At 28.9% G+C, this 57671-nt stretch carries 28 protein-coding genes (2 of these 28 cut by a window edge); 24 read left to right on the top strand and 4 right to left on the bottom strand.

The window, feature by feature from the left end; all coding sequences use genetic code 4:
- From VBM89_RS01760 to VBM89_RS01745, 4 genes are all read left to right on the top strand, one after another.
- On the top strand, positions 1 to 2894 hold the end of the coding sequence (locus VBM89_RS01760) for an SGNH/GDSL hydrolase family protein (protein WP_323188591.1). The gene continues 7552 nt to the left of window position 1, outside the view; 2894 of the gene's 10446 nt are visible here — the last part of the coding sequence; the start codon falls outside the window, past its left edge; its stop codon occupies positions 2892 to 2894.
- A gap of 240 nt (positions 2895 to 3134) precedes the next feature.
- Entirely contained in the window at positions 3135 to 3956 is an 822-nt protein-coding gene (gene rpsB / locus VBM89_RS01755) for a 30S ribosomal protein S2 (protein WP_323176468.1), read from the top strand.
- 33 nt (positions 3957 to 3989) lie between these two features.
- Positions 3990 to 4871, top strand: a complete 882-nt coding sequence (tsf, locus tag VBM89_RS01750) for a translation elongation factor Ts (RefSeq protein WP_323188590.1) — start codon at positions 3990 to 3992, stop codon at positions 4869 to 4871.
- Between the two features lie 144 nt (positions 4872 to 5015).
- Positions 5016 to 8288, top strand: a complete 3273-nt coding sequence (locus tag VBM89_RS01745; RefSeq protein ID WP_323188589.1) for a hypothetical protein — start codon at positions 5016 to 5018, stop codon at positions 8286 to 8288.
- Positions 8289 to 8333: 45 nt separating this feature from the next.
- Here VBM89_RS01745 and VBM89_RS01740 read toward each other — a convergent pair whose 3' ends face one another.
- On the bottom strand, positions 8334 to 10592 hold the full coding sequence (locus tag VBM89_RS01740; RefSeq protein ID WP_323188588.1) for a hypothetical protein: 2259 nt from the start codon (positions 10590 to 10592) through the stop codon (positions 8334 to 8336).
- A gap of 163 nt (positions 10593 to 10755) precedes the next feature.
- Here VBM89_RS01740 and VBM89_RS01735 point away from each other — a divergent pair, with 163 nt between their 5' ends.
- From VBM89_RS01735 to VBM89_RS01690, 10 genes are all read left to right on the top strand, one after another.
- A complete protein-coding gene (locus tag VBM89_RS01735; protein ID WP_323188587.1) occupies positions 10756 to 16284 on the top strand; it encodes a PDxFFG protein in 5529 nt (1842 codons plus the stop codon).
- 13 nt (positions 16285 to 16297) lie between these two features.
- Complete coding sequence (locus VBM89_RS01730) at positions 16298 to 19354, top strand: hypothetical protein (protein ID WP_323188586.1); 3057 nt, start codon at positions 16298 to 16300, stop codon at positions 19352 to 19354.
- Entirely contained in the window at positions 19354 to 20403 is a 1050-nt protein-coding gene (locus tag VBM89_RS01725) for an ABC transporter permease (protein WP_323188585.1), read from the top strand. Before VBM89_RS01730 ends, VBM89_RS01725 begins: the two co-directional genes overlap by 1 nt.
- The gene (locus tag VBM89_RS01720; protein ID WP_323188584.1) at positions 20403 to 21461 is read left to right on the top strand and encodes an ABC transporter permease; all 1059 of its coding nucleotides are present in this window, start codon (positions 20403 to 20405) and stop codon (positions 21459 to 21461) included. The genes VBM89_RS01725 and VBM89_RS01720 overlap by 1 nt, the downstream gene beginning before the upstream one ends.
- A 9-nt stretch (positions 21462 to 21470) precedes the next feature.
- Positions 21471 to 22721: an ABC transporter ATP-binding protein gene (locus VBM89_RS01715; RefSeq protein ID WP_323188583.1), complete on the top strand. Its 1251-nt coding sequence runs from the start codon at positions 21471 to 21473 to the stop codon at positions 22719 to 22721.
- Positions 22722 to 22724: 3 nt separating this feature from the next.
- Entirely contained in the window at positions 22725 to 24050 is a 1326-nt protein-coding gene (locus VBM89_RS01710) for an ABC transporter ATP-binding protein (protein ID WP_323188582.1), read from the top strand.
- Positions 24051 to 24095: 45 nt separating this feature from the next.
- Positions 24096 to 25202, top strand: a complete 1107-nt coding sequence (locus VBM89_RS01705; protein ID WP_323188581.1) for a hypothetical protein — start codon at positions 24096 to 24098, stop codon at positions 25200 to 25202.
- Between the two features lie 445 nt (positions 25203 to 25647).
- Complete coding sequence (locus tag VBM89_RS01700) at positions 25648 to 27783, top strand: C1 family peptidase (RefSeq protein ID WP_323188580.1); 2136 nt, start codon at positions 25648 to 25650, stop codon at positions 27781 to 27783.
- 55 nt (positions 27784 to 27838) lie between these two features.
- Positions 27839 to 28060: a hypothetical protein gene (locus tag VBM89_RS01695; RefSeq protein WP_323188579.1), complete on the top strand. Its 222-nt coding sequence runs from the start codon at positions 27839 to 27841 to the stop codon at positions 28058 to 28060.
- A 416-nt stretch (positions 28061 to 28476) separates the two neighbouring features.
- Entirely contained in the window at positions 28477 to 36303 is a 7827-nt protein-coding gene (locus tag VBM89_RS01690; RefSeq protein ID WP_323188578.1) for a hypothetical protein, read from the top strand.
- Between the two features lie 130 nt (positions 36304 to 36433).
- On the opposite strand, the gene VBM89_RS01685 is transcribed toward VBM89_RS01690, so the two are convergent.
- A complete protein-coding gene (locus VBM89_RS01685) occupies positions 36434 to 37264 on the bottom strand; it encodes an MAGa7180 family putative nuclease (protein WP_323176457.1) in 831 nt (276 codons plus the stop codon).
- Positions 37265 to 37601: 337 nt separating this feature from the next.
- Between VBM89_RS01685 and mip the strand changes: the two genes are divergently transcribed.
- The 10 genes from mip to VBM89_RS01635 all read left to right on the top strand — a co-directional run bounded on the left by mip (position 37602) and on the right by VBM89_RS01635 (position 54429).
- Entirely contained in the window at positions 37602 to 39938 is a 2337-nt protein-coding gene (mip, locus tag VBM89_RS01680) for an Ig-specific serine endopeptidase MIP (RefSeq protein ID WP_323188577.1), read from the top strand.
- Between the two features lie 19 nt (positions 39939 to 39957).
- Positions 39958 to 42246 carry a putative immunoglobulin-blocking virulence protein gene (locus VBM89_RS01675; RefSeq protein WP_323188576.1) on the top strand — a complete coding sequence of 763 codons (2289 nt, stop codon included), beginning with the start codon at positions 39958 to 39960 and terminating at the stop codon, positions 42244 to 42246.
- On the top strand, positions 42224 to 43708 hold the full coding sequence (locus VBM89_RS01670; RefSeq protein ID WP_323188575.1) for an MSC_0624 family F1-like ATPase-associated membrane protein: 1485 nt from the start codon (positions 42224 to 42226) through the stop codon (positions 43706 to 43708). The genes VBM89_RS01675 and VBM89_RS01670 overlap by 23 nt, the downstream gene beginning before the upstream one ends.
- A gap of 21 nt (positions 43709 to 43729) precedes the next feature.
- A complete protein-coding gene (locus tag VBM89_RS01665; protein ID WP_323188574.1) occupies positions 43730 to 44212 on the top strand; it encodes an MSC_0623 family F1-like ATPase-associated protein in 483 nt (160 codons plus the stop codon).
- Entirely contained in the window at positions 44202 to 45086 is an 885-nt protein-coding gene (locus tag VBM89_RS01660) for an MSC_0622 family F1-like ATPase gamma subunit (RefSeq protein ID WP_323176453.1), read from the top strand. Before VBM89_RS01665 ends, VBM89_RS01660 begins: the two co-directional genes overlap by 11 nt.
- Positions 45086 to 45544, top strand: a complete 459-nt coding sequence (locus tag VBM89_RS01655; RefSeq protein WP_323176452.1) for an MSC_0621 family F1-like ATPase epsilon subunit — start codon at positions 45086 to 45088, stop codon at positions 45542 to 45544. Before VBM89_RS01660 ends, VBM89_RS01655 begins: the two co-directional genes overlap by 1 nt.
- The gene (locus VBM89_RS01650; RefSeq protein WP_323176451.1) at positions 45535 to 47496 is read left to right on the top strand and encodes an MSC_0620 family F1-like ATPase-associated subunit; all 1962 of its coding nucleotides are present in this window, start codon (positions 45535 to 45537) and stop codon (positions 47494 to 47496) included. Before VBM89_RS01655 ends, VBM89_RS01650 begins: the two co-directional genes overlap by 10 nt.
- A 9-nt stretch (positions 47497 to 47505) precedes the next feature.
- Positions 47506 to 49053, top strand: a complete 1548-nt coding sequence (locus tag VBM89_RS01645; protein ID WP_323188573.1) for an MSC_0619 family F1-like ATPase alpha subunit — start codon at positions 47506 to 47508, stop codon at positions 49051 to 49053.
- Positions 49053 to 50411: an MSC_0618 family F1-like ATPase beta subunit gene (locus VBM89_RS01640; RefSeq protein WP_323188572.1), complete on the top strand. Its 1359-nt coding sequence runs from the start codon at positions 49053 to 49055 to the stop codon at positions 50409 to 50411. The genes VBM89_RS01645 and VBM89_RS01640 overlap by 1 nt, the downstream gene beginning before the upstream one ends.
- Positions 50412 to 50535: 124 nt before the next feature.
- Complete coding sequence (locus VBM89_RS01635; protein ID WP_323188571.1) at positions 50536 to 54429, top strand: hypothetical protein; 3894 nt, start codon at positions 50536 to 50538, stop codon at positions 54427 to 54429.
- A 123-nt stretch (positions 54430 to 54552) separates the two neighbouring features.
- Here the strand turns inward: VBM89_RS01635 and VBM89_RS01630 are convergent, their stop codons facing one another.
- Positions 54553 to 56208 (bottom strand): IS1634 family transposase, encoded by a 1656-nt coding sequence (locus VBM89_RS01630; RefSeq protein WP_323188570.1) that lies wholly within the window; start codon positions 56206 to 56208, stop codon positions 54553 to 54555.
- 335 nt (positions 56209 to 56543) lie between these two features.
- Positions 56544 to 57671 carry the final stretch of a DUF262 domain-containing protein gene (locus tag VBM89_RS01625; RefSeq protein ID WP_323188569.1) on the bottom strand. It continues 1851 nt past the right edge of the window, so the window shows 1128 of its 2979 coding nt (coding positions 1852-2979); its start codon lies beyond the right edge, outside the window; its stop codon occupies positions 56544 to 56546.

The following is a 57671-nucleotide window of genomic DNA, read 5'->3' as shown; positions in this document are numbered from 1 at the left end:
TACCTAATGTTGCAAATATCTTTGTTGACACATTTATTTCGACTAAAGATACAAACCAAACTATAAGTTCTGTAGTTGAATACATCAAAGGATTACTAAAATCAGATGCATACAACATTGTTAAATCATTATTCAAACATTTATCAACATTAGCAGTTAACCAAGATGAAGTTATTAAATTAGTTAATGCAATAATTGAAACTATTAAAGTTAATGATGAACTTAAAGAAACAATCATTTCTAAGTTACCATTAGATAAATTACTTGAAAGCTTCGGTATTACAAAAGACCAAATCAAACAAGCTTATGATTTAGTTGTAAAAATGCCTGAAGTTAAGGATTTAATCAACACAGTCTTAAGATTCTTATTCAAAAACTGATCAAGTTGATCTAATGCAAACTCATTTGATGAATTAATTGTGATTATTTTAGAAACACCTGATCTTAAAGAATCAATTACAAACTTAGTTTCTAGAATTATTTACACAATCACAAGTGACCAAAACGTTCAAGATATGGTTGCAACTGCTACTGTCAGATATCTTCAATCATCACCTTACGCTTCAATTTTCAATGACATCAGCGATCCTACACATTTAGTTAAATCACTTTTAGCTAACATTAAAGGAATTGATAATGAATTAAACCTTATTGAGCAAGTTGCAAATTCTATAGTTAAATTATTATTGCAAAGACAAACTAATATCACAACTTCAGATATTACTTCAGCTATTACAAGTGCACTTGGTGCAATTACTAAACAAGAAGGATTTGAACAAAAAGCAATCAGATTGCTTAACTTAGTAATCAAATCACTTAAACAAGCAAATCATCAACAAGATTTATATTCACTCATTACAAATGCACTTCACTTATTTGAGGACAGAATTAACTTAGGTGAAATTATTTGAAACATCTTTGATGATGAAACACATAGTTACCTAGAAGAAAAAGTTATTTCTCAAGATTCATTTGTACAGTTAGTTAACTCAGTAGTAACTTCTGATGAATTAAAAGCATTAATCACAGAAGTTTCAAGTTACATTGTTGAAAATAATCAATTCTTAGAAAACACAACTACTTTCTACGATATTCTTAAGATTTACTTAAATGTAAATGAAAATGTTAAAAGATTTGGTGATTTAGTTGAGGGAATAATTGTTAAAACACTTAACAATGACATTAGTAAAGGTGTTGTTAAAAAATTACTTAATAGATTTATCAACTTCCTTGAAGTTCCAAGAACAAGTGAACTTGAAGAATTTATTCCTACATTAATCGACAACTTACCAGTTATCTTACAACGTGTTGGAATATTCAGATCAGTTGTAGATAGTATTGTTTCAACATACAAAAAATCTGCTTCATTCAGTGAGTTTGGTTCAAGTGTTGTAGGAGCAGTTGTCAAAGGAATTGACTTTACAACATTCAATACAGTTAAGAAGATTCTTCTTGATCCATTTATTCAAGATAATAAACAAAAAATTATCGACTTATTCAGAAGTATCATTACACAAATGCTTAATAATAAACAAAAATTATCAAGAGTTATTTCTCAATTTGGTTTAGGAAAAGCGTTATTAGGTACAAACGATTATGACACAGCAATTAACAATATGGCTGTTAATGCATTAGGAAACGAAAACTTAATTAACTTATTAGTTACAGTATTCACTGATGTACTTGATAGATCAGAAGATTATGCTAAACGTAATTCATTCTCATCTGTGCTTAATGAAATCTTTGTTTCACCTAAATCACCTCAAATTAAGCAATATATTGTTCAATGAGTTAACCACATTTTAGATAATGAAGATGCTGAAATTTCTCATGGTATTGGACTTATTATTTCAAATATGTTCAAAGGAATGGGATTTGCGTTTAATGATTCAGATTCACAAATCTTTGACAACATGGTTTCAGGATTATTCAAAACTCTTAGAGGTTCAAGTGAACTTACAACTATTGTTGACAATATTTATGAATTAATTAAAAAAACTGACTTTGAACAAATCGAAGACAGAATTAAAGCTCTTAAAGATATTGTTATTCATGGTATTATGTCAATCATCTTGAATAAAAATGGAAACATTTCAATGGATAAAATTCTCGAAAAAGGACCATTTATTGGAAAAATTATCAAGAATATGGGTAATGGTACTTTTGTTAAATTTATCAACAGATTGTTTGAAAGTTCAACATTACAACCTGAAAAAACTGGTATTTACAAGATTATTGATGGTCTGATGAATCCAAATCAATCTTCATCATCTTCGTCATCTTCATCTAATAATAATCAAGGAAGCTCATCATCACCAAAATACAAATTTGAGTTTGACGTAAGTATTTTTGAAATTGTGGGTAGAGTTAAAGAATTTATTAAAGAACTTTACATTCCTATCTGAGAATATATGTTTGAAGAAATTCAATCAGGTAGATATAACACAAGTCTTAGAAATAATGGTTACAAACAAAATGATGCATATAAAGCAGTTTTCAGATTTACAACATTTGCTTTATGAGCCGCTAAAGAAAAAGGAAATATTTCAGATTTCTTATTCTGAAACGCAACAACTCTTGAACTTGAAAACATCTTCCTTGATGGAACTGAAATGGCTTGAACAACAGTTAAAAATAGACACGCTCAAGAATTCAATAGATGAACAGAGGAGCAAAAACGTGCATTTGGTAAAGCAGAAAGAGGAAATGGTTACAACTATGAATTTATAGTTGGAAATAGATCTAACAGTACAAATAACTCAAACTATTGAAAAGATCAAGTTTTAGTTTACATCTACTATAGAAAAACAAAACCTATTGATAAATTCACAAGAAAAACTAAAACAGAAATTCTTTACGAAATGCTTAGAGATGGATACATTAATAAAAATTAATCTCTAATTTCAAAGTGCTACACACTGGTTGTGTGGTGCTTTTTGTATAGATTTGACTCTAAAACTTTTAACTTTGAAATAATGAAAAATGTAATACAATAGATTACAAGAGTTTTAAAACTACTCTTACAAAAATTAACAAATATATCAGTAAATATGGATTCACTTGGGTGTGCTAATCATAGTGCTAGGTGCTCGAAATATTTACGTAGCAAAACAAACTAAAAGGAAATTAAAATTATGAACAACGCAGAAAACAAAAAAGAAAATGTTAAAGTTGTTGAAAAACAACAAAGAACACCAATTGTTTCAAAAACAAAATTATTAGAAGCTGGAGCATACTTCGGACACAAAACTCACGCTTGAAACCCAAAAATGAAAGATTACATTGTTCCGAACAAAAAGAACAAAGGATCACACATTATTGACATTATCAAAACACAAAAATACTTAGAATACGCTTACTCATTAGTAAACACATTAGCATCTAAGAATGCACAATTTATTTTTGTTGGTACAAAAAAACAAGCTAGAGAAGCAGTTAAAGAAGCAGCTGAAAGAACAAATTCATTATACGTAACAGAAAGATGATTAGGTGGTACATTAACAAACAACCAAACAATCATGTCACGTGTAAACAAAATGAAAGAATTAGAAGCTAAAGCAGCTAACGGATTTGCTGGATACACAAAGAAAGAAGCTTTAGACTTACAAAAGAAATTAGATAAATTACACAAAAACTTAGATGGAATCAGAAACATGAACAGATTACCACAAGTAATGATTGTTGCTGATCCAAATGAAGATGCAATCGCAGTTAAAGAAGCTAAAAGAAAGAAAATCAAAGTTATTGGTATTTTAGATACAAATGCTAACCCAGATTTATTAGACTTCGGAATCCCTGCAAACGATGACTCTTCAAAATCAATCGCTTTAATTATGACAATTTTAGCTGACGCTATTGTTAAAGCACGTGGTGGACAAGTTAAATTTGCATACCAAGAAGACGATAAAGTTGTTTTACCTTCATTCCAAAAACAAGAAGAAAACTCAAACAACTAATTAATCACAAAATAATTTAATCAAGGAGTAATCATGGCAGACATGAAAATGGAAAAAATTAAAGAATTAAGAGCTAGAACAAATTCAGCCTTAATCGATGTTAAAAAAGCATTAGAAGCTACAGAATACGACATTGACAAAGCTATTCAATGATTAAAAGAAAACGGAATTGTTAAAGCTGCTAAAAAAGCAGGTCGTATTACTGCTGAAGGTGCAGTTTCAGCTCATGGAACAGATAAAGAAGCTGTTATGGTTGAAATTAACTCAGAAACCGATTTCGTTGCTAAGAACGACAAGTTCCTTAACTTATTAAACGAAGTTACAAAATCAGTTTTTGAATCAAAGGCTAACACCTTAGAAGAAGCCTTAGCTACAAAAATGAATGACAACGAAACTGTTGAACAAGCTTTAATTCAAGCTACATCAGTTATTGGAGAAAAAATTTCTCTTCGTCGGATTCAAAGAGTAGTTGCTGAAGAAGACCAAGTTTTAGGTATATACGTTCATGTTAACCGTCAAGTTGCAGCAGTAGTTACAGTTAAAGGTAACAATGTAGAAGCTGCTAAAAACGTGGCAATGCATGTTTCAGCTATGAATCCTGAATTCACATTAGTTTCAGATATCCCTGCAGAAAAATTAGAAGAAATCAAAGCAGGATTTGAGAAACCAAATGGTTTTGACTCTAAACCAGAAAAAATACAACAACAAATTACAGAAGGTTGATTAAACAAACAATTATCAGAAATCGTTTTAGCTAAACAACCTGTTGTTGTTGACGATTCAGTATCAGTTGAAAAATACTTATCAAATCACAACGATGAGTTAGTTTCAGCTGTTAGATTTGAAGTTGGTGAAGGTATTGAAAAAGTTCAATCAAACTTTGCTGACGAAGTAGCTGGAATGGTTGTTAAGTAGTTCTTACTTAACTTCTATTTTGATATAACGCATATTCTAATCACTTGGAATGTGCGTTTTTCTTTATAAATTAACAAATTAATTTATAATAAAACTTATAAAATCAAATTAACTAAAAAATCAATAAAACAAAGGATAAATCATATGAAAGCAAGATTAAAATCATTAGTTTTAGGTTTAAGTGGTGCAGCATTACTTTCACCAATGTTATTAGTATCATGTAATAACTCATCAAGCTCACAAAAAAGTCAAGCAGAACTTAAAGCAGAAAAATCAAAATTAAACACAGATATTCAAGCTGAATTTAACAAATACAGTTCAGTTGCTAAATCTGGAGATAGCTTAGATCAATTAGTATCAAAAAAACAAAATGAATTATTTGCTTTAATTGCTGAATTAGATAAAAAACAAGTTTTATCAGATTCAGACGTTAAGAAATTAGCTGACTTTTTACAAACATTAAAAGATCAAGCTGCAGACGTATTATTACGTGGATTTGTTGATAAAAACTTAGAAGTTGTTGCAATTGAAAAACAACTTGAAGCAGCTAAAAAGGAATTAGAAGATCTTAAAGCTGACACTGAAGGCGCAAACAAGGAAACATTAGCAGAAAAAGAAAGAGAAATTCAGGCTCTTAACGATCAATTGGAAATTGCTAAAAACGAATTAGAAGATGTTAAGTCAAAAATGGTAAAGAGAGCTCCTTCAGGTAAGCGATCATTACTTAAAATCACAAAAGCAATTCTTTTCTATTTAAGCTCATTTAAATCAAAATACCCTGAACTTTATAAATCAAACCAATCAATCATTGATGGTGCTGTTTCAACATGAGAGCAAAGTGGTAAAGAATATGAAGCTCAAGAAGATGACTACAATAACATTAACTATTTCTATGCTCAAACAATGTATGCTTTAAACTGATACACAATTATTAAAAATTACTTCCCTGAAGCTAAAGTTGAAATGCCGTTTCCTAAAGAAGAATTCATGAATTCATTATTCCAATGAAGAATTAAAGATTTAGAAAATGTTGCAGTTAAATTATCAAGTATGGATCGTTCAACTTTATCGGCTGAAGAAAGTGCAAAAATTGATGAAAACATTCAATTAGTTAATGGTGTTAAAACAAACTATGAAGAAGCATTAAATACATCTACAAACTTAGATGAACAATTTATAAACTTCCAAGCCTTAGAAATTCAATTCTGAAGCAAATACATTTACAACACAAATTCATTCAATGAATATAAACCTTCATTAATGGTTCCTTCATTAAGAATTTCTAAGTTCCCATTATCAAATGAAATCATTGATGCAGAAGTTTTAGAGCAATTAAAACCAGTTTCTAAAGAAATAGCAGACAAGTTCTCAGAATTCTACAAAAACACAGGAATTAAATACTTACCTTCAGTTTACTACACAAATCTTTACAACCAATTCCGTGATGATCTTTTCAATGTTATTAGATACCAATTTATCCCTAAACAAACCACATTAGAGGGGTTATTATACGTTCTTTCAAAATCGGAAAATGATTTATCAAAATACAATATTGATACAACACAAATTCTTGCTGATATTAAAGCAAAAGCTAACGAAATGTATGATGGAGCCTACAGCGGTAGCACATATGCGCTATACAATAGAAAAGTTAAGGCAAAATGAAATGAACAAATGTATGATGGAGATGAAAACTCAGCAATTTACAAATCATATAAAAAATTCAATACATGAGCTGTTAAGCAAATGAACGAAATTAAGGCTCTATCACAAGAACAATTTGTTTCAGCAGTTGATAGATACATGTTAATTAAAGCTTTTGACTTTAAATTAAACACATTAGTTAACTTATTTGAATACTGAAAACTTCAAGGCATTGATCCAAAATCTGAAGAAATGGAAGCTATTTTACAGCTTTCAAAATCAGCTTCAAAATATCAAGCAAGAATTAAATCTGCAGAAGATTCAATCGCTGATTCAGAAGCTATCAAAGCAAAATTAAAAGAATTAGTAAGTTCATACAATTTGGATACAATTAACCACCCAGATTACACAACAATTGAACAATACTCATCTACTCTAAATGAAGATAAAGCTAAAGTTCAAGCAGTTATTGATGCATATTCAGCATTAACAGGAGCTGATGGAATGTTTGAATTTACATTTAGCCAAATTACAGACTTTTTCAATAGTGCTGTAGATAATTTCAGAACAATTATTAATAAATGAGATCAATTTGTTGCTGATTCTAATACAGAAGGTTTTGCTGAAACTTACAAAGTTTTAGCTGACTTCAAATCAGTATTAGAACAAAAAGTTGGTGATGAAAACGATGGTAACATGGATATGCTTTACGTAAAATTTGCTGATATTTACCAAGACAACAGATCAGGTGACAAATACACAAACGGGTTAGCTTTATTAGATGAATATACAGCATTTGCTAACTCTTTAAAACACGGTGAATTTGCTAATGAAACAGATGCTAGAGCGTACTTAAACGATAAATACTCACAATTTGAGCAATTAAATGTAAAAATGACAGCTGCTAGAGAAGAAGGTGGAGTATTTTATGCATTAGATGATTACCAAGGATTCACAGACGAATTAGACTATGAATGAGGTGAATTTGCAACTACATTCAGAGATCACGCTTATGATTCGATGTCTCTTGATGACTTAAATTCTAAAGTTGCTTCACTTAATGAAAAAGCCGTTGAATATTCAGTTAACTTTGGTAAATTACCAGCTGCAGGCGAAACATTTATGAAACTTATTGCAGATGATATCGAAAGAGAGAACTCAAACATTGAAAACTTTAGAAGACAAGATAAGAAAGCAAAACAAAGTTTATACATTGTTCCAGGTCAAGAAATTTATGCATTCATTAGACAAATGTATAAATCAGTTTCAGCCGAATTATCAGAAACTTCAATTAGTGAAGATCACCAAGATAAAGTTGTTTATGATGCAACACACAAAGCTATTGATAATTTAGTTAAAAAAGATTTAACATTTAGAAATATAATTTTTGCTAACGCTGATGGTTTTGAATACTTAACAGATGAACAAGAAGCATCAGGAAAACCTAAATCAGAGTTATATACAGAAATGATGAATTTAGAATCAGTTTACTATCAAGCTAACTTAGCATACTTAAAAGCTGATGATAGTTCAAAAGATGAGAAAAAACAACAATTACAACAAGCTAGAGTAGCTTACTACAACTTCTTAAATTCAGATAACTTCTCAATTTCAAGAAGTTCATACTTAAAATTCAATTTAAATGTTTACCGAACATATGACGATGATAGTGAATTTACACCATTTGATTTAGCATTATTATTTGCTCAATACGATAGTTCAATTGAATTATTAAGATTCGTTGAGAAAACATACATTAAAAACAATCAATAATTTATTTAGTTAAAAACTGGTATCAAAAACCAGTTTTTAATTTTTTTAATTACTAAATTTGAACTTAATAAGGTTTAAATCCTCAGTTGATTTTTGATTATCAGAAATTTGTTTTTCTAATAACTTTTCAATGTTCGCAGGATCAATCACATATCTTTTTATAGCTATATCCAAGGCGTTTTTGTAACTTAGGTATCTTTTATGCTCAGCACCATGGTAATCAATTGCCATTAAATCTAATTCATATCTACCATCTTCTTTGTATTGTCTGAGTTTCTCAGGATCTTTTTCAGCTTCTTTAATGTCTCTCTTAGCTTTCTCTACACATTTAAAATTATCATCAACTAATTTATTGATTTCCCTTATTTTAGTTGTTAAGAATGTTTTGATATTTTGTTTTCTATTTAAATCATTTTTCAGATTTGTGAGTATATTTGTTAGAAATTCATTTACTTTAGTGAATTTTGAAACATTAATTTGAAAATTGGATTGTAAGTTTGATTTTAAATTAGCTTTATATTCTTCTTTAAAATCATTAACTTGCTGTCTGGTTTCGCCAGTGATTCAACTTTCATTATAGTCAGCAAGGGTTAATTTATTTTCTCAGAAAGTGTTAATTACAAAATTATTAATGCTTGAAAATGCTTTAAGTAACATTTCTTGGTCTGATGTAATTTGACTATTATTGCTTTCAATTTTTGCAAAATCATAATTTGGTTCAGAACTGTTTATAGTTAATATTTCATTTTTAACAGTGTTCAATCTAAAATCTGAATTTTGCTTTAGACTTTCTAAAGTTTCTTTTGCTGTTTGCAATTGAGTAAATCAAAATTTAATTTTCTCTTCTTTATTAGTATTAAAGTAACTTGAATTAATGAATTCATTATGAGCGATATTTGCTTCTTTGGTTTTTTCAGTGATCATTCAAAGTTGTTCGCCTAAAAAGAAATCCTGAAGTTCTAATTTTGCTTTTTCAATTAATAATGGTTCAAATCTGTCAAAATTATTGTTATAAAAGTCTTTGTAAGATTGATATGAACCTGTTGCTCTATTGAGTACGGTTAAATTTGCAGTTTGCATTTCGAGAACTTTATTGTAGATAATTTGTAAACTATCGGTTACAAATCTTATTTTCTTATAAATTAGTTCAATAGGATCTTCTTCAATAATTTGATTATATTTTGTGACGGTTTCATCTAATATATCTTTGAGCTCATCTGAATTGGTTTCATTAATATAACCCTTCATATAGTTAAAAAGTGTTATAAATTTGTTGTATTTCTGAGTTAAATATTCGATAAATTTATTCCTAATTTCACTATCTGCTAGGTGTTTTAGTTTTGAAAGTAATTCTGTATCTGTTTTGAAATGAGCACTTAAATAGTTGTTAGTTTGAATTAAATTTGATTGAATTTGTCAATTCAGACTCATCAATTTTATACTTGATAAATTCAAACTAATTAATTCATTATCTAACTTATCTAAATATTGATAATTACTTTTAATACCTTCTAATTCAGCGTGATAGTTATTTCATAACTGGTCATTTTTAAAACATAAATCCTCAATTAATGGAACAAACTCTTCTACATTTGCTTTTGTTAATATGTGATTTTCAAGGAAGTTTATGATTTTTTCACATTCTAAAATATGACTTTCCACAATATTATTTATTTTATTCAACACTTCTTGTTCTGTTGTGTTTAAATTGTGAAATTCAAAATTAGTTCATAAATTTTTAAATTCTTTAAGCCACTTAATTGATGATTTCATTTGACCTACAACAAATTCTCTATATTGTTTTATGTTTTCTAAAAATTTATTCATATTTTGAGGTTCTTGAATAAAAAAGTCTTTGTAAACATTTCTACCATGCAATAAGGTAGAATTATGTCATTTAAGGTCAGGGAAATCTAATAAATGCATTTTTGCTTGAGCACTTAAAATGCTTGCTACATAATTTATTCAAGTATTTGAATTAGCATTATTAAATGAACTAAGGTTTGATTGATTTAGTTCCGTTAGTGCATTAAATTTACTAAAAATTGCATCTTCATAATTTACAGTGTTTGACAATACTCTCGATTCATTTACACCTACAGGAGTATTAAAAATAGGTGCAGGTTGCACAACGGGTACATTGATTTTGCTTTTATTTTCTTTCTTTTCGATTGGTTCACTAGACACTGGTGCAGACTGAATATTTCTTACAATTAATCAAGTTCCTACACCGATTGAACCTGCGACCATTAGTGAACCCAAAATTGTTAGTCATTTATTTTTAAATATTTTTATTTTCTTCATTTTTCTCCTCACTTTATTAGTAAAAATGATCAAAAAAGAACTAAAAAAGAACATAATAAGCTTTTGAAAAATCTACATTTAATGTAAAATTGAATTTATTTATATATTTATATATAAATAAGGATTTTTAATCAAAATTTGAAATTCAATAAAGGAGTACTATATGAAAAATTTAGCTTTAAAATACAAAGTTTTATTAGCATTAGGTATATTAGCAGGAGCGTCCGGTATTGCTGTTGGTTCAATTTACGGATATGCAAATAATTCTGACGAAAAGAATGGACCAACAAATCCAGTTGATCAAAAATTGTTTGTAAACAACTTTAAAAAATTCTATGATGAAAATGATCAAATTAAACCTGAAGTTTCTGTTTTAGATCCACTTAAATCAAAAATTGTTGCTAATGTAGTTTCAAACAATGAAACTTACAATGAATACAATTTTGTTGGCGAAACAGAAAAATATTCATTTGACGAATTTTTCAAAGAATATTACAAAAGATACAATGAATCATTCATATTAGAAGTTAAATACGGCTCATTCAGTTTTTACAATGAGTACGTTTTAGCTGTTAGACCAAAACAATTTATTGAATTTTCAAATTGATTTATGTCAAACGTATCTTGAGGTCCTGACCTCTTAACTTTAGACTCATTTAGAATTGTTCCAGGAGTTGAGCAAAATGGTAATGCTATTACTTTAGGGTCTCACTCAACATTGCACAAAGAATACAGCGAAATTAAATTCTTCCCTGATGCATTCTTTGGTTCATTACCTTACTACTCAACGGTTGGTGGTAGAGGAAATGCACAAGATGCGTTAACTTATTCAACATTTAATTATGAAGTTCCTAAAGCTGATGTTGATATGTTCTTGAACAACATTCCTTTAGCAACTGCAATTAAAAACTCTTCAATGCTACCTAACAATACAGCATTTAGAGAAATTACTATTCCAAGAAAATTAATTAACAAAGAATTCTTAGTTTACATTCCAGGTTCAGCACCGCAACTTGATGTTGAAAAAATTCAAACAGTTTACTTGCCAAGCAACATTAGTTCTGAAGAATTTGCAAAAGTTGCAGAGGAACTCAAACCTAACTTTGGTACAGTTTCATTAAGTGACTTCAAACCAGTTATTATTAAAGATGTTAACAGTAACTACAATACAGAAAAAAAGAAAACAACTTTTGAAGTATTCTTTGATTATAAAAATAAAGCTGACTCAGACGCGGTTAAAAACTTTGATAGAGATTCACTTTCAGAAACTGATAAAGCAAAACTTGATCAAGTTATTGCTGCTAGAGGTGACTTTAATGTTAGAACAAGTTTAGACTTTACAAGAATTTCTGAAGCTTCAGCAATTACATACAGAAACTTTGTAAAAGCTATAAACGAAGATATTATTCACTTCTTAGATTTTTATGACATTAATTCATATGTTGGAACAAAACTTTTTGTTTATAAAGAAGGAGATAAAACTTACTACTTTGATTCATTTGTTAAAGCAATCAATGAAGTTCCTGCTTTAAAAGATAAAACTTATGAAGAACAAAAAACATTAGTTAAAGAATGTGAAATTAAAGAGTTTACAATTCAAAACTCTGGTTCAACACATATGCTTTCAGTTAAACTTGAAGACTCAAACAGATTTATCTTACGTGAACAATTTGTCGCAAGTGCTTCAAATAATTATTCACCAGCTGGATTTGCTCAATTTAAGGAAGCTGCTGGATATTTAGGTTCAATTACTCCTCTTATTTTAGGTTACACAAGCGAAGAAAAAGATGCTAATGGACAAACATTAAGAGGACTTGATTCAAGAAAATACCAAGTTTATACAGAAGTTTATAATGGGCTTGCTGAAAAAGTTCTAGAAAAATACCCACACTTACTTAAATCATTAAACGGACCACACTTAGAAAAATCTGTAAATGATAAAGGGGTATATGAATACAAAATTGTTCAAGGTGAATACAAAGGTGTTTCAGAATCAGATAGAATTGGACTTCCACTTGTTTTAGGAACTCTTATTGAAGACTTTGAAGGTATTTCAACAGACTTCTTAAAATATGTTGCAACTCACGAATATGGACATCACTACACACTTGATCAAGGTCAATCTTGAATCGATTCTAAAAACCCTATTTTAGTTGGTGGTCTTTCAACTCGTGGTGGAGCTAGCGACTCTTCATTCTACTCATACAAATCTCTTAAAAACTATTTAGAAGCTAGAACAAACCTTACAGTTATTAGAACAAACAGTTTAGGTGCTCCAACTGAAAATGGTAAATTCATCAAATTCCAGTTTGGTATCCTTGACGAAAACGGAAACGTTGTTTCTCAAGAAGTTGAAACTAAAAATCAAATGTGAGGTGCTGTAGGTGTAGCTGGACAAGACATCTACACAGTGTTGGCTAACCCACAAAGACGTTTCTTACAAGATTATGAAGGAATGATTGAAGCAGCTAAACTTAGAAAAGTTGCTCCAGGAGACTTATTTATTGCAAACTCATTTGATGAACAATCAGGAACACTTAACCCAGCAATTTCTGGAAAATCTAAAGTATTCAAAAAATTCGAAAATGGTGAAATTAAATTTGCACAAGTAACTGCTAAAAACGTTATTGAACAATTAACAGATGGTTCTGGACAACCTATTGAGCAATTTGTTGACTTTATCAATGATGATGAATTCAAAGTTAGAGTTTATGAAACTGGAACTGTAAATGACAAAACAGTTATTACAAAAGTTAACTTCAAAAAACCAGACGGTTCACCAGTTATTAATGTTCCTTTAAATGTTGAACTTGATACAGAAAGCTGAAACTACATTCGTTCACAAGAAAGATTAATTGTTCAATCACTTCAAGAAGTTATCAAAGCTGACTTATTTGATTCAGGATGAAACACTAATGTGACAAGATTAGGTGGTTCACTTGCAATTTACCTTAAAGACTTATTTAATGCAGTTGATTTAAATGACTACTTTAAATTATTTAAAAACAGAGGAAACCAAATTGAATACGATCCACAATACAACTCTGTTTTAGCAAACTTTGCTCAACCAGGTAAAGATGTACCTGAACAACACAGAGAAGCATTACAATACTTATCACTTCGTTCAAGTTTACAAGGTTCACTTAGAGATATTGTTAACACATTCTATGGTTATATAGATACAGAATACAGAATGCAAAATAGAGCAAACATTAACCCTGTTTTAACATTTGCAAACTACAGAGACTTACAAAACTCAACTAAATATACATTCCCATATGTTTCAAGCTCAGCATTCTTAAGTACATACACATACTCAAAAGACAGACTTAGTCAAACAATGAATGAGTACGCTAATGAATTGGGGCTTGAATCAATTGATGGAAGATGACAAAATAACTTTTCTATTGCATTTTCATATGCTCTTGGAATTGCTAGATTAGGTAACAACTCATCAGACTTGTTTACTTACTTAGACAAAGACCAAAATATGTTAACTTTAGAAAACTTACGTGAGTTACTTACAAGTGGTCCAGATGCTTTTGATAAAACTGTGAAATATGTTGGACTTAATCCGTTCTCATCAGCTTACAAAAAAGCTGATTCAAACTTAATTGAAGCTTTTGTTGCTAACTACAAAGTTAATGCAACAAGATTAGATACAAACAAGACTGCAAAATCACTTGCTTTTGCTTCGCTTGATAAAATGATGGAATTATTATCAATCAACTACTCAAAAGCTTCATTTGATGTTGCTTCTAAATCATTCAATTGAGATTTAGATTATGTAAAATCAAAATTTGATTTAAGCAAAATTAAATCAGTTGTATTAGCTGGCGACTTCACAGTTTCAACAGATAAAAAAGTTGAAATCGGTGCATCACAACAACTTTTAGCTAACTATGCAATGAAAGCGTTTAAAAACTCAAACTTACTTCTTGCAGTTAAAGACTTTAATGTTGCTACTGATTTAGTTGCTAACCAAGCATTCTTTTCAAAAGAATATGGAATTAGAATTGAAAGTCCTGAATTTAGAGAAAACTATGTTGAAGACGCTTCATTAATTAACCCAGAATCAAAATTACAATTTGATGCAGCTAAATTGCAAGAATTTCTTAATGAACTTCTTTCAAAATATGGTGTAAGTGATTACAAACAATATTTTGACACTCAAGACTTAATCCTTTTATTAGGAAACATTACATTCATTAGAAACTTTGGTGTTATTGGAGAAAATCTTCTTATCGGTGATATTTACTACGGTGGATTCTCTTCAGGTAAACCATCAAGTGATGTATTCAACTACAATGAAACAAGAGTTGAGCCATTATTAAATGACAAATTCACAGATTATATTTACTCAATTGCTGAAACATTAACAAGAGATTATGTTCAAACAACTTACTTACCAAGTTTTGAAAACTTTGGTAACTTACCAAAATTCTTAGGTGGAGTAAATGAATCAGTTACTGGACTTGATTACATTGTTGATGGAACTAAATTAGCTTATTTAAACGATATTAAAAATAGTCAATCAGATATGGCGCAAGGTATTTATGCAGCTATTCAATCACATAAATACAAAGAATATATTGCACAAACTTTAGATTTCCAAATTCAAACAAACATTAAGATTGCTGAATTCAAATCTAAAGTTGATAACTTAAAATTAAATTTAATTCCAGCTGTTGAAGCTGCAATTGCTGACCATAAAAAACAAATTAAATCTGAAGAACAAAAATTAGCTTCAATGCAACAAGGTAGTGACGAATACAATCAAACAGAACAAAAAATCGCTGACCTTAAAGCACAATTAGCTGCTAAAGAGCAAGAATTCAACAACCTAGAAGCAGAACTTTCAAGAACTAATATCGATTTAGCTAACGAATCAATTGAAAAGAATAAAAAACTTGTAACCAAATTCAAGGAACCTATTTTCGGAATCTGGAATGACACATCAATGCTTCAAAGAAACGAAGATGGAAGAAGAAATTCAAACTACTTTGGAAGCTTCATCTCAAATAACAATGGATTCTTTAAAGATAGATTTGAAAAAGAAAAAATCGGTATGGAACTTTATGATGAAAACAGAAATGCCATCCAAGACAACAACATTAGATTAAAAGACTTTGAAGGAAACAAAATTACTTCAAGACCTAAAGCATTCTTTGTTTCACAACTTCTTAACTATGGAGTTTCAGAAAGAACAATTTCAGGTATGTTCAGAAATAAAAAACTTGATGCAGTTGCTATGTATGGATACATTCCAAATCAATTAGCAGAACAAGTTAAATACATTAAGTTCACTGACATTGATACAAACGAAATGCACTACTTACCTGTCAACATTGATAAAACAAACAATATTTTCTATTATGAAAAACAAGGTGATGCAGATTCTAAAGTTACACTTGAACAATTAGGTTACCAATCTTGAATTTCTGATTATGCACTTATGTCTAAATATAGAAACTCATTACTAAAACCAAAACACAGATTCTATATTGATTTTGCTAATGAAAACAAAGATACAATAGGTGGATTTACAATCGGTGACCTTGATGCAATGATTGAAAACGGTAAAGCTGATGAACAATCACCAATCAAGATAATGCCTGAAAAAGATGAAAACAACAATGACACAGGAAAAACAATTATTTACGTAGATTACCAATTTAACATTTCAGGATAATAAGGAGAAGAAGATGAAATTAAAAAATAAATTATTATTGACATTAACAGCAGCTTCTGCTCCTGTTGTCTCGTCAATTGCATTACTATCTTGTCAATCAGGTGGATTATTCACTAAATCAATTGATTATGATTTAGGATTAGCAACTGAACCGATTAACAACTTAAACTATGTTAGATATAAATCAATGGACAAAATTGTTCCATCATTAGTGGACTCATATTTAAAAACAGGTCCTACAGCTCAACTTAAATCATTACTTAACAAAGCTTCATACAACTTTGTTGTTATGGAAAATAGTACAGTAAAAGATTCGGCTAAATTCACTGACTACTTGAATGCATCTAGAAGTGAACTTTTAGATAATGATGGTAAAGGTAAAATTTCAAATGCATTCTATGGAATTGATAACTTCCAAACAGTGGGTGGATTAGCTGACTTATCAGATGGAAATATCCAAGAAAAAAGTACTATTTATGCTTACAGAAACCCTAGAAACCCTAATAACTATATGGCTATTACAGGGTACACTAGAAAAAAACAAAATATGTGATCTAACGGTGACTTTGTAACTTCAAATGATATTAGAGATTACTTAGAATACATTTTAGACCTTAACACAGGGTCTCAAAAATTAGACACAGTTAGAAAATATGGAATTAGAGCAGTTGATAAATTTATTGACGCTCAAAAAGAGTACCAACAAAAATTCAAACAATCATATAAAAACCCATTTGGACGTAGAGATTATGTTTGATCAGAAGTATTGAACAGATACATTCAAAATCCAAACCAAGAAGTGTTTGCTTCACAAATCAAAGATGGAAATGGAAATCCACTTGATACTGTAGAAGTTGAAGCAATTAAGCAAGCTGCATTAGAATTTGGTTTCTATACAGGTCAATTATTCTTAGATTACGATAACGATTACATTGCAGAACACTTATCATTACCTGAGAACTCTTCTTTTGCTTTAGATAAAGAAGTTCAAGACTTTACAGTTTTAGTTAATGGTGAGAAAAAGCAAATTAAGATTGTTAAAAATATGTATGTAAACCCATACCAAGAGTTTAATAAAACAAACAAAGACTTACAAGGTACAATCAAAGCACTTTCAAGTAGCGAAAACTCATTCACAATGATTTTTGATGACACTAAAACACCTGATTTATCATATTTATTATTCACAATCCTTTACAACTTATTCCCAATCAATAGAAAACACGTTGAAACTGTTGCTGGTGGAATTGATAAATATGGTTCAGAACCTAAAACATTCTTAACATCAGGTCCATTTAAAATTGCACAAAATGGTGAAGGTATTCTTTTAGGAGATAACGGTTACATCATTCTTGAAAAAGATAAAGATTACTTTGATGCTGAAAACACAATTTCAAACAAAATCAAAATTATGTTCTCAACTAACAAGAACACAAACTCATTATTCTTTGAAGATGGTTTAATTTCACAAACATATATTCCTGCTTCAAAAATGAACCTTTATTGATCTGATCCTAAAATGAAAAAATACCTTAACAAAAACACAGGGTATGGAACAATTGCTTTTGCTTTCAACTTAGATAGCGAAACAAATGGAAATTCATATTTACAAGATCAAGATTTAAGAAATGCAATGTATTTTGCAGTTAACAGAGAAAAAGCTCTTAAATTCGTTGGATGAGATTTCTCATTTCCTGTTAACACTTGAACATCTTATGGTCAATACAAAACATTCGATGGTAAAAACATTGAAATGTTCTTTGAAGGTCAAAAATCCACAACTAAAAATGGTAAAGAATTTGACTTACAAAACTACGAATTCGTTGTTCACTTAGCTAAGTCATTCACATTTGAAAAAACTGAACGTAAAGATTTAACTTACGATATTCAAACAGCAAAATACTATTTAGATAGATTCAAAGCAAAACATCCAGAATTACAATCAGTTAAATTTGAATTCTTAAACAATGGTTCAGAAGAACAAAAGAACGCTGGGTTATTCTTAAAAGGTGCTCTTGAAACTATGTCAAATGGTTACATTTCAATTGAATCAAAAACATTACCTGAAAACATCTATGCAAGCTTTATTGAAAAAGGTGCATACCAAATTATTTATCAAAACTACGATAGATTAGGTGGTAATGGAGCACAGGACTATGTATCTGTATTCTTCAAACGTGATGAAGTTGATACAATCAACCAAAAATCAATTGCTTTCAAAGATAACCCTGTTGGTTCATACATTTATGGTGACTACATAGGTGAATTAGTTATTGAACAACTTCAAAAACAAGATGCTAGTGTTTCAAAACTTTCATTAATGCAATCTGACATTAATTGAATTAATACAATTATTAATTCAAACTCATTATCAGGAGACTATGTAAACATTGCATCAGATTATAATTCAGCAAAAGCTTCACAAAGTAGCGGTGAAATAGCAGCATTTGTTAAAAAATACGCAAAACCGGTTTCACTTGCGCTTGCAAGTTTAAATGAAGCTAAAAAACCAAGATATTCAGAGCAATATGTTGAAAACTTACTCGGGTATATTATTATTAATAACAAAAACATTAAAACAAACAGAATCAACAATGCATTTATTACATATTTAGCTACTGAATTTACAACAGAACAAATAGCTAACTTAACAAATGAAACACAACAAAGATTACAATTTAACCAAGAAGAATTATTAAGAAGCGAAAGTGCAAAACCAGATGATGCAATTCCAGTATTCTGAAATAAATTCATTGAGTTATCACTTCAACATCCGGATGAATCAATTTCACAATACACTTCAAGAATTAACTCATTCTTCTCAGGAAACTTCACAGATGAGGAACTTTTAGAAAACTGATCTCAAACAAGAGTTTACTTATTTATCGCAGGACTTGAAAAAGTTATCAGAGATACAGCAGTTGTAATTCCACTTATGGAAGTTGATACAAACTGAGAAATTACAAAAGTTGGAGGAGTTGATAGTTTATTCAGATTCTCACTTCAATATGCATACGATATGACAAGACCACCAATGGCAAAATTACCAAGAACTAAAGAAGGGAACTAATGAAAAAAGTACAAGTAGATAATAAAACTTATGAACTGAACGATAACAAAGTTATCTTCAGAAGTAAAAGAAATGTTGAATTAAAACTTAAAGATAAACTTCTTTCAATTGATTCACCATTCTTAAAAACATCTTGAAAATTCTTCAAAATTATTGCTGAATTTATTGTTATCGGATTTATTGTTATATCAATTACGTTCTTCTTAATTAACTCAGTTCCAGGTGAAAACCCACTTACACAAGGTAAGGATGAAACTGCAAGAAAAATTATTGAAGCAAAATATGGATTGGATCAACCCTTACTTACAAGATACTTTAAGTACTTAAATGGTCTATTCCACGGTGACTTTGGTATTTCTTATTCACTTTTCCCTGAGCGTCCTATTACTGAATTTATTTGAGATAGATTTTACAAATCATTCTTAGTTGGAATTTTCTCAGTATTCTTAACAGTTACAATCGGTATTTCACTTGGTATTTGAGTTGGTAAAAATCCAGGAGGACTTGTAGATAACATTTCAACTGTTATTGTTTCAATTTTCTCATCTGTTCCTTCTATTATTTTCGCTTTACTTCTTGTCTTTATCGGACGTGTTGTCGGAATACCTTATGTATTTGACCAGTATAATTTTGCAACCTATATACTGCCTGGTCTAGCGCTTTCATTAGGAAGCATCATTGTTTATATTAAATACATTAGAACAGAGCTTAATAGAGAGCTTAACTCAGTTCACGCTAAGTTTGCTTACTTAAAAGGTGTGTCAAGAAACAGATTCGTTTGAAGACACGCACTTAAACCTGCACTATTCCCAATTGCTACATTCTTCCCTGCTGTTATTTTTGGATCATTCATCGGAAGTATCTTCATTGAACAAATTTTCTTAATTCCTGGTTCAGGAGGTATGTTGCTTAATGCTATTACTTCAAAAGACTACAATGTTATCTTATTTTTAATTGTTATGTTCTCACTTCTTACAGTTCTATCATATGCATTCAGAGATATTCTTTATGAAGCAATTGACCCAAGAATTAGAAGGAGAGGTGCTTAATGAAATTTAAAGAACATTTACATAAATTTAATTCATCAGTTAAGAAATTCTTCGAAAAGACAGCAAGCAAAATTAAAAGACGTGAAGCAACTGCTTCAATGTCTAAAGAAGAATTAGCAACAGCACCAAACCCAATTACACAACCATTTGTGTATCAGTCTTGAAAAATTGTTGGAAAAATTGTAGACTTCCAAACTGATATGCATATGCAAGCTCAACCAAGGGTTTTCAAAGAATTTATTAACAGATTCTCAAGAAGTTTTGCTGGAGTCTTTGGTTTTGTTACATTAGTTTCGTTAATCTTATTAGCAATTATTATTCCATTTACAACACAAGATCCAAACGTTACAAGTGTTGATGATTCAAAACTTATTTTCAATACAGTAGATAGCAAGGGTGTATTCCACATTCTTGGAACAGATCACTTAGGAAGAGATTTTTGAGCCAGATTATGATGAGGACTTAGGTATTCAATTGCACTTGCATTTGTTGTAACAGCAATTGAGGTTGCTATTGGACTTACAATTGGAATTATGATGGGTCAATTTGAATTCTTTGACAAAATTATGACTTTCATCATCAAAGTTATTTCAATTGTTCCTACAATTATCATTCTTATCTTAATGACTATTATTATCAAACCTAGTTTCTGAGTTGTTGTATTCTCGCTTTCACTTACATCTTGAACAGGTATGGCTAATCAAATTAGAGCTCAAGTTAAGCGTGCTAAATACTTTGAATGAGTATCAGCATCAAAAATTTTAGGTACACCAACTTGAAAAATTCTTAAAAACTATGTACCTGTTATATTACCTATTTTAATTACTCAATTAGTATTCACAATTCCTGGTGTTGTTTTATCTGAAACATCACTTGCATTCATCGGTCTTGCTATCGATGATGTTCCTACATTAGGAAACTTAATTTCTGAAGGTCAAAAATTATTCCCTGACTACTTAAGATACGTATTTGTTCCTTCAACATTCTTAATCTTAATTACAACAAGTGTTCAATTAATTGGTGCATCAGTTCAAGATGCATTAAGAAGACAAAGATAGGAGAGTTTTATGAAAAAAGATAATAACTTATCTAATCAATCAGAAAAACAATCATTCAAGTCTAAATGAGAACACTTTAAAAGAAAAATAAATGTTGCAATCACAAACGCTTTTTCTGGTCTTGGATTAGGAAACAGAAAAAATATGTTTGATTGAGAAACATTTATGGAAAATGTTGAGTACAAAGAATTTTCAGATGGAACAAAACTTAAAATTGCTGCAGAAATTAAAGACATTCACTTATCATTCTTAAACCCATCTGTACCAGGTCAAAAGAACAAAGTTCTCCGTGGACCATCTATTCAAATTTATGAAGGAAAAGTTCACGCAATTATCGGTGAATCTGGTTCAGGTAAATCAGTTATTACATCTCTTCTTTATGGACTTACAGGAGATAACGCTGTAATTGATAGTGGTGAAATTAAACTTTACAATAATCACGTTGAGAAGTTCTCAATGCGTGATTGAGAACGTTCACACTATAGAGGAAGAGTTGTTTCAGCTGTCTTCCAAAACCCTATGTCTACATTAAACCCAACTATGAAAGTTGGAGCACAAATTATGGAAGGTATGCTTGTCAACAGAGTTGTTAAAAACAAAAAAGAAGCATACGAACGTGCTGTAGAATTCCTTAAATTAACAAAAATTAATGACCCTGAAGCTGTTATGAAATTATACCCACACGAAATGTCAGGAGGTATGATTCAACGTGTTGTTATAGCTGCCATTGTTGCGCTTGAACCAAAAATTTTAGTAATGGACGAGCCTACAACAGCGCTTGATCCAACAGTTCAAGCTTTAGTTCTTGAAGTTGTTAAAGAATTACAAGAAAAACTTAAATTATCAATTGTGTTTATTACTCACGACCTTGGAGTTGTTGCTTCAATAGCTGACTACATTTCAATTATGTATGCAGGTCAAATTATTGAAGAAGGAACTACAAGAGAAATCTTAAAATATCCACAACACCCATATACTTGAGGTTTAATCTTAAGTATGCCCGATGTTAATAATGGTAAAAGACTTTCAACAATTAGAGGTTCAGTTCCATCTAACTTAAATAATATTGTTGGAGATGCTTTTGCAGTTAGAAATGATTATGCACTTGGTAGAGATTTTGAAGTTGAACCTGACTTTTACTATGTTTCAGAAACACATAGAGTTAAATCAGCACTTTTAGATAAAAAAGCACCTAAATATACACCACCTGCACACATTGCAAAATTATGAAAGGAGTTTTTAGCAAGTTCTAAAAAATAAGTTATGAAAAAAGACTATTACATAGAAACACAAAAAAAATTCCTTTTCTGAAAAAAAGAATTCATAAGATACAACATTAAAGGTGTAGACGAAATGTTAAAAGTTCCTCAAGGTAAGGAAGTTTTAGCAACATTAAGAAACGTGGATGTTACATATGGTTCTCGTTCAAAAGCATTTAGAGCTGTAGTAGACTTTAACTTAAATATTTACAAAGGTGAAGTTTTAGGTATTGTTGGTGAATCTGGTTCAGGTAAAAGTACAATTGGACGTGCAATTATCGGACTTACACCACACAGTTTTGGACAAATCAAAATCCTTGATAAATTATTACCTAAGAAAATGGTTAGAGGATTTAATTTTGGTAAATCACTTAAAGAATATAAAGAAATCGTTAACTTTATGGTTAATAAAGTGCAAATGATTTTCCAAGATCCAGCTAACTCACTTAATCCACACGTTAATATTGAAACAGTTGTTTCTGAAGGTTTAACAAATACAAAGAACTCTAAAGAAATTTACTTATTTAACTACGACCAAGAGGTTGTTAAACATTTATACTCAATGATTGATAAAAAAGAATATCGTTCTTTATTTGGAAAGTTCAAAGATGAATTAGATCACAAAATTTCAATCAATGAGAACATTGCATATGATGCTTTATATGTGGAGTTTGAAAAAACAATTAATCAAACTTGAGGTTTATCAGAAGTTGCAGCTAAATTAGCTGAATACAAAGCAAAACGTGATGAATTAAATAAATTAACTGAAAATGAATGTAAAACAATTTTAGTTAAAGACATTCTTAAGAGTGTAGGGCTTGATGAATCAGTTTTAAAACGTTATCCACTTGAATTCTCAGGAGGACAACAACAACGTATTGGGATTTCTAGAGCCGTTGTGCTTAGACCTACATTACTTATTGCTGACGAACCAATTTCAGCGCTTGACGTTTCTATCCAAGCACAAGTTGTAAACATCTTTAATGAACTTAAAGAAAAATATAATCTTACAATTGTGTTCATTGCCCACGACTTACGTATGGTTGAATATATTTCAGATAGAATTGCTGTTATGAATAAAGGTAGATTACTTGAAGTTGGTACAACTGAAGAAATTATGAAGCACTCACTTCATCCATATACAAAATCATTACTTGAGTCAGTTCCATCAATCGATTCTGATAAAGGTAGCTTGCTAGGATATGAATATAATCCTGCAATGCATAATTACACAGAAGATTATCAACCTGAATGAATTAAAATCAACGATAATCACTTTGTGTTAGCTACACCTAAAGAAATTCAAGATTGAAAAAACAATAAATATTAATTTAAATTCAAATAACCTAATAAAACAAAATAGAAAGGAGGCTATATGAAAAAAATTAATAAAAGAATTTTATTTGGTAGTTTTTCATTAGTTTCAATGTTATTACCAACTGTTGCTCTTTCTTGCAATAATACAAACAACCCACAACTAAACCCAGGAGATAATAAAAAAACAAATCCAAATCCTGAAATTACATTCGAGCAAAGCAAAGCAATTGCTGTTTCTCAAGTTGAATCATCATATTCAAACTTAACAGAGGAGCAAAGAACTAAGATTAAAGAATTAATTCAAGCATCAGAAAACCAAGAACAACTTAAAAACATTCAAACAAATGCTAATTACTTAAATGAATTAGTTTCAAGTTTAAAAGAAGCTGTTGCAGATTATTCAGATGTTAAAGCTAGTCACAAATATGCAAATGATGACCAGCAAGCTAGAAAAGATGCATTCGATACTGCTTACAATAATGTTAATAATGTTGTAAATTACTTAGATTTTTCAAATAATGGAACTGTATTAAACTTTGATGTTGAGACACTTAAAGCGGCTTACAATGATGCTAAAAATGCATTAGCTGGTCAAGAAGTTCAAAAAGATCCTAAACCAGCTATGTATACAGATGCAGCTACAAGATTCGGTAAATGATTCACACTTCCTGAAAGTCAAGAAGTTGCTTACACAATAGTTGATTCAACTAAACAATTTGAAGAAAACACATATGAAGTTCATACATTAGGACCAGTAGTTGATGGAAAAAGAACATATCCAATTAAAAACTACAAAGCTGATGCACCGGAATTACCTAATAATATTGAATTTTCTGTAAGTGATTTTCAAACATATCAAAAAATGATTAAACTTAGACAAAAGGTTCTAGACACTTTCTTTAGATTAATTGTTAAATCAGATGGTAAGAAAGTTTATGAATTTTTCAACCACGATACAGCTTATGCACCTACTAGATATTCAATTAGTAAATTAATGTTAATCATTGATAAATTAATTATCACAGGTAACATTTATGAAGAGTACTTAATTGAATTAGAGGGTACAAAGGAAGATTCAACAGTTAAACTGTTCCAAGATCCAGCACACAAATATTCATATTATGCTATCTTACCTAAAGCAGAGCAAATGAAAAACGCTGTGTAGTAAGTTTAAAAGTCAAAATTAAGTAGCTTATGCTACTTTTTTATTACAAAAAAGCACATCAAAGTTTATTCAATGCACTTAAATTATGTGTGATTAAATATATTTAAAAATTAGAAACGGAACAAATAGGAAAGCTTTGTATTCTTTTCCAATTTATGCTACAAAGTGGGAAACATGGTATAACCAGAGATAATTAAAAATAATAATCTCTGGTTTTTATATTCTTTAGTTTATTAAATTCTTAAAAAGTTGATTTTTAAAGAGTTTTTTATAAAAATTAGAATTTTTTATGACTTATACATATAACTAAAAAATTAGAAAAATATTTTTTTAAATATCTTAAATTAACAATTAAAAGCTTATAAAATAAGCGATATTTGTTTCAACAATTTGACTTTCATTAAAATACTTTACAAAAATATTAATTTTTATTTAAAATTAATATATGAGATTAAAAAATAAAAAAATATTAACTAGTTTATTAGTTAGTCCAAGTTTATTGATACCTTTTAGTGTGATAAGCACAGCCACATCAGCTGATTCTGACGCACCAAAATTAGAACTTTTTCAAACTAAAAGCGCAGAAGAAATTGCAAGAATGCCTTTTTTTGATGCAAGAAAACACAATTTAGTTACTGACGTTAAGAATCAAGGTCATGAAGGCCTTTGTTGAGCATATACAATTGCTTCAATTTTAGAAACCAATATTTTAAAAAATAATATAGGAAATTACACTAAAAATTCTTTAGATATTGATGAACACGCAATTGATTACATAAGTAATAGTTGAAATCATAATGCAGATAAGTTAAATTTAAATCCCGATGCTAAAGAATGAAAAGGAATTTTAGGTACAGGAAATTATTTATCTCACGCATTTAATGGTTTGATGAGAAATACATCCCCAATTGCTCAAACTAATCAAACTGAGTTTCCTAATTTTGATAACCCTACAATTGCCAAAATTAAAAAAGCTGTAAAAATTAATCATACTGTTGATGATATTAAATTAGCGATTGCCAAATACGGTTCTGTGGGAGTTGCTTATGCTTTTAATGAAATGAATTTTCATCCTGACACCGTTTGATACAACGAACCAAATTCAATTATTATAACTAAATCACCTGAAGAAAGACATATCAGAAATCATGCTTCAGTTATTGTAGGTTGAGACGATGATTATTATGCATCTAATTTTGGACCTGAAACACCGAAACAAAAAGGTGGTTTTATTATTAAAAATAGTTGAGGAACTAAAAACATGCATGCTCAGGGCTACTTTATGCTTTCATACGATTCATTAGATTTAATTCATGAAGTAATGGCAGTTGAAGTAGAAAATAATAATGCATATCAAAATACTTACTATTATGATACAAAAAATTCATTTTCTTTATTCGCAACCATTGACACTAATGAAAGAACAATGGCAAATATTTTCCCAGTTAAAAAAGCAAATGATGAAATTGTAGAAAAATTAAAGTCAATTAATTTTGCGCTTAAAGGTTCAAACATTACTGCTGAAATCAAAATTTATGTTAAAAATTCTTCAATGTCTAATCCTGAAGATGGTGAACTAAAATTAACTCAAGAAGTACAAATTCCAAATTCTGGTGATAAAGGATTTTATACAATTGATTTAAATGAAGAAATTATTTTAAAGAAAGATCAATATTTTTCAATCATTATTGATGTAACTAATAAAGGTGAAAAAAACGTAGATTTGGTGGCAAGCTATGAAACTAGAGATATTTTGAGTTTTTATAAATATAATAATCAATGAGTAAATAGCAAAAAAAGTTTTGTTGTATTTGGAATTAAGGCTCATACTCTTGAAGTGCCAATTAATGAATTAAATAAAGGCACAGCAGTTGATGAAGAAAATAAAGAATTAGATGACATTTCTAAAACTAATACAAATAATAATCCTAGTGAATCAGATACGGAAAATAATCCACCTAGAAGCAATGACGGTGAAAGTGAATTAGAAAGCTCTGAAGGTGAAGTAGAAACAGATACAGGAACTAATATAGAAGAGTCATCAGATAGTGAGATTTCAAGAGAAGAAGAAACAAGTTCTCCAAAAACTGATGAATCTGAAACAGGTTCAAGTTCAGAAGAAAATAATCCGATTTCAAAAGAATCTGATGTATCTAATGTTGAAGACAATAGTTCGCCAGTATCTGAAGATACTACTAAAAATAAAAATATAACTGATGAAAGTTCATCAGAAGATGTAACTAATTCAAGCTCTGAAACAGGAACAGATTCAGCATCTCAAGATAATAACAAACCTGTAACAGAAGATTCTGCAACTGAAAATAAAGATGCAATAAATGAAAATCCAACAAGTGATCAAGCTAATTCAAATCCAACTACTAATGAAAGTTCAACTATAGAAAAGAATAATTCTGATAATAAAAAAGAATTAGAAGATGTTTCAATAGAATCTGAAAAATCTAAAACCAATAAAACACATGTTATTTTATGAAGTATTTTAGGTGTTACAACTGGAATTATAACTTTTGGTATAGCAACTTTCTTTATTGTTAAATTAATGAAAAAAAGAGTTAAAAAATAATTTAACTCTTTTTTCTGCTTTTAGAAGTTTAAAAGGTTTATTAGCAATTAGACCGATGTATTTATCAACCTATAGACACGTCAAAGGTTATATATGTTTTTGTTTCTTAAGATTAGTTTTACTTAAATTTTTAGTTTTAAAAATTAATGATTTAACTGGATTATCTAGAAAAGATAAATTTACAGAAAATAGATTAATTGACAGGATGAACAATGTCAAAGAAATCCAAGAAAAATTCAAAAATCAAACTAACAAAACGATCAATATAATACTATAACCAATAGTAAGCGTGTAGCACATAACAAATCTTGCGACAAGTGTTCTAACTGAGTTGTCCAATGTTGAATCAATTAAATTAACTGTTACAACTAAGATGATGCCAATTATAAAATAAGAAAACTAATTTCATATAATGGAACATTTTCGATTGAGAATTTTTGATGTTGTGTATCTTATTCTCTTCTAAGCAAATAGCTTTAAAATATTATTTACTTAACTTCATTCTATTACTAATTAATTTCAGATATAACAAAAATATATTTTTCACATTTGTGAAAAATTAAGGTATTATGCAGATTAATTTGTAATTATATAATCCAAAAGTAAATAATTAAACTATAATTACATTTATAAAGACAAAAAGAAGTTTTGTCTTATTTAAGCATCAATTTATTTATTAAGAAGAGGTGGTTTATGAGCAAAAATAAAAAGTTAATTATTGGTTTAAAATCAGCACTTTTAATCATTATTCCATCGATTGCAATTTCAACAGGTATTGCAACTAATTTACAAGCCCCTGAAAGGACAGAACGTGTTAAATTAACAGAGGAAACAGCGAGAAAAATTAAAAATGCTGAAATAACAATGTTAGATGGTTATTATGATTCACTTATGTTGGATCGTCCGGTTTTAAATCCTAATGGTGATGAAGATGGTGATGGTATTTTAAATAAAGATGAGGTCTACACATTTGTAAAAGACGGTAAGACTTATTTTGGATACAATTCGCACCCATTCTTAAAAGATACAGATGGAGATGGAATTACTGATAATAATGATGCTCATAAACTTAAATGAGATTTTTCACCTCGTGATGCTTTAATTTTCAGTAACTTATCTTACCGTAGTAAAGCTTTCTTAGATATTGAGTTTGATGATACAAATCGTGATTTATGAGAAGAAAATAAAGCATATTTTTTAGGCGAAGTTCCAGAAAATAAGCGAGATGAGCACGACAAAATTTTTGAAACAGTTCATAAAAATATGGCCCGTTATTGAAAAAGGTTTGAGTCTTGAGATGAAAGTAATGGATACCAAGCGTCTTGATTAATTAACCAATCTGATTTTCCATTCTTAGAAAATGACACTATTAGTGTTTTAGCTATTGCAGGTACTAATGGTGCAAAAGATCTCGATGATGATTTAGATTTATCAATATGAAGAAAAAAACCAGGTCAAGCTGAGAATGTGTGAATTTCTCTAGCAACAATAAGTCAAAAACCTGTTTCAGAAATTTATTCTACAGGCCACTCATTAGGAGGTCACCTTTCAGAGTATGCACTTATTTGATCAAAAGGAAATGAAGAAAATAGAAGTATTGACAATTTTGTTAAAGCATATGGTTTTAATTCTCCAAAAATTTCAAGTGCTTATTATGGAGCTATCAGTGACAGATTAATTAAAGAAGGTTGAGCACAACATTACGGAACAAATAATGATCTATTAAAAAGTTTTCCAGGCCACTTCCCAAGCACAATTTATGTTGGAGAAGGTTCTCACTCTGACACTAACTTCTTTAAAGATGAATATGTATCAAAATACTTTACTTCAGGTGATAGAAGTTTATTTAAAGGTATTGCGGCACAACCTATTCTAGACCAATTAATAGTTTCAAAATTCTGATATAACGTTCAATTATTCTCAGATAGAACACCTTCAAATGTATGAGGTCCAAAAAGAATAATGGAACAAAACACTGAACGTTTCTACAAAAGAATTAAGAATATGGTTCCAGAGCACTATCGTTTAGTTGATAGCGCACAAGAAATAGCTTCAAAATTCCCATTAAATAGAGATGCTAACCACAATACAAATATTAATTACCAAATTCCAATTACTCCAATAGACCATACTGTAACTTATGTATTTAAAGATAATACAGGAAGAGAAGTAGATAGAAGAACATTTACGGTCAATGTTGAAAATCAATCATATGAAAAACCTCAGATACCTAATCACCCACTACGTAAGCACTTCACATATAAAATGCAAAATATGTCAGAAGTCCCTTACACAAGAGACTTCTGAGTTGATACAACTTATGAAATCAATTTAGTTCCTGAATTAAGAGATAATACAATTGATAATTTAGAATACTTATCAGATGTTCAAAAGGCAACTGCTAAAGATCAAATGCGCGCATCTTCAGATAATGATGAAATTGACAGAATTATGAAGAATGCTCAAGATTTAAACCAACTTATTTACAAATTTAATGAAGCCAAACAATTTAAATACAAACCTGATTTTACAGAAGCTGATAAAAAATTTAAAGATGTATTTACAAATGTACTGGATGAAGTTAAAAACACTTTATCTTCAGAAGAATTTACAATTCCACCAGTAAGTTATGCAGTTTTATTAGATAAATTAGAAAAAGCTAAAAATGACTTAAATGGTTTACATAATTTAGGTGTAGCAAAATCAGATGCAATTGAAAGAATTCATAACTCAGAATACTTACCTGAAGATCAACAACAAAATGCTATTGCTCTTATCGATCGATGTGAAGAAATAACTAAAGTTAATAAGATTTTAGAGAACACTCTTCAAGCTGAAGCGGCATACACTACATTACAAACTGCTGCAAATAAAATAAAACAAGTTGATTATTTACAAGCTACACCAAGTCTTCAAGATGAATTTATTAAAGCTAAAGATGCTTTAACAGGATTTGATGGAAATATTGATTTTTCAGAACCGATTCCTGGACTTAAAGAATTAACAGATAACTTAGTTGCAAAAACAAATGCCCTTGATGGAGTTGATAGATTAACAAAATCTAAAAATGCTGCCAATGCAGTAATTTCAAATTCAGATTTATCAAAAGAACAAAAAACAACAGCTACTAAACTAGTTGAAAATTGCACAACACTTGAGTCAGTTGATAGAATCCAAAACAATGTTTCTAAAGTAAATGAAGCTATTAACTTAGTCAATAATATAACTTCTGAAAAACAAACACAAAACTACATTGAAGCAGATGGTGATTTACAAACTAAATTCAATACTGCTTTAGATACATTATCAAGTGTTAAAACTTATTCGGATTTTGAAAACTTACCAAATAACTTAAGTGAAAATTCTGAAGCATTAATAAGTGCACAAAGAAATCTAAATGGTGCTTCTAAATTAGTTTTAGCTAAGAATACAGCTAAATCTGAAATAGAAAATATGAGTAACTTACTTGCATATTTAGTTAAAAATGCTAAACAAGAAATTGATAATGCAAAAACTATTGCAAGTGTAAATACATTAAAAGAAAATGCTTCTGCATTAAGCACAGCTGTAGCAGTTGCTAAGCAAGCAAAAGATGTAAAAGAAACTATTGCTTATAAAGAGGCGACATCATCAAAACAAGATGCACTTACTAAATCATTAAATAACTTTGTAAAAACACTTGCTTCATACACAAGTTTTGTTAATAAACTTCCAAATATTGATACTTTAGTATCAAATATGAACGATGCCATCGCTTCACTTGATGGAGTAAAAAACTTAAATGATCTTAAGACACAAACAATCGCTCAAATTAAGAGTTTACAAAACTTAAATGATCAAGAGGAAAATAGTTTAATTTCTGAAGTTCAAAATCAAAATTCATCAGCAGATGTAAGATCTAAATTTGTTAAAGCTCAAAAACAAGATTTAACAAATAAGGTTGCTTCATTAACTAACTTATCAAACGCACAAAGAAGTTTATTAACTAATGAGATTAATAAAGATGCATTTAATTATCAAAATGCTAGTGCAGTTGTTTCAAATGCTTCTGAATTAAATAATGTAATCCCATCATTGAAGCAATCAATCAATCACGCAAATGAAGTTAAAGAATCAATTAACTACAGTTATGCAACTGGAGAGATTAAAAATTCTTACAACAGTGCATATGATGAAATAGTTAATGCAATCAATGTAAATGATTTTACAAATCCAATTGCTAACTTAAACTCATTATCAAGTTTCTTATCATCAGAAGAAGCTAGATTAGATGGAGTAGCAAATAAAGAATTATTAGATGCAAAAACATCTACTAAAGAACAAATTGATAGATTAGAAAAATTATCAGACACACAAAAGCAAGCAGCTAAAAATCAAATTGATGCTAAAACTACAGTTGCAGATGTTAACATATTAAGAGACTATGTAACTAAAATTAATGGTGCAATCGATAAATTAGATAAAGCAATCAAAGTTAAAGAAACATCAAATTACAAACTTTCTGATATAGATAGACAAAGAGCATTTGATAATGCTATTAGTGCATTAGAAAACTTAAGAACAGTAGATAACTTTAATGATGTTGATTCTTATTTAGATAACAAACTAGGCATATTATCAGATGCAGAAACACAATTAAATGGTGACAGCAAGCTTATTGAAAGAAAAAAACATGCAATATCATCGATTGATGATTTAGAGAATTTAGCTACAGAACAAAAATTAAAAGCTAAAGAGCAAGTTGATTTAGCTACAGAACCAGATATGGTGCAAAAAATTGCAGATAATGCTGAAGATATTGATTTTGTTTTAGGAGCCTTAAAAGTTGCAAATAAATCAATTAGGACAATCAGATATTCATCTGCATCAGAAGGTGCTCAAAAAGAATTTAATGAAGCTAAAAAAGATGCTGAAGTTTATGAAAATGCAATGGACTTTACAAAAGATTATGTTAATTTAGATTCTATTGGTAATAGATTATCAAATGCTGATAGAGCACTTGATGGAGTAAAAAACTTAGATGATGCTAAAGAATTAGGGAAACAAAAATTAGGTGATTTAATCCATATATCAGATGATCAATTCATTAATGCTTTCAATCAAATTGATCAAGCAGTGATATCAAAACAAGTTGAAACTGTTATTACAAATGTAACAAATATTGATAAAGCTATTGAAAAATTAAAATTAGCTAAAAAAGCTGAAGACACAATTGAGTTTAGAGAAGCAAGTAAAGAAAAACTAAACAATTTAATCAATGCAGTAGATTCGCTTAAAGGTGCTAAAGATGTTTTAGATTTCAACACTGTCGCTATCGAAAATATTGACAATAAAATTAATACTCTTAAAAATGCTATTAAACATTTAGATGGAAGAACAAATTTAGATACAGCTAAATCAGATGCTAAATCTAAATTATCTACTTTAATACACTTAAGTGTTAACCAAGTTACTGCTGCTGAAAGATTAATTGATTCTACTACAACAGTTCAAGGTGTTGAAGACATTATTGTTAACGTTACAAATGTTGATGCTGCAATAGAACAAGTTGATGCATTAAACAAACTTAAAGAAGATTCAAAACCTAAATATACACAAGCAGAAGAAAGCTTACAACAAGCTGCAAATAATGCACTTACACCATTAGAAGATGCAAAAACATATGAAGACTTTACAAGTCCATATGATGATGTTGTTGCTAAGAAAGAAGCACTTAAAAATGCTATTGGTGCACTTGATGGTGACATAAAATTAGCTGATGCTAAAACAGAAGCTAAAGAAGCTATTGAAGCATTAAATAAGTTATCAAACGATTCACAAAAAGAAGCTGCTAACAATTTAATTGATTCAGAAGCTATTGACACAATTGAAAAAGTTAACGCTATTGTTGAACGTGCTAAAGAACTTCACAATGCTTTACAAGCTCTTGAAAATGCAAATGCTGAAGAGTTAAAACCTAACTACACGGAAGCATCAACAACACCTACAAATAAAAAAGCAGAATTTGATGCTGCAAAAACAAAAATCGATGCAATCAAAAGGACAACTGACTTTAGTCAACCAATTGCAAATATTGTAGAATACACAAATGCACTTAATAATGCTGTTATAGATCTTGATGGTCAAGATAGATTAGATGTTGCCAAAGCAGAAACTAAAGCTAAATTAGGTGAATTAACACACTTAAGTCCTGATCAAATTAGAGAAGCAAATAATCAAATCGATGTTCTTGCAACAGTTCAAGGAGCAAAAGACATTGTTACAAACGCAACAAATGTTGACACTGCAGTTGCACAAGTTCAAAGATTTAATGATGTTAAATCAAAACCACAATTTACAGAAGCTGATTCAGATAAAAAACAAGCTGCTCAAACAGCGTTTAACAATTTACCAGGTGTGGAAACAATAACAGACTTTACAACAAATCCTATTGCTGACATTGCAGAAAAAACAGAAGTTCTTAATAATGCAATCAACTCACTTGATGGTCAACAAAACTTAGATGTTGCAATAGCTACTGCTAAATCTGCAATTGATGCATTACCTAACTTATCAGATGATGAGAAAAGAGACGCAAAAACTGAAGTTGAAAAACAAACAACTATTGCTAAAGTTGCTGATAAATTATTAGATACTCAAAAACAAGATGCATCAAATAAAATAGACTCATTATCAAACTTATCAGATGATGTGCAAAAACCAGCTGCTAAAACTCTAATTAACTCAAAAGCAACTAAAGATGAAATTTATGCAATTGTTGCTAATGCAGAAAAAGTTAACAGTGGTATTGGAACACTTAATGATGAAATTGCGATAAAAGAAGAAATTAAATATAAACAAGCATCAGATGATGTTAAGACAAACTTTGATAATGCTGTAACTGTATTAGATGGATTATCAAGCTACACAGAATTTGAAACTCAATTTGACCAATTAGATACTAAATTACAAGCTGTATCTGAAACTAAAGGTTTATTAAATGGTAAAGATAGATTAGACGCTGCTAAAACAGAAGCTAAAGAAGCTATTGAGGCACTTGAAAACTTAACATCAATTCAAAAAGAAGCTGCTAAAAATGAAGTTCAAGCTAAAACATCAATTGCTGATGTTGAAGAAAAATTACTTGAAACTCAAAAAGAAGATGCTATAGCTAAAATTAATTCATTACCTAAATTATCGGAAACTCAAAAAGAAAAAGCTATCGCGTTAGTGAATGCAAAATCAGATAAAGCAGGAATTGATAAGGTAGTTTCAAATGCATCAAGCATCGATGGAGCGATTGTTAAAGTTGAATCTGCTAGAGAAGTCGAATTAGAAATCAAATACACTCAAGCTTCAAACCAAGGTGCATTCGATGATGCAGTTACTACTTTAAACAACTTAACAACAACACTTGACTTTGATGAATCATACCCTAACTTAGATAACAAGTTAGATACATTAAAATCAACTCACGATGCTCTTGATGGTGCTGATAGATTGAAAACAGCTAAAGAAGAAGCACTTGCTACTATCAAAGTTGCTTCAAACTTATCAGATACTCAAAAAGACGCTGCAAGAAACGCAGTGAAGAGCTTAAATGAAGTTTCTAAGATTAAAGATATTAAGAATAATGTCAAAGAAATTAACAGTGCACTTGATGTTGTTAAGAATGCTGAAGATGTAAAAAATAAAAGTCAATATACAAAAGCTTCAAAAAGAAAACAAGTTGCATTCACAAATGTACTTGATGTATTGGATGAACTTAAAACTAAAGATGAATTTAATACATCAGTTGAAAGTCTCAATGAGAAATTAGATGCATTAAGAGATGCTCTTAATAATCTAGATGGTGATGTAAGATTATCAGAAGCAAAAGCTAAAGCTAATTATGGTATAGATAACTTAACTAACTTGACAGATGAACAAAAAACAAAAGCTAAAGAATTAGTAAATTCACAAGCATCAGTTGATACTATTGAAAACATTCTGACAAATGCAACAGATGTTAATAATGCATTAGAAGTGTTAAATGAGGTACAAAAAGTCAAATCAACACCTAACTATAGCGAAGCTGATGCACCTAAAAAATCAGCATTAGATAATGCATTAGTAAAATCAACTGAATTAAGTAATAAATTAGACTTTAACAATAGTGCGCAAGACTTAAATGAAAAAGTTAATGCCGTTGTTGAAGCTACAAAATCATTAAATGGTGATTCTAATTTAGCTACATCTAAAACAGATGTAAATGCAGAAATTAATAAGTTAAACAACTTATCAAATGAGCAAAAACAACAATTTATTTCTGAAGCTAATGGACAAGTAACTGTTCAAAAAGTTAAAGAAGTATTAGAAAAAGCTCAAAAATTAAATGAATCATTAAAACCTGTTGATAATAAACCTGAAGAACCTACAAAAGTTGAAGAAGGTAAAAAACAAGGTGCTCCTGGTTGAATTTATGGAGTTATAGTTCCATCAATTGTTGGAATTGCTACAGGTTTAGGATTCTTATTCAAGAGAATTTTTAGAAGAAAATAGAAATTTATAAACATTAAACTTACATTTTAAACGGTGTAAGTTTTTTGTTTTTTCTTTTATTCAAAAATACTAAAACACATAGCACAAACGAGTAAAAAAAATATTAACCATTACTGGTTAATAAATTTTGCTAAGCTTTTACATTGAAATCAGCTTTACCTTCTTGTTTTCATTTGTTTAAAAGTTTCTCTCATTCTTCAAATGATTCACATTGTAAGTATTCAAGTTGATCTTTGTTAATTAAAGGGTCAAATTTAGGGGATTTGTTTGTATTTGTGTAATGATAGTATCATTGTTTAACTTTCTTAATATCATCTTCAACATCTGCCCTATTAACAGGGAAAGTGTAAGATTTCATTCTTCTTTGATTAATATCCACATTTTCAGGGTTTAAATAATCTCCTAGGTCATCTCTTAAGAATAAAGCGATAATTGAGTAATGATTAGCTCCTTTTAAATACGAATAAAGTTGTGCTTGTTTTCTATACGAAGGGTCAACATCTTTGTCACCTCAAAGTTCATATTTCTTATCTTGTGCTGTTTTGATTTCAAGAATCATATTTGTCGAAGGGATGTATCCATCAGGAACTCCCATAATAACATCATCCTTGTCTTTGAAATAGTTATATTCATAATCAGCAGCAACAAAGTTTTCAATCACTACATTAGGGTGCATCTTTCTTAAGAAATCAAATATTTTAGGTTCTAAAATAGTCCCTGCATTAATGTATTTTTGTGATAACACAGGTAATTTTAAGTGTGCAATGTGACAAAATGCATTAAATTCATTTTTGAATGCATCCTTAATTAAAATCTCAGAAACGGTGCTTCCTCCAATTTTTTTGTATTTTAAAAACTTATTATCAGATTTAAGTTGCTCAATCATATGATCTTTTAAAACAATAACACTATTTTCTCAATCAATCTCATAATCTCTCTTGTTGTAATATTGTCTAGCCATATTCTTATTTTAAATTATTTTTTTAGTTAAAATCAAGTTATTTTATAAGTTCTTTAATAAATTTTTATTTTCGATAAAACAAGTCCAAATTGATCTAAAAAATATACTTTGAATTCATAAATGAATTTCAAATGTGTTATTATTAAGTTATAAATTATAAACATCTGAATAATTTACATAAAAATAATAAATTTATTAATCAATTAAATTGTAAAGTGTTATAATTTAATGTTAGCATCAATATATATATATATATATATATATTGGTTATATATTTATTTTTGGATTTAAAATTAGTTTTAATTTCAAGTGATGCTAAACAAAAATGGAGTAAATTATGAAAAAAAATAAACTTAAATTAATGTTGCTTGCAACATTTGGATCAATCGTTTCAATTTCATCTTTAGGTATTTCTTGTGGACAAACAAAACCACAACCTGAAAATCCATCAAATCCTAAAAATGAGGATCCCAAAAAACCAAAAAATAGCGGTGGTAATGAGGGTCCTAAAGTTGTTGTAGAACCTGAAATTCCTATAAGACCAGCAAATCCAGGTGTTGGATTAAATATTCCAGGTATGCCTGAACTCTATAAAACAGATCCTGCAGCATATAAAAAGCTTTCAGAATCAGACAAAAATGTTCTTGATTTACAAGGGTATGTAAAAGCACTTAAAGATTACCGTGGTGATTATTCATCAAAATTAGCTGCTAACTTAAAATTAACACCAGAGCAAATTGAAGCATATGATCGAAAAGCTAAAGCTGCAGGTCAACCTACATTTGAAAGTGCTGTTGTTAGAAACTTCTCTATTGTAAATACTGATGGAACTTTATCATTAAACCCATTAAGAGACGACACAAAAGCTGCTCACTGAGATTCAGTTCCTTCAAATAGAGGGTTACCTAGATACTTAGCTAATGAAATGTACAAGAAAACTGCTCTTCAATCTTATGCAATCAAACTTAGTAACACTAACCCATTAATAGAACAAAACAGAATGTACAATGGTTCTGCGTGAATTTTAGATTACAAACTTGATGAAAATGGATATCCAACAAAATGATATATCGGAACAAATATTCACGTTATTCAAGCATTTGCTGCATCAACTGCAAATGCATCAAGTCAATCAAGATTCAAACACATTAATGATTTACAAGCAGAAGCAGATAGCTACAATAAATACACAAAGGTTGTTAAAGATGCTGATGCAGAATACAACAAATTAATGGAAGAAGTTAGTGCAAAAATTAAAGCTAAAGATGATGAAATCAAGTCATATGAAGATAAAAAATATATAGCTTTATCTGCAGGTAATCAAGCAGAAGCTGATAGATATGAAAAACAAGCTCTAGCAGTTAGAGAAAATGACTTACCACCTTTATATGCAGAAGCTAAAAGAATCGAAGTTGAACAATGAAGTCCAAAATGATTAGCAAAATATAATGAAGCTAAAAACTGACTTAAACAAGGTGTAATAGGTGAGACTGTAAATATCCAGTTATTCCACTTTAACGATGAAACTCCAATTGACCAATGATTAAGAGTTAATGAACTTCAACCAACAGTTGATGTATTTAGTTTTAAACCATCACAAGTTAAACTAGTTTATGCTGGTCTTGACTTTTTAAAAACTAGTCCAAGAGATTACGTAGACCCTAACTCACCATTATCTGAATTGGAAGAAGCAGCTGATTTTGCTGTTCTTGAATTTGATTTTAGTAATTCAGATAATACATATGAATATAACAAAATTATTGGAGATCCACAAGACACATTTGGTGAACGGAAATCAGTTAGTTCGGCTGCTGAATTAGCTAAATTAGCTACAAGCAATTTTGCAAACTGAAATGAAAATGAAAAATTCAAGTTTGCTACAAAGAGCTTAAAAGCTACATATCAACAAGATGAAAAAACAATGATACCTAATGTTAGATTAACAAATGATAAAACTGCAAGTATTCCAAAATCAAAAATCAACTTAATTTCAGTTGCATTTCCAGATGCTAAAACTGACCACTTATTTATCCGTAAGATGTTAGAACCATCTGAAGTTGCAATTATTGACTCAGGATTTAGTCAAAGTATTTGAACAAACAAACCTGTCTATGTTGCAGAAGGTCAACAAGTTGATAAAAAAGTATTCACAAAAGAATACGGAAGTGGATGAAACAAATCACTAAGCGTAAGAAATTTCATTGATATGCCTGGTGTATTTGACATCACAATCGTTTCTCCATTAATTAATTCAAGAAAAAACGAAGGTTACAAATTTGGTGTAATTAGAGATTCTGCTTCAACTTACACAGGAGATAGATACTTAAGCTACGGATTAGGTTACTCAATAGGAGCTTGACAACCTTTATTTGGTGCATCAGGTTCATCAGTTAGAACAATTGATAATGAAATTGTTGGAATCAACTATGCAACAGGAGACTCCACAGGTGTGTCATTAACTGCTTTAACTCAAGCATTCAGATCTGAAGGTGAAACTTACGATGGTTTCTATGGTAAATATAAATTAGAACAATATGACTTAATTTACGGTGGGGGAGAAAATCAAAGAACATCATACCGTGAAGCATTACAAGAGTTATATCCAAACATTCAAACTTACTTATTCAAACAAGGGGCAAATTTAATTCCTGAAGAATACAAATTCAACAAATAATTAAAGAAAGGTATTAATTATGATTAAAGCTAAAAGAAAAAAATTAATAATCAATATTGGTGCCGTTTCTGCACTAGCTGTTGTAGGTGTTGTTGCAGCTAAAACAATTAGTGATAATGCTAAACCAAAAACAAAAGACTTAGGAGTTATTACTCAGTCACGTGGAATTGCTACAGTCATCAATGAAAATGATGTTTTATATAGCGACAGAAATTCTTCAAACAAAGATAATAACTTAAAAATCAAAGTCAAAATCGAACCAGAAAAACCAGTTGTTGAAAATCCAAAACCAGTAGAACCAGAACCAACAAAACCTGTTACTGAACCAGAACAACCAGAACAACCTGTTAATCCAGAGCCAGATCCAGAACAACCAGTGCCTGACCCTGAACCAGCAAACCCAGATCCGGTAGAACCTGAGCCTACTGATCCTACTCCTGCGCCTGATCCAGAACCTGTCGCCCCAACACCTGGATCTGATCTACAACCTGAGCCAGATCCTGCTCCAACACCAGAACAACCAAAAGAACCTGAACCAGAAGATCCGGATAAAGCAGACGATAGTGTTTATACAGAACAACCTAAAACCACAGAACCAGAACCTGAGCAACCTACAGAGCCTATTATTGAACAACCAATTATAGTGACTCCTCCAGAACCAGAACCAGATCCATCTACAGAACCTTCAAAAGCAATCGAAGGTTACGCCAACCCAGAAGCTGCAAAAGATTTAGATTTTGCAACAATGAAACCTAAACCTATTGACAAAGTTACAAAAGTCAAAGAGGAAATGAAAAGAGAAATTAGAGAAAATCTTTCTGTTATTAAAAGCATATTTGACAAAAATCCAAATGATTTAACAGAAGCTGATAAAGAGCTTTTAAACAAGAGTATCATTAAGATTGCTAATAACAATCCTCAAACTAATTATGGAGATAACGCAGATTTCTCATATCTTTTTAAATTACTTAAAGATCCTCAACAAGCATACGCATTTAAGATATCACTTGAAACTATAAATAGAGAACTTGAAAGTTACCTTAACAAAGGTATGGTCCCAGGTTTCCATTGAGGTGACACAGGATTTGGTAGTTTTGCACATGTTAACTTAGAAGATAATGTTGTTCGTAATGAATATATAAGAAGACATAAAAATTCATATTTTGCTTATGAATCACAATATCATAGAAATTCAAAACAAATTAGAAACTTAGAATATGAAGGTTTCTCTAAACGAAATAAAACTTCTGAATATTCAAGATATGGAGCAGGTGCTAATAAAGGGATTGAAATTTATGAATATACTCCAGAAAGTGCTATTGCAAAAGAAAAAGTCGGAACAAACAAAGTTATGGCAGTTCTTGATGCAGCTAACACTCAAGGTTACAATTCATTCTTAAGCTTTTTAGATAAAGTTAAACAAGCTAACAAACAAATTGATGTACTTGTAATCAAAAATATGGGTCTTAAAGACAAACGTCAAGAATTTAGACACATTTTAAAACAACTTCCTAAATCAATTCAAAAATTAACTTTATTCTTTGAAGGTAAAGATACAACTTCACTTATTGCGCTTAAGGATAAGGAAATCCAAGAATTAGACCTTTACAGTTCAAATGATTTATTAAGTAAAGACTGAGGAATTGACCCTATTGCATTACGTGGTGTAAAAAATATTACATTTGATTACACATTTGCAGCAATGCAAGATAACACAAATATGCCAGGTTCAATTGTGTTTAACAGACTTAGATTTGATAAAGATGATACATTAGAAGAAATCAACGAAGGTCTTGATATTGCATTCAAAGATAGATACAATGAAAGAATTTTCCAAGGAGAATTCGGAGATGGTTCTTGACCTACTTGACTTGATTTCTCATTAAACAAAAACATCAGAAGTCTTGAAGGAATGCGTTTCCACAATAGAGTATTTAAGAACTTAACTCTTTACAATAACACAAATACATTCACAGTTAATGCTGACACGTTAGCAGCTCAACAATGATCTGCAATGCTTATCAAAGGGCCTGAAAGACCTAAATTACATTTTGTTAGTCCTGTAGAAGTTAACACATTATACATTCAAGGTAACGCACGTGACTTAGACGATAACTGAGGTCCGGAATTATACGGATTAATTGAATCAGGTAAAAATGTATTTAGAACAATTTACGTAGATAACCAAACAATGGCTGACAGATTAAATCGCTCACAAGCATTTACTAAATTTGGTAAAACAGCAGTAGTTAAATCAGCTAACTTTGATCCAAGTGGAGGTGGCGATGCAGAAATCTCATTCAGTTAATAGTAAAACTAATTTATTGCAGATAAACTGAAGTAAAGAAAATATTCTTAAATTAATTTCACTTGTACTTTCGTTCTTGTTAATAAGCTCAATCGGAATTGTTTTCAATTACTTTATTAACAAAGGCGATCAAACAGGAATTGATTATTCGATTCTGTTTGATAGAAGTTTCAAAATAAACTCAAGTATTAACTTCTTTGTTTTATTCAACTTAACTTTATTATCATTGCTAATTATTATCGCTATGACTAAGAGTTATTTTGTCATAAACAAAAATAACTTGAAGTTTTCAAGTTACATCTACTGATATGTTGCATACATTACTTATGCACTTATTACATTTGGATTTTATACTTTCACTTTTATAACTACTACAAAAGATACTTCTTCAAAATGATTAATTTATAACTCATTTTTACTTATACCACTTTTAGTTATTGATTTAACTTTTGATGTATACACACAAGTTCAAAAATCAAGAAATTTTTCAATTAACATCAAGAAATTAGTTTTAGATTCAAGCTATACTATAATCAAATACGTTTTACTCGGAATTGGATTATGAATGCTTGTTTTAATGGTTAATAACGTTCAAGTTTCAAAATCAAAAGATGGAAGCATTGAAACACAAAGAATTGTTGGTATTTTTGTAAACAACGTTTACATTAATAAACTAACTAGAATTTTCAGTGAAAATGCAGTTTACAAAAACTTATCTATTTTTGGATTAGTTTTTGCACTTATCTTACTTCTAAGTTTAAAAGTTTACTCAAACATCTCAAACTTATCAAGTGTAGTTTACAGAAACAGTTTATTTGCATCACTTACAAAATTAATTCTTGCATTTATCTTACCTGTAATGTTCTTTGCAATTTACACACTTGCAAAATACGCTTACAAACCAATCGATATTAGTGAAGATACAACCACAAAAGTTACTTTATTTGCTGTGTTTATTTCATTAGTTGCAATCTTAAATGGACTTGTAATTACAAGTAGATTTACAAAATTCAAAAATCAATTATTAACAAACAAAACAGCATTTGTATTTTTGGAATTACTTTCATTATTTGTTTTATTAGTTGCAAACACTCAATTAAACTACTTTAACAGATTAATTATCAACTTGTTATTCTTTGTTTTATTTGTAATTAACTTTGGATTAGTTAAATACAATAAAGCTAATAAATTAAATAATTTAGAAAATTCAATGCTTTTAGCTATGTTAGTTTTCCTAACAATTTCATTAGTGTTTAGCATTTTCTTACACGCTACATTAAGTAATGATAACTGAGCAATATTAGTGCTTACAAAGAATTGAGATATATTAACAATTCTTGCACTGGTCACAATTATGCTTTATATTCTATTTGCACTTTCATCTATAGCATATACTGGATTTATCAAGATATTTGCTTTGCTTTATGAAAAAAGAAAACACTTTACAAAGAGAGGTAAATAATTTATGTTTAAGAAAAATAAAATGAAAAATAAAGAGCTTTTAGCATACTTAGAAAAAGCAAAAGTTTATCAATCAAAATTATTTGCTGACTTTGAAAGATTTAAAAGCAAACCGACTTATGTTTCAAATGAAAGTTTCTGAAATTCATTTTTAATTGAATACAACTTAACTGAAAAAGATTTAAAACCTTTGACAGATAGTATTCAAAAATGAATTAGCAGAAAAAATAATCTTTTATTAGATAAATTTGTTATGACCTGAACTATTGATTCAAAATTTAGTTTATATGATCAAATTCCTAAAACTGAACAAAAACAAAATGTTTCTGTATCAGATACAATACTTAGAAGCTCTGTTTCACAATTGAACTCAGACTTTAATGAATACATAAATAAACTAATTGAAGAGAATTACATTATCGAATTTATACCGAGTGTTCTTTTATTAAAAGAAAACAATGTTTATAAATTATTTATAGGTCCTGGAATTATCAATGAACAGTAAAACCATTGAATCAAAATACAATTCTCTTAAAAAGATTTATAAAATCGTTGAATCAAAGAAAAATATTACTTTAATTAACTTACTTAGACTATCTAAACAAATTAGTTACTGTTTAGATAGAGCTAACTATTCAAAATTCATAATTGAGCAAATTACTGATAAATATTCAATCAATGATTTTGCTCTTAATAAAAAAAGTGACTTGCTTACTTTAGGTGGATTAAAAACACTTTGAATTTACATTACAGAAGAAGAAAAATATAGTACTAACTCATATCAAAAACATGAAAAGTACTTGCTTCAAGCTATCAACAAATCTAACGATAGCATTATTGCTATTGGTCAAAAAGCAATTAAGTTTGCTAGTGACAACGGATTTAATATCTTATTTAGCTTTGAGAAAAATGAAGTTGATTACTTAAATGAACTACTTCCAAAAATCATTATTAACAACTTCAAAATTAATGATTATGCAAACTTAAACTTTGTAATTAACTCAACAAAGATTAAAGAAAAACATATTCAACTTCTTCCTGTAAATATGAATAATTTCACACTTAAACACCATCAACACGGTCAATTATTTAACTCAAATATCAACACTCACAAAATTTCACAAGATTTAAATGAGTTTATCGATTCAGAAACTGAGTCTTACTTAAACTTTGCTATTTCTTCACTTTTAACTGAGTCAGCTTTAATTTATGAAAAATATAAGTTAGTTGCTCAAAACAGTACTCTTAATGATTTAGAAGAAAAAATCAAATTCCAAAAAAGACAATTCTTAAAAGTTAAAAGAGAAAAAGAAATTGAACAAATCTCAATGCTTAGCAAGAAAAAAGACTTATTACATGAAATCAGAAAGGGGAACTAATGATTGATTTAACTTTAGTATCAGCTAAAAATGTTAAAAGACATCTTAAGATTTCTGAATTAAAAATCAATCATCAGTTAAAAGATAGTTGACAAAAAGTTGATAAAAACACAATTTCAAGTCACAAAAAAGTTTTATGCTCACTTAAAACAAATTCAAAAGAATACTTTTTAATATTTGATTCATTATTTGTCCAAAGTAATGAAAATCAAATTGTCCTTTTCTACAATAATTCATTTGATACTTTTGCGCAAGATGATAAAAATAAAACACAATTACATTCATTAAATAAAAAATACAAAGAAATTAAAAGGGAACTGCTAAAAACAAAATTTGCTTTATATGCTTCTAATGACATTGATTTAATCAACAGATTAGAAAAACTAAAAAGAAAAGCATTCAAGCTTAAAGCTCAAATTTACTTTTCATTATTTGAAAATGAGGATTTATGAAAATAAGAAGATGACTTAAATTAGGCGCTATTTCTTCTTCATTAGTATTACCGCTTTCGGTTATTTCAGCAACTACAAATGAAAATGAAACAGCAAGTGATACAACTGAAACAGAAAAAGAGCCTGTTGCTAATTTTCCTGAAACTAAGGAAATGCAAAAAAACATTTTCAATGAAAAATTACCATTAGTCCTTGAAGAGTATATTAAAAAGCTTGAATTAGAAGTAGCAGATTATGAAAAGCAAAATTTAGCAGAACCAAATATTGAACATTTAAAAAGAATTACTTACTATAAAAAGTTTGTAAATTATTTAAAGGCTCAAAAAGATCAAATAGTTTCAAATCCAATTGAAAATGGATTTAACATCATTTTCCCTAATTTACTTACAAATGAAACTTACAAATTAGGAGACATTACTTACTTTAAAAATGATTTTGGACCACTTATGATTGGTGAAGCTACACCAGATAACTACGAAAAAGTAAGTGCTATAGACACAGAAGGAAAAGTTGTCATTCCTGAAGAAGCAGAAGTAATTAATAATCAACTTACTCAAAGTGCGATTTTGAACCAAACAAATAGCTATATTGAATCGCTATCTTCATCTTGAAGAGATATTCTTTTAGAAAAAGAAGACTTTCCTAAATATGCAAAAGATGAAGAAGTTTTCAAAGTTTTAGATGATGATGCAAAATTAGATTTAAATATACCTAAAGGTTTTGATTCTTGAGATGCTTATTTCTTATCGGTTCTTAATAAGAGAACAATGAAATTTGACATCGAGAAAAACCAAGAATTCAATGAAGTTGTTGAAGAACCGATTCTTCCAATCTTACCTGAAGACAAAATCGAAGAAGACCCAATTGTAGTTTCAGTTGCTGAAGAAAACGTTCCTAGACTTTCTCCAATACTTACAGGTGACTACATCAACACTTCAAATGCAGAATTAATTAGTTTAGTAAATTCACAAAATGCTAAATTCAATAATGAAGCAGTTTTCTTCTTTAATCCATTATTAAAATTACTTAAATACAACGTTACAGGCTTAAGAGAAGAAGATGGCAAGTTAATTGCAACAATTACTTTAACAAATACATCAGATGAGAAACAAACATCTTATGAACGTGAAGTGACTAGATATTCAGATGCACAATATGCTCAATCAATGCAAGTTGTAAGTAATGCAATTGAATCTTCGATGTTAGGTTACTATGATGCACTTGGAATTACCAAAGATTTAGTTTTTGAAAAACTTGGAAATAGAAAACTTCAAGAAATTGTCTTTGACCAAATCTTTGTTGCAGTAAAAATTATTAACAATCAACAATTCACAAACATCATAAATGACGCAGTTGAATACTATAAGGATGTAACTTTTAAAAATGATAAAGGTGATTTAATCAACTTATCATTATCAGAAGACTCAAAAGATGCATTCACTAACTCTATTCACGCACAAACAATTAAAGGAAGAACTTACTTTAATTTATTAACAAGTGCATATAAAGACTTATATAGCGAATTTTCAAAACAAATTTCAGTACCTGAAATTAAATCAGTTATTGAAGCTAACTTAAATTCTTTTAATTTCACATTTAGCGACGTTAATGAAGCGCTATCAACTTTAAGAGACTTAATTTTAGACTTAGACAGAATTGAACAAGTAAGCACATTTAAAAATCAACAATTTCAAACTTTCAACATAAAGTTAGAACAAGTTCAAAAACAATTCATTAATTTAGGTATCGTAACTCAAAATAAAAACATCACTAATGAAAGTGAAAACATCAGAACACAATACCAAAAAGCTTACAATGAATTGATTCTTAAAGAAAATTTACAATCAACAAAAAACACAAACATTGTTTTAATTACAATCGGTACACTTATTACGCTTTTATTAATTGGAACAATAATCATTAGCAGTTTAAACAAAAAGAAAGCTAATTTAAAGTAAAGGAAGAACATGGAAAATAAATTATACATATCAGCCATTTATGACTATGTTGTTGAAATAAGTGGCCAAACAAATTACAAACAAAATGAAATTTACCATTTAAAAGATAATAAAGATGCTTTATTAATGGTAATTTCAGCAACAGAAGATCGTGCTTTTTGTTTAATTAAACAAAATCCTGAAGAATATAAAATTGGTGCAGAAGTAATTAAAGCTAAAGTTGATACAAAAGTTAAAACTGCAAAAAACTACTTTGGAAAAATCATTGACATTAACAATGACATTTTATTCCCTGAAGTTACTAAAGAAAAATTTGAATTCTATGAGCAATCTTCAGAAATCTTTAACGTTAATAACAACTTAATGTCTTATATGCCTCTTGATGAGCAATTAAAAACAGGTTACTCAGTAATTGACTTGCTTATTCCTGTCGGAAAAGGACAAAGAGAACTTATTATTGGTGATAGAAAAACTGGTAAAACATTTATTGCTTTAAACACAATCATTAACCAAAAAGACAAAAATGTTAAATGTATTTATGTTGCAATTGGACAAAAACAAAGCGAAATTGCAAATGTTTACAATTTACTTAAAGAACATGGTGCTGATGAATACACAATCATCTTAACTGCAAACAGTGATAAACCATATGAACAATATTTAGCTCCATATATTGCTATGGCTCATGCTGAAAATGTTTCTTATGAAGATGATGTTTTAATCGTGTTTGATGACTTAACAAAACACGCAAACATTTTCAGAGAAATTGCTTTATTAATCAACAAACCAGTTGGTAAAGAAGCATTCCCTGGAGATATGTTCTATGCACACGCTAGATTACTTGAAAGAAGTGGTAAATTCCATAATAGAAAATCAATTACTGCTCTTCCAATTATTCAAACAGTTGATAACGACATTACATCTTTAATTGCATCAAACGTTATTTCGATTACAGATGGTCAAATTGTTACAAACTCAGAATTATTTGCACTTAACAAATATCCAGCTATCGATGTTAATTTATCAGTTTCACGTATTGGTGGTGGAGTTCAAAACAAATTAATGAACCAAAGTGCAAAAATTGTTGGTAAGTTATATAGATCATTCAAAAAACAAGCTAAACTACTTGCTGTTAAATACGACCTTAATGATGACATTAACTCACTTATGTTGGGTGGAATTCAAATTGAAAAAATGTTTAATCAAAAAGGTGTTTCATCATACGATGAAAAGGACATTTACTTAATTTCACGTATCATTCAATGAAACTTATTAAATAACTTATCTGATGTGCAAATTAATCAAGCAATCAAATTCATTATTGAATACGAAAAAGCCAATGCAACTTGCAAAAAAATTGTTGAAGACTTAATTAATGATACAACTAAAGATCCTGAATTAGTTAAAAACTACTTTGCATTCTTGCTTAATAAATATTCAAAAAAATTCAATCTACAATGACAATTACCTGCTGCTAAAGAATTCTTAACTACAGATGAAAAACTAATGGAACAAATTCACAACAAAATCAAAAATGAATTAAAAGGAAGTAAATAATGAGTGCTAAAATAACAAAATTATGAAGTGACGTAATTGAAATTCAATTCAAAAATGAAAAGTTACCAGCTATTAATTCATTTCTTAAAAGTGACAATGGTTCATATTTATTAGTTAAAAGAATTCTTAATGAAAATACTTTATTGGCAGTTATTGTAGACTTAAAAGATAACTTATCAATCAATGATAAGATTGAAAAATTAAACCATTCATTTATGGTTCCTGTTGGAAATGAAGCAAAAGGACACATCTATGATGTGCTCGGAAATAACTTAAGCTCACCTAAAACAAAAGTTACAAAAACAGTTGAAATGGATTCAACAATTGTAACAAACACAAACTACGAAAAAAGAGCACAACTTTTAACAACAGGTATTAAAGCTATTGACTTTTTCGTTCCTATTTTAGATGGAGATAAAATTGGTATCTTTGGAGGAGCTGGAGTTGGTAAAACTGTTTTAATGAAAGAAATTATTTTTAACCTTTCAAAACAAAAAACTAACACATCAGCTATCTTCATTGGTTCTGGAGAACGTTCAAGAGAAGCTATTGAGTTATACAATGATTTAACTGAATCTAACTTAATGCAAAACTCAACAATGTACATTTCAAGAATGAACGAAAACCCAGGTTCAAGAATGAGTATTGTACCAGTTGGAATTACAGCTGCTGAATACTTAAGAGACAACAATAAAGAAAATGTTTTATTATTCATTGACAACATTTTCCGTTTCTTACAAGCTGGAAATGAAGTTGCTGCATCACTTGATAAAAAACCATCTATTGGTGGATATCAAGCAACTTTAAACACTGAAATTTCACAAGCTGAAGAAAGACTTTACACAAATGAAAACGGTTCAATTACATCATTCCAAACAGTTTTCTTACCAATGGATGATTTATCTGATCCATCAGCTGTTGCTGTGTTTAACCATTTAAACTCATCACTTGTGCTTTCACGTGAAATTAGTGCTAAAAACATTTTCCCTGCTTTTGATCCATTAGTTTCTTCATCGAATAATGTAAATCCTGAAATTATTGGTTCAAAGCATTATCAAGCTATCTTAGACACAAAATACATCTTACAAAGATATAAAGAAATTGAAGATGTTATGCTTATTTTAGGATTTGATGAGTTAGATGACGAATCAAAAACAATCGTTAAAAAAGCATTACAGTTACAAAACTTCTTCTCACAAAACTTCTTTATGACTGAACATTTCACATTAAGAAAAGGGGTTTTTGTACCTTTAGATCAAACTGTAGATTCAGTTGTTAGAATTATTAATGGTGAATTTATTGATGTAAATCCAGAAAAATTCGCTTACATTGGTTCAGTAAACGACCTTAAAAAATAATCAAATTTGCAAGCTACTTTTAGCTTGCTTTTTTGTTGATTTCAAGCTCAAAATTTATTTTATTTTTTTAATAATATAAAAGTGTTAATTTAGTATATTTAAAAATAATAAAAAGGACAAATTTATGACTAGTAAAACTTCAAAAAGAAATAAAAAGATTATTATACTTTTAGCATTCACAGGAGTACTTGGAGCAGTAACTGTACCTGCTGTGTATTTTGGTCTAAAATACACAAATAAAACTGAAGAAACTGTAAAAGTGATATTAAGAAACGCTTATACCAGGGATGAAGAACCTGAAACTCTTAAGAGTATTGCAAAAAAAATCAATGGTAAATGAGAAATCACTAATCCTGATCCGGAAAACTATGTTTTATTGAATAAATACGGGGGAGTGGTTGATAAGTTGATAAGAGATGAAGCTCCGATATCAAATGAATTTATTAAAATATGACCTAAAAATTATGATGTCCAAGTTTCAATAGCAAGAAATGAATTCGATCAAGACTGACAAGATATTCAAGATTTCGAAATTCAAGTTAATTATCAAGATGATGAAACAAGAATTAATGAACTTATTAAACAAAAATTACCAAAAGACGTTAAAGTTTCGTCAATTTCAGGTGTAACTCCTTGAACTTCAGAAATTCAAATTGAAATTGTTGAAAATAGAAAGACAATAACAATTAATTTCAAAGATTTAGATAATAATTTAGTTTCGTCAACTACTCAAAAAATTAATGTGGATGAAAACTCAATTACAGTTTCAAATTTATTAATTCCAGATGGTTATGTATTAACAAATTCAAATAAACAAGTTGTAGATAGCGTAACAATAAATCAAATTGAAAACGATACTGTTGATGTTACAGTTTTATATCAAAACTATAGTGTGCAAGTTGTGATAGCTAATAATGAATCACATAGACAAGATATTAATAACTTTAACATTGATGTTAATTATCAAGATGATGAAACAAAAATTAAAGAGCTTATTACTCAACAATTACCTACAGATGTAAAAATTAAATCAGTTTCAGGAATTAAACCTTGAGCTACATCAATAAACCTTAATATTGTTGAAAATAGAAAAACAATAACAATTAACTTTAAAGACTTAGATAATAATTTAGTTTCATCAACTACTAAAAAAATTAATATGGATGATAATCAATTAACTGTCTACAGCAATATGGTTCCTGATTCTTATGTTTTAGTTAATTCGAATAAAGAAGTAATTGAAAGTGAAGTCGTAGACCAAATAGTAGATAATTCAGTTAATGTTTTGGTTCTTCCTAAAAACTATAATGCACAAGTTAAAATAGTCAAAAACGAGTCACATAAAGAAGATATTCAAGATTTTGAAATTCAAGTTAATTATCAAGATGATAAAACAAGAATTAGTGAACTTATTAAACAAAAATTACCAAGTGACGTTAAAGTTTCATCAATTTCAGGTGTAACTCCTTGAACTTCAGAAATTCAAATTGAAATTGTTGAAAATAGAAAAACAATAACAATTAACTTTAAGGATTTAAACAACGATATTGTTGAAATTACAACTCAAAAAATTAATATGGATGAAACTTCAATTACAATTTCAAACTTATTAATTCCAGAGGGTTATGTATTAACAAATTCAAATAAACAAGTTGTAGATAGCGTAACAATAAATCAAATTGAAAACGATACTGTTGATGTTACAGTTTTACCTCAAAACTATAGTGTGCAAGTTGTGATAGCTAATAATGAATCACATAGACAAGATATTAATAACTTTAACATTGATGTTAATTATCAAGATGATGAAAGAAAAATTAAAGACCTTATTACTCAACAATTACCTACAGATGTAAAAATTAAATCAGTTTCAGGAATTAAACCTTGAGCTAAATCAATAAATCTTGTTATTATCGAAAATAGAAAAACGATAACAATTAATTTCAAAGATTTAGATAATAATTTAGTATCATCAACTATTCAAAAAATTAATATGGATGAAAACTCAATTACAATTGAAAGTAATTTAGTTCCTAACTCATATGTCTTAATCGATTCTAATAAAGAGGTTATTCAATCGATAACAATCGACCAAATTCAAAATAATGAAGTTAATGTAGTGATAGCTCCACAAAGTTATACAGTTTTAATTAATATTGTTCAAAACAATACAAGTGATCAAGTTGATAATTTTGACGTTCAAGCTACTGCTCAAGATACAAAAGATAATTTAATTGAGTTAATTAGAAATCTATTAGATTCTAAATACTTATTTGAATTGAGTGGTGTGTGAAATAAATTTGATAAAGTCGCAAACATAATTGTTAATGCTGCTCAATCTGCTGAAAGTAAAGATGATTATGTTGCATACATAAGAGAAAATTTAAATTCATTAAATAAAGTAAAACAAAATGAAACATTATTTGGTTCAGATCAAATTACAAATTTTGATTTATCTACTTTAGATGATTATGAAAATAAATCATTAGATGAATTAAAAACTCTTAAAAATGAAGTAGAAAATGTCCTTAATGTTGCTAATACAATTGCAACAGAAAAAGTTAATGATGCATTTGAACAAATTGTTCAAATCTCTAACAATCCAGATAATTCTAAGTACTACTTAAAAGATTTCTTAGCTGATAAAGAAAACTTATCATACAAATTTGAGCACGACACAGATAAGGTTGAATTCTTTATTTCTAGATTTGATGAAATTAATCAAATTAAAGCTAATATTGATGAAAGAATTGATAAAGGTAATTTACTAAATTACTTAACAACAAACATGCAATATGCAACATATTTAGTATTAAATTGTCTAAATAATGCTGATGATGGATATGCAGATTATGTAATTGGTCCTAGAAAAATATTTGAAGGATCATTTAAATTGTTATCTATTGATAACACATCTAAATATCAAACTCTTTCAATTCGTGATTTAAAACCTTTATTTGATTCAGGTCTAATCACACTTCAATACAAAACTCGTTTAAGAGGACGCAATAATGATCCTTACATTAGATTAGATAAAAGTTCAATTGATTATGATGATGAAGTTGTTACATTTGAATATAATCACGATGATAATGAAGAGAGACTTCTTAAATTAGAAATTTTAAATAATCAAGGAAACTATCCTTATTTAGCAACAACATTTGTTAAAGAAGATAAAAGCCCAATAGCAAACTATTGAGTTAAAACAGGTGTAGTTCCTGATTTAACACCTGCTGCTTCAACTATTGTTCCTAATTCACTTGATGATTATTGATTATTCCCTAGAAAATATGAAATCAAATATAAAGAAAGATTTTTACAAGATGGAACAAATAATGTGAATAAAAACTGATTAAATAATGTAATTAACAGCTATGCAAATGGTGCTTGAAATTACAAGATTTCTGACGGCACAGCATTTAATTATCAAAATGCTTTATGAGTTGCATTGCTTCAAGCATTTGTTAAAACAAATATAACAAGTGATAAGTTTAATATTGATAAAAATACATCAGTCTTCACAAAAACATTTACAGAAGACAACTCATTTACATTCGTTTTAAACGCAACTGCATCTAAAAACTCTTCAACAAGAGATTTTGCAAACATCGGTGGAGCATTCTTTGAACAATTAATTGACTCATCAACTGCAAGACACATTGATTTTGCAACTGGGGACAAAATTAGACTTGAATTTGATTTAGATAATTCACGTTCTTGACATCCAAGCATTCCAGGGAACACATTACCATCAGTTATTTCCAATAACTTAGGAGACTTTTCAAAAACTGCAAAAGCTTACAATTTTAACGGTTACTTCCCAATTAATGCAAGTTACTATGGAGATTTAAGACTTAAACTTTATGTAAATGATAATCTCATTTGAAATGCTTCTACACTAGATGGAACACAAAGTCATATTCTTCCAATCTTTGTATTAGATAAATGAGATATTCCAGAATCAGATAGAAAATACGTTTTAGTCTATACAGCTGGTTCAAAAGTAGCAATAGGATAATGAGGTATAGAAAATAACTAACTTCATTAAAAAGTTGTAATATTCCCTGAGTTTCCAAGTTAAAAAGGGTTAAAAAACGAAAACACCTATAAATAAGGCGTTTTCGTTTTTTTGTATTTTTAATTACAATGATAGATTTTCTATAACAAATGAAAAATCTTTATATATTTTGTTTAATTCGTAATGATTTGGATCTAAATTATTAATGATTTCAACAACAACTTTACCATTTACAGTTTTAGTTGTTATTGTTATAAGTTTTAAGGCATCTATAAACATATTCATAGTTACTTTTTGAATTTCACCATTATCTTCATAGAACTTTTTAAGTTTGTAAATTGAGTATTTTAAGACAATCAACGCTAAGAAACACAAGAAAACATGTGCTTGAATGTGAGAATCTTTATGAACGAACATCGGTCTAACTTCAAGCGAAGATTTCAATGTTCTAAAACCTTCTTCAATTTTTCATTGTTGTTTATAAATTTCATTAGCTCTTTGCGCTGTTAAATCTGGTATGTTGGTTTCAATCATATAGAAACCATCTTGATCAGCTATTTTTTTAATTTTAGAGTAATTTAATTTGGCAATTGTTTTGTCTTCAACATCCATATATTTTTTCTTATATTCTGGAACAAGATCGCTTAAGCAAATTACATTATTTATTGATTTTTTCTCATATTTTGATATCGAAAAAGCTCTTTTTAAACTGTCAAGCTTCTCTTTTGCTGGACTAAAGTAAACTATTTGTTTTCTAAGAGTTTGATTAAATCTTTTCTTTTTTCTATTGTTTGCTCAAACAGATTCCACAAATCTGCTTTTTGAAAACATTTCATGTTCCAACATATAATCTTTATCTTCAATGATGAATTTTTTGTCTGCTTCGCTAAGGTTATCAATACGTTTTTGAACGATGTATTTATATCCTTTCTGTTCTAAAAATCTTAAGTTAGCATTTTGACTAATTCCTCTGTCAGCAATAATTGACACGTCTTTAATTTTGTAAATTCTTTCCATTTCAATTAAAAACTTAATTAAAGTTTGTGAATCGGCAGTATTTCCTTCAAAAATTTTGTAATGAAAAGGTATTCCATTATTGTCTGTCGCCATTGCTATTACAATTTGGTCTTCATCATGTTTGCCGTCTTTTGAAAAACCTTTTTGTCTTACGCCTTTTCTTGAAAAACTTTCAAAATAAACAGTTGTATTGTCAAAGTGTAATTGTTTACTGTTTCTATTAGTTAACTCTTGTAATTTATTGTAAAGATTGAACAAAATAGTTTCTTTATTTGTTAAAAAAGTATCAAAATAGTTATAAATTGATGATTTTTTAATTTCAACATTGTGTAAAAAATCATTTTTGTTTTTATATTGACAAATGTAGCTTCTTGGAAAAATAATTCTGGTTCCAATGATAAATTCAAGAACTTCTTCTAACGATTTGTGCTTGCTTTTTGGCAATGAACTGAATAAGTCTAGTTCTTTGATAATTTTGTAAATTAAATCAATTCCAACATTTTTAACATTGGTTTCAACAGATGTTGGCTCTAGCAATTCAAAAAATTTGCTCTTTGCTTCAACTTTGTTGTTTGTAAATGGAACTAATTTTGCGATTGCCTTTAAATCATCAATGTTTTGCAAAGAATATTTATCTTTGATTTCTTCTCAATAGCCTAAACCAACTAAATCGCCAATTCCTTTACCATAACCTTTTGAAATTCCAATTGCTAAATAGATACCTTTTGGGTTGTTTCTTTTATATAAAATGTAATTGCTCATGCTTTAATTATACACTATTATCATTGTAATCATTGTAAAAAATAAAAATTTTTGATTTTTTACTTATATACATAGTATATAAGTAGAGTTTAAAAATTATAAAAAATGAGCTTCCAACTTGGAAACTCAGGATAGAAAATAACTAACTTCATTAAAAAGTTGTAATATTCCCTTTTTACGATTCAATCACAGGTTTTTGCTTGTGATTTTTTTTACAAGAAAAAAGAAAAAACCATATCAAAGATATGGTTTTGGTTTAGGGTGTCAATTTTTTTATCTAGTAGTATTTTGGATATAAAAATCACAAGCGTAAAAGCTTGTGAAGGTGTGAATAGTTATAGTTTTGTTTCATCATTTTCTAGATACATTTTAGTGAATAATTCAATGTATTGATTTGTTTTTTCATCAATATTCTTAAGTGACTTATGTATGTTTTCATTAACTGATTCTTTTGAGTTATTTTTATCAACTTGATTAATTCACTTTGTTGTTCATTCAGAGCTATTTAAAATGCATTTACCATTAACATCTGTATAACCGTGTTCTGTGTAATTATTGTCATTTTGTGATCTATAAGTTATATTTGCATCATTGCTTTTTTTCCTATTTTCACTCTCTTCTAGTAATGATAAATTACCCATCTTAAAAATATAAGCTTTAACTTCATCTCATTTTGCAGCTTCTAATTTGTTTTGAATTTTAGATTCCTTTGCTATATTGTGTTCTAAATCGCAAGAATCTAAAAATTGATTTCAATCAAGAGATTGATTCAATTTCATATTAGGAAGCATTGACATATTGTTTTTTAAATAGTAATTAACTCTTGCTAGAAAAATTTTAATGTATATATTTTTGCTATTGCCACTATCATCTGTGCTTGAAAATTTGCTACTTATGATTGATTTCAAGTTATTCAATCTAATATCGTCTATATAGAAGAATTTGTTATTTCTAATAACATTTTTAAACCTCTTAGAATAATCTATAGTTTTTGCTTGATTTAAATTTATGTTAAGAAGAAGTGATTTGAACACTTCAGTCATTGATTGCCCCTTGAAATCAAGTAATTTTCAAACTAAAATAGATTTTTCTAAATATAGAAGATAATTTTTTATTATATTTTCCTTGATTATGTTATTCGATTTGTCATCATTTTTTCTAGCGCAAAAGTAATTATTGTTTTCTAGAATATCTCAAAGTATTGATTTTGTAACATCCAATTTACAAATTCTCAACATGAATTTAAATAATGAATTTTCTTCTTTAAATCCTGTTAATTCTTTAACGTTTTGGAAGTATGGCAATGTCCTATTTTCTTCAGGTAACGTTAAATAGATAAAAATTGCAAAGTATTTATAAAATGCTTGAAGAACTTTTTCAATATTATTTTTTGAATGACATAGATAATCAAATACAAATTGAAGCTTTTGTTGATTGATTCTATCCTTTTTATTATTATTTTT

This window comes from Mycoplasma sp. 1199 (genome assembly GCF_034863365.1).
In the GTDB taxonomy this organism is placed as follows: Bacteria; Bacillota_I; Bacilli_A; order Mycoplasmatales; family Metamycoplasmataceae; genus Mycoplasmopsis.
This window is presented reverse-complemented; position numbering and strand designations above follow the sequence as displayed.